This is a genomic window from Halomonas denitrificans (assembly GCA_019800895.1).
Classification (GTDB): domain Bacteria; phylum Pseudomonadota; class Gammaproteobacteria; order Xanthomonadales; family Wenzhouxiangellaceae.
Genome location: JAHVKF010000003.1, coordinates 571,201 through 626,987, shown reverse-complemented (window position 1 = coordinate 626,987; position 55,787 = coordinate 571,201). Strand labels below are relative to the sequence as shown.

Sequence of the window (55,787 nt, the reverse complement as noted above, 5' to 3'; positions counted from 1 at the left end):
CAGTGGTTGTCGGAGTAAGGCAGCAGGGCCAGGTAGCGCGCGCGCTTGACCGCGGTCGAGAGCTGGCGCTGGTAGCGGGCCTTGGTGCCGGTGATGCGGCTCGGGATGATCTTGCCGGTTTCACCCACGAAGTCCTTCAGCAGATCGACGTCCTTGTAGTCGACCTCGGTGATGCCTTCGGCGGTGAAACGGCAGTACTTGCGGCGGCGGAAGAATTTGGCCATGGATCAAGCCTCCTCGGATTCGCTGGCGGACGCCTTCTTCGTGTCGTCCGAATCGTTGTCGTTCGAGTCGTCGTCATCGTCGCTGCTGTCGCTGCGATCGTTGTCGTCGTTGTCGCTGCGGCGGCCGCCGCGGCGCGACTCGCGCTCGTCCTTCTCTTCCTTGCGCTTCATCATGATCGACGGCTCGCTGACCGCCTCGGAGCGCTTGACCGTGAGGTGGCGCAGGATGGCGTCGTTGAAGCGGAAGATGCTTTCCAGCTCGTCCAGCGTCTCCTTGTCGCACTCGATGTTCAGCAGCAGGTAGTGCGCCTTGTGGAGCTTGTCGATCGTGTAGGCCAGCTGCAGACGACCCCAGTCTTCCGACCGGTGGACCTGCCCGCCCTTGGATTCGACCAGCGACCGGTAGCGTTCCAGCATGCCGGGCACCTGCTCGCTCTGGTCCGGGTGGACCAGGAAAACGATTTCATAGTGTCTCAATGAACTCTCCTTCTGGTTGAACCGTCCGGGGCAACCGCGCCGCCGGACCGGTAAAGCCCCCGGTCGGCCGTGCGACCGCCGTGGAGCAAGGTCTGCGCAGAATCGCGCAAGCCGGCAAGTATAGCAGGATCAGTGAGTTGTGGACAAGGCCGAACGCTTCACGTTGCGTCGGGCCCGGCTAGCGACCGACGCGTTCCAGGCCGACCTGGAAGTCCTCGACCGCCAGGCCCAGCGCCCGGGCGCCCGTATCCGCCCAGGCCTGGCCGATCGGCGCGCCGGTCTCGGCGTCGAAGGCGCGCAGGCGCAGCAGCACCGCACCGTCGGCGCCCGGCCAGTACGGGGCCAGCTCGACCTCCACGCCCAGCGGCATGCCGGCCGCGTCGAGCAGCGCGGCGGACCGGCCGTCGGAAGTCAGCGCGACATCCTCGGCGCGGCGCCAGGCGTCGCCGCCGTCGTCCCGGCGCCCGGCCCATCCCCGGTAGCGATGCACCGGCAGGAACTCGATCACCCGGTCGTCGCCGCGCGAGGCGCCATCGGCCGCCACCACGCGGTCCGCGATCAGCAATCGCTCGCCGTCGAAGGCGATTTCCTTGACCAGCCCGACGTCCGCGTCGCCGCTCCCGAAGCGACAGGTCGTCGCGTCCGTGGTCAGGACCACGCCGTCGTCGCGGATCGTCCCGGTCAGCGGACAGTCGCCGACCGCTGCGTCGTCGGCACCGAGCGGCGCGAACACGCCCTCGACCCGGAACGGTACGGCCGTCGGCGCGATCGAGACCGCGAAGCGGCGTGCAGCCTCCCCGGCGGCCTGCTGGGCCAGCTCGATGATCACGGGAACGACGCCGGGCACGCTCTGGCGCCGGATCGTCAAGGCCACGGGCAGTGCCTCGCGGCCCGGCGACTGGCCGACGTAGCGCCCGATCAGGCGCTCGGCGACGATGTCCGGCCCCGGCTGCGACGGGTCGGTGGCCCGTTGCGGCGTGCCGGCGCATCCGACAAGCGCCGCCAGCGCGACGGCGGGCAGCAACCTCACGCGCGGCTGCCGCTCAGTCGCCACCGGCATCCGCCGTCGACGCGTCGGGCGGATTCGGGAATCCCGGCAACAGCAGGCCGGGATCGACGCGGGTCGATCCGAGGTTCATGCGCCAGTCCAGGTGCGGTCCGGTGACCCGGCCGGTGGCGCCGACCTCGGCGATCACGTCGCCCTGCTCCACCCGCTGGCCCTCTTCGACCAGGATGCGGTGCAGGTGCAGGAACGCCGAGCTCAGGCCCAGCCCGTGGTCGATCAGCAGCGTGCCGCCGGAGAAGTACATGTCGTCGTGGGCCAGGGTGACGATGCCGCCCGCCGGTGCGCGCACCGGGGTACCGGTCGGCGCCGCGATGTCGATCCCCCAGTGGGGGCTGCGCGGTTCGCCGTTGAGGATGCGCTGGGAGCCGTAGACGCCGGTGATCGGCCCCGTCAGCGGCCAGACGAAGCCGTGGGCGAAGTCGGTCCGGTCATCGACCCGCTCGCGCGCGGCCCGCGTCATGGCGGCTTCGGCGCGAATCCGCTCCAGCGACTCGGGGTCCGGCGTGACCTTCGACGGCGGCAGGCCGTCGATCCGCTGGATTTCGAACTCGCGTTCGGCGGGGACCAGGTCGCGCTCGTAGCGCTCGCCGTCCGGTGCAATCACGGTCAGGGTCTTCGCGGCCGCTTCGTCGCGCGCGAAACCGATCAGGAACCGGCCGTCGGCGCTGCGAGCCAGCGGCTCGCCGTCGAGCAGAACGCGATGGTCGGCCGGTGCCTCGCCGAACAGCAGCCCGCCCTGGACGAGTTCGCCGGTCAGGGTCGGGACCTGCCCCGCGGCCGGCCCCACGCAGGCCAGGAACGCGATGCAGATCAGCAGCCTACGCATCGCTGCTCGACCGAAGGATGAGCTCCTGGCCGGGGCGCAGCACGCTGTCGTCGTCGAGATCGTTCAAACGCATCAACTGCTGCAGCCCGACCTGGTGACGGCGCGAGATGTTCCACAGGGAATCGCCGCGGCGAACCACGTAGCGGGTCGGCTGCGCGGCCGGCGGCGGCTGGCGTCCGGTCTCGATGACCAGGCGCTGGCCGGGCCGGATCAGGTCGTTCGATCCCAGGCCGTTCATGCGCTGCAGCTCGCGCACGCCGAGCCCGTAGCGCCGCGCGATGACCCAGAGGCTCTCGCCCGAGCGCACGCGGTGGATGAAGCGGTCGGTCGGCAGCAGCTGCTGCTGCAGGGCGACCAGCTGGCGATAGCCCTCGGCGTAGGCGGGCTCGGTCGAGGGGCTGTCGACGTCGATCGCCCCCGGCAGGCGGAGCGTCTGACCGGCCACCAGGCGGTCGCTGGTCAGGCCGTTGGCCCGCTTCAGGTCCGCCACGGTGGTGCCGTGGCGTCGCGCCAGCACCGAGAGCGAATCGCCCCGCCGGACGCGCACCTGCTGCCAGTCGACGGGCGCCTCGGCCGGCAGGTCCGACAGCGCGGCCTGCGCCCGGTCGAGATCGTCGATCGGCACGACCAGGTAGTGCGGCCCCGACGGCGGCGTTCGATGCTTGTTCAGCCCCGCGTTGAGGCTCACCAGCTCGGCCAGGTCGAGTTCGGCACGGAGCGCGAGCGCGACCACGTCGACCGGCCCGTCCAGGTCCAGCCGTGCCACGCGCGGCTCGTCGAGCAGCTCGGGCAGCTCGAAGCCGTAGCGCTCCGGCGCCTGGACCAGGCAGCCCAGGCCCTTGAGCTTGGGCACGTAGCCGCGGGTCTCGCGCGGCAGCGGCAGTTCGTCCCAGGACGTCCCGCGGCCCCGGGCGGCGTTGCGGCGCATCGCCCGCATCACACGGCCCTGGCCGGCGTTGTAGGCGGCGACCGACAGCGGCCAGTCGCCGTCGAACAGGCCGTTCAGGTATTCCAGGTAGTCCAGCGCCGCGGCAGTCGATGCGACGAAGTCACGGCGACCGTCGTACCAGTCGTTGATCTCGATGCCGAAATCGCGTGCGGTCCCGCTGAGGAACTGCCACGGGCCGGCGGCGCGGCTGTGCGAATAGGCGAAGGGGTCGAAGGCACTCTCGACCACCGGTAGCAGGGCGAGCTCGCCGGGAAGGTCGCGGGCCTCGACTTCGTTGGCGATTTCGTGGATCCACGGCTGGGCGCGTACGAACACGCGTTCGAGGTAGTCGTCGTTGTCGGCGTACCAGCGAGCCCAGCGGGCGGCGCTGCTGTCGGCCGGACAGTCCGAGAGGGCGAAGCGATCGACCAGCCGCGGCCAGACCGACACGGGAACGGTGTCGCCGGGCGTGGGCACCGTGCGCTCCAGCGCCAGGCGCTCGAAGGCCTCGTCGACGGCCTGGAACGGGTCCGACGGCGACGGTTCGACTTCCGAGATCGCGGCCGGACGATCGTCGACGGGCTCGTCGCGGGTCTCGACCGCGCAACCGGCCAGGACCGCCATCGCGAGCAGGGAAATTCCGGCCCGGAACCGGCGACCGGTCCGGCGGTTTGTTAAAAATTCGTTGTGATTCACAGGCATGCGGGTTCTTCTTACCCCTTCGTCATCGTTCGACACAAAACCAGTCGAGAGTATGTCCGATCGATGGACAAGGTCAAGAGAACCCCGTCACACCCGTACAATGGCGGCAAGTCACCGACCACGGAAAACGCTTGAAGATCACTTCGGACACCTTGCTCGACATGCTCCGCGACGCGGGCCGCCCGGTCACGCGCCGCGAACTCTCCGAGAACCTCGGACTCTCCCATGAGGAATCCGACCGTCAGATCAAGCCGCTGCTGCTCGAACTGATCCGCGAGGGCCGGGTCGTCAGGAACCGGCGCGCCGCCTACGGCCTGACCGAGAACATGGACCTGATCCGCGGACGGGTCAGCGCCCACGCCGACGGCTTCGGCTTCTTCGTCGCCGACGATGCCGACGACACGGGCGGCGACGACCTGTTCCTGCCCCCGCACCAGATGAGCCTGGTGTTCGACGGCGACCGCGTGCTGGCCTCCGTGGCCAACGTCGACGCCCGCGGCCGCAAGGAGGGCCAGATCGTCGAGGTGCTCGAGCGCGCCCACCAGCAGATCGTCGGCCGCTACGTGATCGAAAGCGGCGTGGCGATGGTCGTGCCCGACGACCCGAAACTGAACCACGATGTCCTGATTCCCGAACCGTCCGCCGACGGCCTGGCGCCGGGCAAGATCGTGGTCGCCCGCATCACCCGCCCGCCGAGCTTCAAACGCAGCCCCGTCGGCGTGATCGTCAGCGTGCTGGGCGAGGCCGACGAACCGGGCATGGCCACCCAGATCGCGATCTTCAACCACCAGCTTCCCGCGGCCTTCCCCGACGAGGTGATCCGCGAGGCCGAGGCCTTCGGCGATTCGATCGACCCCGAACGGGCGAAGGGCCGGCTGGACCTGCGCGACCTGCCGCTGGTCACGATCGACGGCGCCGACGCGCGCGACTTCGACGACGCGGTCTACGCCGCGCCCCGCGGCGACGGCTGGCGGGTGATCGTCGCGATCGCCGACGTCGCCGAGTACGTGACGCCCGGATCGGCGCTCGACGACGAGGCCCAGAAGCGCGGCACGTCGACCTACTTCCCGGACCAGGTCGTGCCGATGCTGCCGGAAGCGCTGTCGAACGGCCTGTGCTCGATCAACCCGGACGTCGACCGCCTGGTGATGGTCTGCGACATGACCCTGGACGCGAAGGGCAAGGTCACGAAGAGCCGCTTTGCCGAGGGCGTGATGCGCTCCCAGGCGCGCCTGACCTACGACCAGGTCCGCCACATCGTCGAGCACGGCGACGAGGCGCTGAACGAGCGCTTCGCCCACGTTCGCGAGAATCTCGATCATCTCTACGAGGTCTACCGCCTGCTGGCGAAGAAGCGCGACCAGCGCGGCGCCATCGATTTCGACTCCAGCGAGGTCAACTTCGTGTTCGACCCCGACGGCCGGGTCGAGCAGCTGCGCCGGCGTACCCGCCACGACGCGCACAAGCTGATCGAGGAGTGCATGATCGCGGCCAACGTACAGGCCGCGAAGACCGCCGAGACGATCGAACGGCCGGTGCTCTACCGGGTCCACGACGTGCCCCCGCCGGACAAGCTCGGCGAGCTCGAAGCGTTCCTGTCGGCCCATGGCCTGACGCCGAACTGGAGCGACGAGCCGAAGCCGGCCGACCTGACCCGGATCCAGAAGAAGGCCCGCGGCTCGTCGATCGCGCCGCTGGTCGACGCCGTGCTGCTGCGCAGTCTCGCGCTGGCGGTCTACCAGCCCGAGAACAAGGGCCACTTCGGCCTGGCGCTGGACGCGTACTCGCACTTCACCTCGCCGATCCGCCGCTACCCCGACCTGCTGCTGCACCGGGCGCTGAAATCCTGGCTGCGTCGCCAGCCGAAGAAGGACTACCCCTACTCGGCCAAGAAGATGGCCGAGCTCGGCCGCGAGTGCTCGTACCTGGAGCGTCGCGCCGAGAACGCCAGCCGCGAGGTCGACGAGCGGCTGAAGTGCCAGTTCATGCAGCGCCACGTGGGCGACGAGTTCGACGGCGTGATCACCGGCGTGACCGGCTTCGGCGTGTTCGTCGAACTGCCGGAGATGGGCGTCAGCGGACTCGTGCACATCACTTCCCTGCCGAACGACTACTACCACTTCGACCCGACCGGCCGGGTGCTGACCGGCGAACGCCGCGGCCTGCGCTTCCGCCTGGCCGACCCGGTCCGCATCGAGGTGCTGTCGGTCAGCGTCGACGAGCGCAAGATCGACTTCCGGATCGCCGGCGAAGGCGACGCGGAGGATGCGAACAAGCGCGCCGGCGGACGCAAGCCCGCGAAGAAGAAGGCTCGGCGCAGCGGCAAAGGCAAGGGCAAGGGCAGCGGCAAGCGCGGAGGCCGGAAGCAATGAGACGCGAGCAGACCGGCGGCATCAATGCCGTCGAGGCCCTGATCGAGCGCAGCCCCGAGCGCGTGCTCCAGCTCTGGGTGGCCGGCGACAACCCGCGGGTGAAAGCGCTGGTGGGCCGCGCGAAGGCCGCCGGCATCCCGGTCCAGGCCGCGAAGGCCGGCACGCTGGACAAGCAGACCGGGGGGGAGACCCACCAGGGCGTGGTCGCCGAGTTCCGGCCGGTCGAGCCGATGAGCGAAGCCGAACTCGACGCGCTGGTCGAGGCACGGGGCGGCGACCTTCTGCTGCTCGCCCTCGACCAGGTGCAGGACCCGCACAACCTCGGCGCCTGCCTGCGCTCGGCGGCCGCTGCCGGCGTCGATGCGGTGCTGGTGCCGCGCGATCGTTCCGCGCCGCTGAGTCCCGCGGCCCGCCGCGCCGCCGCCGGTGCGGCCGAGGTCGTGCCGCTGGTCGAGGTCGCCAACCTGGCCCGCGCCCTCGAGCACCTCAAGCAGGCCGGCGTCTGGGCGGTCGGCCTGGCCGGCGAGGCCGGGACATCGATCCACGACATCGACCTCAGGGGCCCGCGCATCGTGGTCATGGGCAGCGAGGAAAAGGGCCTGCGCCGCCTGACCGCCGAGCGCTGCGACGAACTGGCGAAGATCCCGATGCCTGGCTCCATGGAAAGCCTGAACGTCTCCGTCGCGACGGGCATCGCGCTGTTCGAGGCCGTGCGCCAGCGGGGCGCGAAATGATCGACCGGCCCCACCCGTCCGCCTTCCGGATCGAGCTGCCCGACTGGTTCGACGACTGGCTGGCCGCCCAGCCCGAGCGCTACGCCGACGACGAAGCGCGCATGGCGGCGGCCGTCGAGCTTTCCCGGCAAAACGTCGAGCGCGGCACCGGCGGACCCTTCGGATCGCTGGTCACGTCCGCCGACGGCCGCCTCGTCGCCGCCGGCGTCAACCGGGTCGAGCCCGACGCCTGCAGCAGCGCGCACGGCGAGATCGTTGCGCTCAGTCTCGCCCAGGCGCGCCTTCGCGACTGGAACCTGGCCGAGCACGGCGAACTGGAGCTGGTCACGTCCTGCGAGCCTTGCGCGATGTGCCTTGGCGCGATCCCCTGGTCCGGCGTGAAGCGCGTGCTGTGCGGCGCGACCAAGAACGACGCCGAGGTCACGGGCTTCGACGAGGGCGAGCGGATGGACGACTGGATCGGCATGCTGCAGCGCCGCGGCATCGAGGTCGTGACCGGCCTGATGCAGCCCGAGGCCGCCGCCGTTCTCCACGACTATGCCGCCCGCGGCAGCCGTATCTACAACCCCGGCTGAGCGGCCGGGCACGCGGGTTCAGCCCGCGTTCACCACCGACCGCGCAAGCTGTATCGATGAAGCGTGCGATAGAACGTACGAAGCAGCCTGTCTTCGCGTCCGTCCTGCTCGCGGCGCTGCTGGCGAGTCCCTGCGCCGTCCTCGCGGCGACGCCGCCCATCCACCTGGTGCTCGAACCGCCGCGCGAGGCCTCCGGTCCCGAGCCGTGGACCGAGTGGATGCAGACGGCGCTGGGCGCGGTCCTGACGGTCAGCCCCGACTACCCCGTCCAGCGCTTGAGCGTGCGCCTGCAGGCCGTGGACACGGGCGGCGATGCGGTGGTGTTCGGGCGGGTCCGGCGCGGCACGACGCCCGGTCTGGAGTTCTACGTCGACCCGCACGCCGACCTGGACGCGCTGAACGCCGACTGGCGAGGCTTCCACGAAGCCGCCCACCTGCTGATCCCGTTCCCCGGCAATCGCGACATCTGGTTCACCGAGGGCCTGGCCTCGTACTACCAGTACCTGCTGCAGGCGCGCGCGGGGGTGATCTCGGAACAGGAGGCCTGGACGGAACTGGCTCGCGGCTTCCAGCGCGGCTTCAACGACCCCCAGGGCGCGGACCGGAACCTGCGCAGTCTCAGTCCCCGCATGCGCCAGCTGCGCGCCTACCGCCGGGTCTACTGGACCGGGGCCTCGTTCTTCCTCAACGTCGACGTGCGCCTGCGCACCGAGACCGGCGGGCGCCACTCGCTGGATTCGGCGCTGGCTGAATTCCACCGCTGCTGCATGCACCGGCGTTCGCGCTGGACCGCGCGCAGCCTGATCGATCAGCTGGGCTCGCTGACCGCGCCGTCGATCTGGCGACAGGAATACCAGCGCCTGATGGACGGCATCGCCCGACCGGACATCGATCGCGCCTTCGGCCGGCTCGGCCTGGCCTTCGACGGTTCGGCGCTGGACTTCGATCCGGATCCGCGGGCGGCCGCCCTTCGGCGGGCGATTTCCGCGCCCGGCTCAGCGGCCTCCGCCCCCCTCGTATTCGATCTCGACGATCACCAGTGACCGCATCCCGCCCGGCGTTTCGACACTGACCTCGTCGTCCAGACGCTTGCCGAGCAGTCCCCGGGCCAGCGGGGAGTCGATCGAGATCCAGTTCCTGGAAGCGTCGATCTCGTCGGGCCCCACGATCCGGTAGGTGATCTCCTCACCGTCGGCATCCTCGACAGTGATCGTGGCACCGAAGAACACCTTTTCGGGGTCCGAAGGCGTGCCCTCGATCGGTTTCAGCACGTCGATCCGCTTGCTGAGATAGCGGATCCGTCGGTCGATGCCGCCGAGCTGTTTCTTGCGGTAGGTGTACTCGGCGTTCTCCGAGCGGTCGCCCTCGGCCGCGGCCGCGGCGAGCGCCTTGACCACTTCGGGCCGCTGGACCCGCCACAGGTCCTTCAGCTCGGCCTTCAGCTTCGTCAGCCCGTCGGCTGTGACGTAGGGGCTGGATTTGTCGGGGGGTGGACGCCAGCGGCCCATGGTTTCGATCTGCTTCTGCGTTCGGATACGGGGCCATCACTGTGCCACGGACGCCGTCGTCGTGCCCGTCCCCGGTGGCGCCGTCGAAAAATTTCTGCGACCTTTCTCGCATGGCCCGCGTCAAAGGTACCGAAATGGACTTCTCGACGCCTCTCGACGACATCTCGCTGGCCGCGCTGAAGCGCGACTGCCGGCGCACCCAGGAGCAGGTCTACCGCGACTATTCGCGGCCGGCCTGGACGCTGGCGGTGCGCCTGTCCGGCAGCGAGGCCACCGCCTGGGACGCCGTGCAGAACGGCTTCGTCAAGGCCTTCGAGAAGATCGCCCAGCTCGAACGCGCCGACCGCTTCGGCGCCTGGCTGCGGCGGATCGTCGTCAACCAGGTGATGGATGCCGGTCGGCGCTCGATGGACCCGCTGCCCGAGCACCACGAGCCGGCCGAGGCGGCCCCGGACCACGATGGCGCGCTGGACCTGCTGCGCGCCCTGGGCCGGCTGGATGCCCTCGACCGCGCCGTGCTCTGGCTCCACGACGTGGAGGGCCTGACCCATGGCGAGATCGCCGAAACGCTGGACCAGAGCATTCCCTGGTCGAAGACCCGGCTCAGCCGGGCGCGTTCGAAGGCGCGCCAATGGCTGCAAGCCCCGCTGCAACCACCGGCCGGTCCCGGGACCGATCCCGAACCGGCGAACACCACCGCGAGGTCGATGCCCCATGGCCGATGACCACACCACGATGACCCGAAACAGGGATCCGCTGAACCTGAAGTCGCTGCCACCGCTCGAGGCGCCGGACGGCCTCTGGTCCGACATCGAGAGCGCACTGGATGCCCGATCCGGTAGCGGAAGTGCACCGCGACGCGGCTGGGTGCCCCTGGCCATGGCCGCCACCGTGGCCGCGCTGGCCCTGAGCATCGCCCTGCTGCGCGGAACCTACGGCCCGGTACCGGCGTCCCCGGACGACGGCATCGACCCGCTGATCCGGCTGCAGGCCGTGTCGTCCGCCCTCGAGTCGCAGCTCGAGGACTACCGCTACGGCGCGGTCAGCGCATCGACCGCCGACTCGGTCGCGCGGCTGGAGCAGGAGCTGGCCTGGCTGGACGTGCAGATCGAACAATCGCCCTACGACCCGGTGCTCTGGGCCGAGCGCGTGGCGCTGCTCGGCGAGATCAACCAGCGCTACATCCGTTCCGACTGGCGCAGCGAGATGATGCTGGCCAGCTACTGACACCGAAGAACGAATCAGAACCCCAACCGGGCCTTGCCCGATCCGAAACCGGAGGAATGTCATGAAACGACCGATGATCAAGCCCCTGCTGTTGTCCGGCGCGCTGCTGCTGTCGCCGCTGGCGCTCGCCCAGAGCGAGGGCGCCACCAGCGCAGAGCAGCAGGCGCAGCGCGACGCACTCCGTGCCGAGCTCGACGCCGCCCGCGCCGAACTGGCCGAGGCCGCCCGCCGGATGGCCCGGCTCCAGCGCCAGCTGGTCGAGGAGGGCGGCCACCGGGGCCGCTGGCAGATGAAGATGGGCGAAGGCGACGAGAACATCGAGATCATCGTCGATTCGGCCATTGCCCACGCGTTCGGCGGCACCACGCCGAAGCTCGGCATCCTGGTCGGCGGCGAAGGCGGCGATTTCGAGGTGCTCGGCCTGACGCCCGGCGGCGGCGCCGAAGCCGCCGGCCTGCAGAGCGGCGACAAGGTCGTCGAGGTCAACGGCATGGCGGTCGGTGCGAACGCGACCATCGGCGATGCCCTCGCCGATCTCGAGGCCGGTACCGTGGTGCCGGTGGTCGTCGAGCGGGACGGCCAGCGCATGAGCTTCGACGTCGAGACCTCGGCGCCGGAACACGGCCTGCATGCCTTCGCTCACCGCTTCGCCCCGGAGATCGATCTCGACGTCGACGCGATCCGCGAGGGCCTGGAAGGCATGGAGCGGGAAATCATCCGCATGCACGAGGGCGACTTCCCGATGCCGCCGGACGCACCGCATGCGCCGCGCCTGCCCGGCCTGTTCGTGCTCGGCGGCGACTCCGACCTGGTCAGCAACCACGACGGCCTGGCGTCCTACTTCGGCACCGGTGACGGCGTGGTCGTGCTGCGAATCGGCGACGACAATCCGCTGCAGCTCGCCGACGGCGACGTGATCCTGTCGATCGACGGCGAGAGCATCAGCCGCCCGGCCGACCTGGGCCGCGCGATGCTCGACCGCGAAGCCGGCGATACGGTGGTGCTCGAGATCATGCGTGACGGCACGCTGCAGCAGGTCGAAGGCACCGTGCCCGAAAGCCGCTTCCCACGTCTGCATCGCAAGCGCGAAGTCGGTATGGGCGCCCCGCGGCCGCCACGACCGGCACGGCCCGCGGCTCCGGTCCCGACCGGCACCTACTGACCCGGCCGCCCCGCCGGACGCTGTACCACGACGCCGGGCCCCGCCCGGCGTTTTTCTCGATCGGCCGAGCCGGATGAACACGTATCGGCAATGGACAATCGGTCGTTCCGAAGCCGCCGGTCGAAACGTCCTCGCGTGAGGTGCGGGGCATAGGCCTGGCCCGTGAATCACCATGCACCTGGTCGCCCCTGCGGTCGCGTTCCACTGCAATTCGACCATCAGCCGGTGTCCGTTCTTTCGATTCCTGCGGATCAAAGTTCATATTTTTCAGCGATATAAACCTCCTTTTCTCCACGGTTCGCGCTTGATCGAACCGAGTTGGAATGCGACACTCGTCCGGTCATCGGCCGGATCGCGGCGCACTCCTCCATGGGGCGCCGCCCGGTCGCCGGAATGGGGAATCACCAGGTGCGGAACATCGAAATCCGGGGTCGGGCGATCGATCTCGAAGGGGGCCGAATCGTCCAGGACGGCCAGGAGCGCTTTCTGGCGCCCCGGCTGCTCGCGTTACTGGCCTACTTCGTCGAGCACGCAGGCGACGTCCTGAGCCGCGACGACATCATCGAGAACGTGTGGGGACACCTCGAGGCGGCCAGCGACGATTCGGTCAACGTTGCGGTGTCCTCGCTGCGCCGCGAACTGGGCGATACGCGGCGGCCGCACGGCGTGATCGTGGCGGTTCCACGGCGCGGCTACCGGCTGGTGCCGGAGGCCGTGAGCGATCTCGCAGGGCGACCGATGCCCGTCGCGGACCACGCCGACTCACCGGCCGAGGGCGGAACGATCCCGCCGCCGCACCCGCAGCGAGCGCGCGGTCCGCGCGCCGGGGTCGCCCTGGCACTGGCGGCCGCCCTTGCGCTCGCGGTGGCGGCGCCGTTCCTGTTCGATCGGGCGGACGACGTGCCCTCCGGCGAAGAGATCGCGGTGGACGCCCGGCCTGCAGAGCCCGGTGGTCCGGTGGCCGGTGACCCGGCGCCAGCGTCCAAGCCTGCGGGACAGACTCGGCCATCGGTGGTCGTCCTGCCCTTCCTCGACATGAGCGCCGGCAGCGATCACCGGTTCTTCGCCGACGGCCTTGTCGACCGGATCACCCACATGCTGGCCCAGTCGCCGGAGCTCGAAGTCGTGGCCCGCACCTCGGCCTTCGCGTTCCAGGGTCGCGACGTGAGCATCCGCGAGGTCGCCGACCGGCTCGGCGTGGACGCCGTGCTCGAAGGCAGCGTACAGCGCGACGGCGACACGGTCCGTGTGCTGGCCCAGCTCATCGAGACCGGGAACGAGCGCCACCTGTGGTCGCGTACCTACGATCGACCGCTCGACGACCTGTTCGACGTCCAGGACGAGATCGCCAATCTCGTCAGCGACACGCTCACCGACACGCTGCTCGCCGACACCGTGACCGCCCATCCGGAGAACCAGCAGGTCCACGACCTGATCACCCGGGGTCGTTTCGCGGCGGACAATTTCACGCTCGCCTCGGCGACCGAGGCGCGCGCGCTGTTCGAGCGTGCACTGGAACTCGACCCCGACAACGTGGAGGCCCTGGTCCGCCTGGTCGATGCCATCGGCATGCAGCGCAGCCAGGGACCGATGCGAACGCGCGAGGACGTCCACGATTTCACCGAGGAGTACATCGACCGCGCCCGGCGCATCGATCCGGATCATCCGCTGGTGATCCGGGCCACCGGCGACTGGCATTTCCGCAGCGGCCGGATCGACGAGGCGATCGCCAGCTACCGTCGCGCGGTCGAGCTGAACCCGAACGACCCCATCGCGCAGCGCGGACTGGGACGGATCCTGTTCCGCGACGGCCGCTACGAGGACGCGATCGAGCCGCTCCGGACCGCAGTGCGGCTGGATCCATTCGCCGGCATCGGGGTGGTCTGGCTGGCCGACGCCTACTGGGCCCAGGGACGGGCCGAGGAAGCCCTGTTCCGGCTGCGGCGGATCATCCGCGACCGCCCGGATTTCCCGTTGGCCTACGACCGGCTGGCGACCTACCTGGCCCAGACCGGCGAAACCGGCGAGGCGATGCGCTACATCCTGCGCCAGCGCGAACTCGACCCCGATTCCGGCGCACGCTGGTTCCGCGTGTGCGAGTTCCACCTGCAGCTCGGCGACTCGGACTCGGCCCGCCGATGCACCGATGCGCTGGCGGCCGAGCACGACCTGCCGCTGCGCATCCCCTATCTTCGACAGGCCATCGCGGCCTTCGAGGGCGATTGGGACGAGCACGTCGAGCAACTCGAGACGATCTACGCGCTGGGCAACCGCGAACCGATGTCCAAGGCGCTGCTGGCCCAGGCCTACTCGATGACCGATTGCAACGCCGCTCTCGAGGTTCTCCGCGAGTCCTTCCCGGAACTGTTCGAGGCGGCCCCGCAGGTCGACCCGACGCGGTTGATCGCCGCCAAGACCGCGGTGCTCTGCCTGCGCCGCCAAGGCACGTCGGTCCAGGACGGCCCGCTGCTGGAGGCGCTCGCCGACACCATCGAGCGAACCCGGGTCGAGAAGGGCCCGTGGATGGTGGCCGGCTACGAGCGCGTCTGGCTGCTCACCCTGCAGGGCCGCGACGAGGACGCGCTGGACGAGTTCGAGACGTTGGTCCGCAGCGGCTGGCGCTACTACTGGTGGGGGTTGGAGAGCCTGCCGGTATTCGATCGCTTGCGCGACCACCCCCGCTTCCGGGCGGCGCTGGAGGCGCTCGGCGACGGTGTGGCCGCGCAGCGCGCGTACTTCGAGCAACGACGGGACGAACCGCTGGATTGACGTTCCCGGCCGAAGTCGACGGTCGGGCGCGCGGGCCGGCACACTACACTGGCACCATGCGCATCGTCGCCCACACCTGCTCCAACACCGAGATCGTCTGCGCGCTGGGCCGGGCCGACTGGCTGGTCGGGGTCGACGACCACTCGGATCATCCGCCCGACGTCGTCGATGCCCTGCCCCGCATCGGGCCGGACCTGGATATCGATGTCGACCGCGTCGCGGCGCTTCAGCCGGACCTGGTGGTCACGTCGCTGACCGTCCCGGGCCACGAGCGCTGTCTGGCGAAGCTCGAGGCCGCCGGCCTGCCCTGCCTGGTCACGCGGCCCCACTCGCTGGCCGATGTCGCCGCCGACATCCGCCGGATCGCCGAGGCACTGGACGCGACAGACGCCGCGAAGCCGATCCTCGAGCGGTTCGAGGCGCTGCACGACCGCCCCGCCCCGGCCGATCCGGTGCCGATCCTGGTCGAATGGTGGCCGAAGCCGGTCATCGTTCCCGGCAGGAAGAGCTGGGTCAACGAGATGCTCGAACTGGCCGGCGGTGTCAACCCGTTCGCGGACCGCGACGCCGAGAGCCTGGAGATCACCCCCGAGGACGCCCGTCGCGCCGCGCCGGAAGCCGTGGTCATGAGCTGGTGCGGGGTCGAGGAGGCCAAGTACCGGCCCCACGTCGTCGCGCGGCGCGACGGCTGGCAGGACATCCCGGCGGTTCGCAGGCAGCGCATCGTACCGGTCAGCGAGGCCTGGCTGGGCCGGCCGGGCCCGCGCCTGCTCGACGGCATCGATCGGCTGCGCCACGTGGTCGAGGCCTGCCGGCGGGCCGACTGACGCGGATCGCCGGCGGTCACGGCGCGTACAATACGCGCCCATGAGTACCGCTCCCACCCCATCCGAAGAATCCGGCGCGCCCGCGGTCGGCCTGGTCAGCCTGGGCTGCCCGAAGGCACTGGTCGATTCCGAGCAGATCGTCACGGGCCTGCGCCAGCAGGGCTATCGGTTGGTCGGCGATCACGCCGACGCCGACCTGGTGATCGTCAACACCTGCGGGTTCATCGATGCGGCCAAGGCCGAATCGCTGGAAGCCATCGGCGACGCCCTCGACGCCAACGGCAAGGTCCTGGTGACCGGCTGCATGGGCGCCAAGCCCGAAGACATCACGTCGATCCACCCCAAGGTCCTCGGCGTGACCGGCCCGCACCAGGCCGAGGCGGTGCTCGGCGCGGTGAACCGCAGCCTGCCCCGCCCGCACGACCCGTTCACCGACCTGGTTCCACCGGCGGGGCTGAAGCTGACGCCGGGCCACTACGCCTACCTGAAGATCTCCGAGGGCTGCAACCACCGCTGCCGCTTCTGCATCATCCCGGCGATGCGCGGCGACCTGGTCAGCCGTCCGATCGGCATGGTCCTGCGCGAGGCCGAGCAGCTGGTCGAGCGCGGGGTGCGCGAACTGCTGGTCATCAGCCAGGACACGAGTGCCTACGGCGTCGACACGCGCTACCGGAAGGACTACTGGAAGGACCGCGAGGTCGAGACGCGCCTGTACGACCTGGCCCGGGAGCTCGGCGACATGGAGGCCTGGGTGCGGTTGCACTACGTCTACCCCTACCCGCACGTCGACCGGATCATTCCGCTGATGGCCGAGGGCGCGATCCTGCCCTACCTCGACATTCCGTTCCAGCACGCCTCGACGCGGGTGCTGAAGGCCATGAAGCGACCGGCCGCGGCCGAGAACACGCTGGAACGCATCCGGGCCTGGCGCCAGACCTGCCCGCACCTGGTCATCCGCTCGACCTTCATCGTCGGCTTTCCCGGCGAGACCGAGGAGGATTTCCAGGAGCTGCTGGACTGGCTGGACGAGGCCGACCTCGACCGGGTCGGCTGCTTCAAGTACTCGCCGGTCGAGGGGGCCGCGGCCAACGCGCTGCCGAACCCGGTGCCGGAGGAGGTCAAGGAAGAGCGCTGGCACCGCTTCATGGAGCACCAGCAGGTGATCAGCGAGCGGCGCCTGGCCCGCCGGGTCGGCCAGGTCGAGCCGGTGATCGTCGACGGCGTGGAGGGCGACGCGGCGATCGCGCGCAGCTACGGCGACGCGCCGGAGATCGACGGCAACGTCATCGTCTCCGGCGCCGGCCACCTGGCGCCGGGCGACTTCGTCGACGTCGCGATCGAGGGACACGACGCGTACGACCTGTTCGCCCGCCTGGCCGACTGACCCCGCCGACGACCTGCACCCGGTCGGCGACGGCGTCGATCCGCGGGCTTCTTCGTACCAGCGGCAGACGATCATTGCAGGAACTATTGGGCGGCGAACCGATCACAGTCACCGTTCCCGCCCGGCGCGGCGCGCCTGCGCCGCCCGAGCCGTTGAAATCGCGCCCGTTCGGGCGCACTCACCCAGAACGAACCACCCACAGGATTCTTTCATGAACAAGCCGCTCAACCGATTCCGCCTGTCCCCGACCGCCGCGATGGTGATCGCCCTGTCCGCCGCCTCCTTCGGCCTGGCCGGCTGCGGCAGCGAACCGGACAACGAGCCGGTCGCCGAGTCCGAACCGCAGGTCGAGGCCGCGCCGCGGCCGCTGCCCAGCGCCGACCGACGTTCGGACCGCAGCAGCGGCCCGCCCGTGCGCATGGCCACCGGCCCGGAGCGTCAGTCGCTGCCGAACGCCGCCGACGCGCGCTACCAGGTCGTGCCGAAGGTCGAAGGCCAGCTCGACTCGGAGGGCGAGGGCCTGGAGACCATTCTTGACGCGACCTCCGACGCCGCGTTCCGGCAGAGCCTGAACGACGTCGCCGCCAGCACGTCGGCCGAGCAGTACGGCGAACTCGAGCAGGCCATCCGCTTCCTGCTCGCCTACGATCCGGCCGTGCTCGGCAGCTCCGAGCAGCTGCGCGACCTGGTCGACGGCATGACCGGCGCCGAAGTCATCGCGCGCGCCAAGGGCCTCGCCGAGACCCGCTACGGCAATTCGCCGAACCGCAACCCGAACGGCGGCTGACCCGCCCGGCGGGCCGGCACGCCGGTCCCTGCAAGCGCTTCGATCACGGCCGGGTCCTGCCCGGCCGTTTTCGTGTCTGCACCGGCCGGCGCTTCCCGCACCGGCCGCTCCGTGACGGGAGCGCACCGAAATCGTCCCGCCCCCCGAACGCGTCCACGGACAAAAAAAACGCCCGGGCGCGAACCCGGGCGTTTTCGTCATCCTTGCGGCCGCGCGGCGTGGCGCGACCGCGGCAGGACCGATTGCTTGTACCGATCACATGGGACCGGTGGTCTCGCCGGTGCCTTCGGTGACCGCCAGTCCGCGGCGCTCGAGCAGCGGCTGGATGTCCGGCGTGCGGCCGGCGAAGTCCTCGAACAGCTGCATGGCGTCCTTGCTGCCGCCCTGCGACAGCAGGGTCGCGCGGAAGTGGTCGCCGTTCTCGCGCGTCAGGCCGCCGTTCTCCTTGAACCACTTGACCGAATCGGCGTCCAGCACCTCGCTCCAGATGTAGGAGTAGTAGCCGGCCGAATAGCCGCCCATGATGTGCGAGAAGTAGGTCGTGCGATAGCGCGACGGCACCGGGTCGTAGGCGATGCCCGCGGCTTCCAGGCACTCGGCCTCGGTCTCGAGGATTTCGTCGGCGGACGGGATCTCGTCGGCCGGCTTGGTGTGGTAGCACATGTCCAGGATCGACGCCGCGAGGTACTCGGTGGTCCGGTAGCCTTCGTTGAACTTCTCGGCCTCGATCACCCGGTCGAGCAGTTCCTGCGGGATGCGTTCGCCGGTCTCGTAGTGCCGCGCGTAGTTCTCGAGGATGCTCGGCCAGGTGGCCCACATCTCGTTGACCTGCGACGGATACTCCACGAAGTCACGCGGCACGGAGGTGCCGGCCTGGCTCGGGTAGCGCACGTCGGAGAACAGGCCGTGCAGTGCGTGGCCGAACTCGTGGAACATCGTGGTGACCTCGTCCAGGGTCATCAGCGTCGGCTCGCCTTCCGGCGGCTTCGGAATGTTCTGGTGGTTGGCCACCACCGGCTTCGTGCCGAGCAGGCCCGACTGGCCGACGTAGGCATTCATCCACGCCCCGCCGCGCTTCGACGGGCGCGCATAGAAGTCGCCGTAGAACATGCCCAGCAGCTCGCCGTCGGCCTCACGCACTTCCCAGACGCGGACGTCGGGGTGGTAGACCGGCAGGTCCGGACGCTCGACGAAGTCCAGGCCGTAGACCTGGTGGGCGGCCCAGAACACGCCGTTGACCAGCACGCTTTCGAGCTCGAAATAGGGCTTGATCTGGCTCTCGTCGAAATCGTAGCGCTCCTGGCGGACCTTCTCGGCGTAGAACGGCCAGTCCCAGGACGCGAGCTCGAAGGGCTCGGCCTCGCTCTCGTCGATCATGGCCTGCAGATCGGCGGCTTCCTTGCGTGCGTTTTCCACCGACACCGGCGCCAGCTGGCCGAGCAGCTCGTCGACGGCGGCGACGGTCTTCGCCGTGCGCTCTTCCAGCACGAAATCGGCGTGCGTGTCGTAGCCCAGCATGTTGGCGCGCTCGGCACGCAGCGTGAGCACGCGCGACACGATCTCGCGGTTGTCGAATTCGTTGCCGCGGGCACCTCGCTGCAGCGACGCTTCCATCAGGCGCTGGCGTACGTCGCGATTGGTCAGCGAGGCCAGCTGGGGCTGGCTGGAGTAGTTCATCAGGGTCAGCACGTACTTGCCGTCCAGGCCCCGGTCGGCCGCTTCGGCCGCCGCGCCCTGAATCTGCGCCTCGGTCAGGCCGTCGAGTTCTTCGGCGGTGTCGACGACGACGGCGGATGCATTGACTTCCTTGAGCACGTTCTGGGAGAACTCGGTCCCCAGGCGGGACAGCTCGGCGTTGATCTCGCGCAGGCGTGCCTTCTGGTCCTCGTCGAGCAGCGCGCCGGAGCGGACGAAGCCGCGGTGCGTGTCTTCCAACAGCTTCATCGAAGCCGCGTCCAGCTCCAGGGACTCCCGTTGCTGGTACAGCGCGTCGACCCGGGCGAACAACTCCGGGTTGAGCTGGATGGCGTCCGAGTGGGCGGTCAGGCGCGGCGACATCTCGCGCTGGATGGCCTGCCGCTCGTCGTTGGTATCGGCGCTGACCAGGTTGAAGAACACGCGGGTGACCTTGCCGAGAAGCGCGCCGCTGCGCTCCATGGCCACGATCGTGTTCTCGAAGGTCGGCTCCTCCTCGCTGGTCGCGATCGCCTCGATCTCGGCCAGGTGCTCTTCCATGCCCCGCTCCATGGCCGGGACGAAATGGTCGTCTTCGATCCGGTCGAAGGGCGGCATGCCCAGCGGCAGGGTCCAGTCCTCGAAGAACGGGTTCTCGACACCGGCGGTGGACTCCTCCGCGGTCGTGTCGGACGTGGCTTCGGCCGGAACCGATGCTTCGGGCGTGGTGCTGTCGGTCGTCTCGACCGGCGCCTGTTCGGCGTCGCCGCAGGCAGCCAGGGCCGCCGCCATGGCGACGATCAGAATTCGGTTGGGAACGTTCACGTGGGGACTCTCCGTTGGTGAATCGTGAGTGGATCGTGTGAGTGGACCGCGGGTGAATCGTGGGTCGGTCGGACCAACCCAGCGGTCAGCCGAAAAGCATAGCATCCCGGCCGTCAGCGGCACCCCTGACCAAAGTCATGCAGGGGCCGCGCCGGTTCGGGGTCGATCAGCGCGACATGCGCTCGGCCTGCTCGGCCGAATAGCGGAACGCGATGGTCCGGTCACAGTCGAGGACCGAGGGGTCCTTGTCGAGGTAGTGCAGACGATCTAGGAGGTCCTGGATCAGGGCGATGCGACCCGGCTTCTTGGCATCGTTGCGAACGATGGTCCACGGCGCGATCGGTGCGTGGGTGCGATCGAGCATCACGTCGCGGTAGCGGGTGTACTCGTCCCACTTCTCCAGCGCGGCCTCGTCCACGGCGCTGATCTTCCACTGCTTCAGCGGATCGCGCCGGCGGGCTGCGAGGCGCTCGGCCTGCTCTTCGCGCCCGATGTCCAGGTAGTACTTGATCAGCTTGATGCCCGACTGGAGCAGCATCGCCTCGAAGTCCGGTGCGGTGGACAGGAAGCGCCGGTATTCCGCGTCGGAACAGAACCCCATCACCGGCTCGACGCCGGCCCGGTTGTACCAGCTGCGATCGAACAGGACCATCTCGCCGGCCGCCGGAAGGTGCGCGACGTAGCGCTGGAAGTACCACAGGCTGCGTTCGCGGTCGGACGGCTTGGGCAGCGCGACCACGCGCAGGTCGCGGGCGCTGAGGTGTTCGACGATGCGCTTGATCGCCCCGCCCTTGCCGGCCGCGTCGCGGCCCTCGAACACCACGACGATGCGTTCGCCGGAGGCAATGACGTGGCGCTGGAGCTTGACCAGCTCGATCTGCAGCGCGTGGAGCCTGGCCTTGTAGTCGAGGCCCTCGGCGCTGCCCTGCGGGCGTCCGTTCACCAGGTCACGTCGTCGGGCACCGGCGGATAGTCATCGTCCTCGGGCGCGTCCGGCTCCTTGCCAGCGAGATCGGGCACCAGGTCGGGCGCGATCGCCTTGTAGGCCTCGAGAACCTCGGGTTCGACGATCAGGTAACCGCCGCGCAGGCTCACCACGCCCAGCTCGCCGGCGTTGATCTTCTCGCGCTGCTCCGGCGTGCACAGCACGCGCCGGATGCGCCCGATGTGCTCGAAATAGCGCGGCAGTTCCGCCTCGGGGACGTTCAGGGCCTTGCCTTCGACCAGCTTGTCGAGTTCGAGGTTGCGCTTCCGGCGGGCTTCCTGGTCGGCCACGCGCGCCTGCTTCTCGCGCTCCTTCTCGGCCTTCTCGGCCCGCATCCGGGCGGCGTAGGCCCGCTCGAGATCGCTCTGCGGCTTTCGCTCCTTGAGCGGACCGCCCGGCTTCCGCGACGTGCGCGGACCGGGAGCGCCCTTTCCGCCCCGGGCCTTCTTCGGCCCCTTGTTGCCGCCGGGCTTGCCGCCCTTGGCCTGGGGTTTGCGGGGTTTCTTGCGTGCCTGCTCCTCGCTGGCCAGGCCCGTGTTCAACAATGCGTCCTGAAGGGAACCCAAGGTCGAAGTCTCCGTTGGAAGGGATCGCGGCCGGCCGGGCCGGCCGCGAAGGGGTCGAGCCCGAAGGCTTATTCCTGGCCGGCCGCGTCGGCGATCTCGAGCAGCTCGACTTCGAAGATCAGCGTCGAGTTCGGCCCGATCGGACCCGGGCGACCCTGTTCGCCGTAGGCGAGGTCGGACGGGATGACCAGTTCGTACTTGGCGCCTTCGCGCATCAGCTGGAGCCCTTCGGTCCAGCCCGGGATGACCTGGTTCAGGCCGAAGGTGGCGGGCTCGCCGCGCGCATAGGAACTGTCGAACTCGACGCCGTTGATCAGCGTGCCCTTGTAGTGCACGGTGACGCGGTCGGTGGCCGACGGACGCTCGCCGTCGCCTTCCTCGATGACGCGGTACTGGAGGCCCGACTCGGTGGTCATCACGCCGTCCTTCTCGGCGTTCTGTTCCATGAAGGCCTGGCCTTCCTCGAGGTTGACCCGGGCTTCCTGGGTGCGCTCCTGCTCGAGCTGCTGCTGGCGCCGCTCGATGAACTGCTGGCGCTCGGCCAGGGCCTCTTCCTGCGTCAGCAGGGTTTCTTCACCCGTGTAGACGGCGCGCAGGCCCTCGATCAGGATGTCGATGTCGAGCTCCATGTCCTGGCCGGTCAGCGACTGACCGATGTCCATGCCGATGGTGTAGCTGAGGCGCTCTTCCGGGGTTTCCAGCTCGGTGGTCTGGGCGTGGGCGGTGCCGAGTGCGAACAGGGCGACGCCGGCCAGTGCAACGGGCTTGCGAATCATAGATTGGTACTCCGAAACGTTGAATTGGATTCGTGCAGATGTGGCGATCATTCCACCGGCCACCGGGCACCGCAAGCATCGCGATGGAACCGTTGTCGTCACCCGGGTGGCGCGAAACGGGCGAATGATACCAAAGCGACCGGCGCGCTTCGCGCCGGCCGCCGACTGACTGTGACCACACCCGATCCGATTCGATCCATCGAATTCGCTTGACAGCGTCTTGGTGTACTAGTAGAGTAGAACACCAACACATGCAACGCGCGGCCCACTGCCGCCAGGAGCCTGACCATGTTGCCGATCACGAACCACCGGGTGCTGCACGTTCCGCACAGCCTGGCCGTGGGAGCCGCCATCGTCGGCCTGATCGTGGCGCTGAGCTGGGATCGGCCCCAGGCGATCGACGGCGCGGCGACCGCTTCGCCGCCGCCGATGGTCACGATCGAGGACGATCGCGACGACGCGGCCGACAAGCACGTGCCCGGGCCGGGTCGCGAGGATCCGCGCGGCCGCGAAATGCTCCCGGGCTTCGGCCCGCTGGTCCTGCCCTTCTCGCCGGGGCGCCGATGAGCGATCGCTGGGACGACAACCAGCCGATCTACTGGCAGTTGCGCGAGCGCACCGTCGCGGCCATTCTCGACGGCACGCTCGCCGAGGGTGAACCCCTGCCCTCGGTGCGCCAGGTCGCGGTGGATTTCCATATCAACCCGCTGACCGTCTCCAAGGCGTACCAGTCGCTGGTCGACGATGCACTGGTCGAGAAGCGCCGGGGGGTCGGCATGTTCGTGGTCGAGGGCGCGCGCGAGCGCCTGCTGGCTTCCGAGCGCGCCCGGTTCCTCAAGGAAGACTGGCCGCGGATCGCCGAGCGCATCCAGCAGCTGGGGCTGGACATCGACGAACTGCCCGGATTGAATTCAACGAAACCGACGGAGCACTGATGAACGCGACCATCCACGCCCGAAACCTCAGCCGGCGATACGGATCGACCGTGGCCCTGGACCACGTCGATCTCGATGTGCCGTCCGGCCGCATCGTGGGCCTGATCGGCCCGAACGGCGCCGGCAAGACCACCGCGCTGAAGGCGATTCTCGGCCTGACCCGCTTCGACGGCACGCTGGAAGTGCTCGGACTCGACCCTTCCAAGGACCGGGACGACCTGATGCAGGACGTCTGCTTCATCGCCGACGTCGCGGTGCTGCCCCGCTGGGCGCGGGTCTGGCAGATCATCGACCTGACCGAGAAGCTGCACCCCAAGTTCTCGCGCGAGATCTGCATGAAGTACCTGGCGAAGACGAAGATCAAGCACAAGTCCAAGATCCGGTCGCTGTCCAAGGGCATGATCGTCCAGCTGCACCTGGCCCTGGTCATGGCCATCGACGCCAAGCTCCTGGTGCTCGACGAACCCACGCTGGGCCTCGACATTCTGTTCCGCAAGCAGTTCTATTCGAACCTGCTCAACGAGTACTTCGACGAGCAGCGCACGATCCTGATCACGACCCACCAGGTCGAGGAAGTCGAGCACATCCTCACCGACCTGATCTTCATCAAGGACGGCAAGCTGGTGCTCAACGACACCATGGACGACATCTACGAACGCTACACGGAGGTCATGGTCAAGCCCGGCGACGTCGACGAAGCGCGCTCGATGAAGCCTCTCCACGAGCGCGTGCTGTTCGGCCGCCACATCTTCCTGTTCGACCGCGCCGACGCCGAGCGCCTCGAGACCCTCGGCGAGATCCACAAGCCCAGCGTGTCCGACCTGTTCGTGGCCCTGATGGGCGACAAGGAAGCCGATGCGGAAGCGCACGCGGACATCGTGGAGGGCGCGGCATGAAGGCTTCGATCAACCGCATGTTCATCCTGGTCCGGCGCGAGATGTGGGAAAGCCCGGTGGCCTTCAAGTGGACGCCGGTCATCATCTTCGGCTTCATCCTGCTGATCACCCTGCTGACGCTGATCATCGGCATCCGGGTCGATGACCAGATGGTGTTCACCAAGGACGGCATCCGCATGTTCGCCGAGCTGGACGATGCGCAGCAGCGACTGTTCACGTCCGGCGCGCTGTTCTCGATCTCCGCGCTGTTCCACCAGGTGATGTACCTGGTACTGATCTTCTACCTGGCCGGAAGCCTGTACGACGATCGACGCGACCGCTCGATCCTGTTCTGGAAGTCGCTGCCGGTCTCCGACCTGATGACCGTGGCCTCGAAGGTGCTCGCCGCGTGCCTGCTGGCGCCGCTGCTCTACCTTGCCGGCATCGTGCTGACCCAGGTCACGCTGCTGCTGATCGGCTCCGTGCTGGGGCTGATGGCCGACATCAACGTGTTCGCCGAGCTCTGGATGCCGGCCAACCTGCCGAAACAGTGGACGCTGATGCTCTACGGCAGCCTGGTCCAGGCGCTGTGGCTGCTGCCGATCTACGCGTGGCTGATCTTCTGTTCGTCGTGGGCGCCGCGCCTGCCGATCCTGATCGCCGTTCTCGTACCGCTGCTGATCGGGATGCTTCAGCACTTCTGGAGCTTCTTCTCGAACTTCAAGCTGCCGGACGTCAACCTGCTGCTGATCATGCTCGACCGAATCGGCAAGGGCGTGACGCCGGCCAGCATCGAGTGGGAGCAGATCGCGACCTCCGGCGGCTCGACGATCCGGCCGTCCGAAGACCTGTTCATGAACTTCGGCTCCGTGACCCGCCACCTGTTCAGCCTGGAGATGTGGGTCGGCGTGGCGATCGGCCTCGTGTTGCTGGCCGGGGCCGTGTGGTTCCGGCGGCGCGCGACCGACAACTGACCACTGCAGGCTCGCCGGCGCCCCGCGCCGGAGCGCACAGCGCCCGCCGGGTTCCGGCGGGCGTTTTTCGTGGCGCTTTCGATGGTCCGGCAATTCCCGAACCGAGTGGCTCGACGAACGCCCGGCCATCAGCCGGAGAACGCGTACAGAACAAACCGTATCGCGGCCCCGCCGGTTCAGTCCCGGTCGACGTCCGACGCGAAGCGAGCCGCGTTCTCACGACCGAAGTCGCCGGCATCGGCGTCGGGATCCCAGAACTGGGGTTGCGCTTGCGGCACTCTCAGAGCGCGCTGCACGGCGGGCCGGGCGTCGACCCGCTCGAACCAGGCCTTCAGGGCATCCAGCCCCTCGACGTCGACCCTTGCCCAGGGCCAGGCCCGCGCCCAGGGATACACGGCCATGTCCGCGATCGAGTAGTCCCCGACCAGGAAGTCCCTGTCCTCCAGTCGCGTGTCCAGCACCTCGAGAATCCGGCGGCTCTCGTCGACATAGCGCTTGATGCTGAACGGCTCTACGCGGCCGTTGGGCGCTGCAATGCGCTGAAAGTACATCGCCTGCCCCATCATCGGCCCGACGTGCCCGACCTGGAAAAACAGCCACTGCATCGTTTCCGATCGCTCGATCGGATCGTCGGAAAGGAACCGACCGTAGCGCTCCGCGAGATGCCACAGGATTGCCCCGGATTCGAAGATCGGGCGTCCTTCCGAGCGGTCGAAGATCGTCGGTATCTTGCCGTTCGGATTCAACTTCAGGTACTCGGGGTCCTTCTGTTCCTGCTTCGAGAAATCGACGAGGGTCAGGTCGTAGGGCACGCCCGCCTCTTCGAGAAAGATCACCGGCTTGTAACCGTTCATCGTGGCGGCGGTGTAGAGATGGATGTCGGGCTGGCTCATCGTCAGAGATCTCCGAACGTGTTCTGCAGATGGTGATCGAAGCGCTTGAAATCGTTCTCGATGGCCGGGTTCTTCATTACATCGTGCGCGGAGAAGGTGGGCAACGGCTTCATACCGAAGAACTTCGCGTTCAAGTGCATCGGCCGAAGGAGATCGTCGACCGACATGCCTTCGAAGAACGGCTCGGCCGGATCGTCGAACGCCTGCGAAGGCGCATTGAACGTGACCGACAGCATGTAGCGCGTATCACCCTGCGTTCCGCCCATGCCGTAGTTCTCGGTCGGCGCGGCGGCCGATCGACCGTCACCATTGCACAATCGGCCGTCCATCCCGGCCGAATAGACCGAATCCATGTAGCGCTTGAACGACCACGGCACGCCCATCCAGTTGATCGGGAACTGCATCACGATGATCTCGGCCCACTGGTGATGATCGATTTCTTCGTCCGTATCGAAGCTGTTCGCGGTCGTCGTACGCCGGACTTCATCACCGCGTGCCTCGAAAAAGGCGGCGGCCCGATCAGCCAGGGCTGCATTCAATTCTCCTTTGGCAAATGGATAGGGCTGTGCACCGTTCAGAACCAGGACCTTGCTCATGAGCTCTCCTCGAATTCGGATGGGCCGGATGGATCGAAGCGGGAGCATGCCGATTGCAGTTTCTTTTTTCAACCAGTATACTTTTAGTAACCTGCAGTGCAGTTGAACCACCCGCACCCCGGAGCCCGGCATGGACGCACGAATCCAACACGATGAAAACGGACGACGCACCGCTGAAAACCCGTGCCTGCAACCTTGTGCGATCGAACGCGGCATGCGGATCATCGGAGGAAAGTGGACCGGCTCGATCCTCTGGCACCTGAAGGACGGCCCGGTGCGTTTCAACGACCTCGCACGCATGGTCGGCGGGGCGAGCAAGAAGATGATCAGTACGCGACTCAAGGAACTGGAAGGAAACGGCTTGATCCAGCGTTCGGTCGTCGACACGAAGCCGGTCACCGTGGAGTATTCGATCACGGCGTTTGGCGAAACGGCACTCAAGACCCTCGACGAGCTACGAATCTGGAGCGAGGGAATCCAGGATCGGAACCTTCCAGCCGAATGAGAGCGGCTCGTTCGGCGCTCGGCTCGAACCCCCTGGGTGCCGTGTAGCTGACGATATCGGGAGATTCAGCGAGAGACCCTCAACTTCGAAAGACCGCCCTGCCCCGACCCGGCGTCCCTTGGGGGATGACTGCGCTGCCTGCGGCAGCTTGTCCTTCGGGCTCGCAAGCCTGCCGCTTGTCTCGTGAGCTCGCGGCTTCGCCGCTCGGTTCGAACCCTGAAAGTTACAGCGTCTCGAAGAGGTTCGGTGGGATCGGCAAGAGAAGCCTTAGCCTCGATCGACCATCGAGCCCCGACCGGCGTCCCCTAGGGGATGGCTTTCGCTTCGCTCAAGCGAGCTCGGGGCTGCGCCGCTCGGTTCGAACCCTTGGGTGCCGGATCACGGTATCCGCCCTGGATCGGAGGCTGGAGATTCGTGAATATTGGGGCGTTGATTGGGCGTGGGTTCAAAGCCGCCAGAGGCGGCCCCAATAAAGAAAAAGCCCGGCGCAAGGCCGGGCATTTTCTTTATTGGCGTCCCCTAGGGGATTCGAACCCCTGTCGCCGCCGTGAAAGGGCGGTGTCCTAGGCCTCTAGACGAAGGGGACGTTGTAACCTTCAAAGCAGAGCCTGCAAGAACTGCACTGCTGAAACGCCTAGGATTCTTTCGATTCTGGTGGAGCCAGGCGGGATCGAACCGCCGACCTCTACAATGCCATTGTAGCGCTCTCCCAGCTGAGCTATGGCCCCAGAGATCAAGCGCGGCATATTAGCCGGGAAGCGTGAGTTTGTCAATTACAATGGCGAAAAATTTCCTGTCTCGACGCCCCTCCCGATGCCCGACCCGAAACCTTCGACATCGCGCCCGATCTGGGTGCTGGCCGCACCCGGGGCCGGGGACCAGCGCCAGCTGCTGACGCTCGCCGACGCGCTACACGGCGAGGTGCGCGTGTTCGACGAGATCGATCCGGTCGGCACGGTGCTCGTCGACCGGGTTTCGGGGGCCGCGAGGCGGACGTTTTCGGGCGCGAAGGCCGTGCGCTACGTCCCGCCCTGGCCCGACCTCGTACTGATCGCCGGCGGCCGGAGCGTGGTCGATGCGCAGCGGATTCGCGAAGCGTCCGGCGGGCGGGCAAGGACCATCGCCGTCGGCCGGCCCTGGTCCTCCTACGCACCCGTGGACGTGCTCGTGACCACGCCGCAGTACCGGCTTCCGCCGGCCGGGAACGTGGTCGAGATCCCGCTGCCGCTGAACGCGCCGCCGGCGGTGGCGGCCGACGCCCGGAAGCGGGTCCGGGAGGCGCTGGACCGGGTCGATGCACCGACCGTCGGCGTGCTGCTCGGCGGCGACTCCGGGTCCTTCAGGTTCGGGCCTCGGGCGATCGAGCGGATTTCCGGCCAGCTGAGCGACTTCGTCGACGCCTCGGGTGCGCACCTGGTCGCCTGCGGCAGTCCACGCACGCCGGCCGGCGCCCTGGACGCGTTGCGCGAACGCCTGGGTGACCGGGTCACCCTGTTTCCCTGGGCGCCCAGCGCGGTCAACCCCTACCCGGCCGTGCTCGCGGACTGCGATGCGCTGGCGGTGACCGGCGACAGCGCGTCGATGCTGGCCGAAGCGTGTCTTTCGGGCAAGCCCGTGGCCGTGCTGCCGCTGCACCCGCGCCGGAGAAGCCGCATCGCGCGCGCCCTGGGCCGGCTGGTGCCGGAAACCACCCGCAACGCCCTGACCCGCCGCGGCCTCTGGCTCCCGGCCCGCGACCTGCCCCGCCTCCACGCCGTCGCCGCCACCCACGGCTGGGTCCGCCCCCTGTACCGCCTCCTCGACGGCCCGGTCGACAACCCGCCGACGCTTGAGTCCCTGCTCGAACCCGTCCTGGCTCGCATCGAGTCGCTCGTCGAGGATTGAGACTTCGTGCGAGTCGGGAGGCAATGTTCTTTAGAGGATGGACGCAAAGGCACGAAGGGGCGAAGAGCGCAAAGCAAAGAACTCGGCAATGACAAAAATCGGTCATCCCGAGCAAAGTCGCTCAGAAAACAATCTAGATGGGCGCCTGCCGACGTTCTTGCTTTGAACGAAGAGCCACACCCTGGTCAAAGAAAAGAGTTTTTCCTTGGCGCTCTTCGCTCCTTCGCGCCTTTGCGTCCTTCATCTAGAAGCCGAAGCTGCGACGCCGGTATAGGCACGGCCCGGTCGAGGCCGAAACCGTCGAAGGAGGCGCCGATCAGAGCAAGGCGTCGAAGTGGGCGCTGCGAATGAAGTTGGTCTTGCCCTGAAGGAACTTGCGCTTGGTCCAGGCGACGGTAGTGATCAGGCGGACGTAATCGAGCTGGGCGTCGATGTCGGGGCCGCCGGATTCGGTCACCTGGGAGGCCATGACCGCGACGTCGCCGGGCGCCAGCCAGCGCAGCGAGGCCTGGGCCAGGCCGGCGCCCAGCGGCTGGTCGGCGCGCAGGCTCTCGACGTCGATCGCGACCAGGCGGGCCCCGTCGGTTCCGCTGGGCGCGCTGCCGGCGATGACGAAGTTCTTGGCCACGGGATCGACGTAGTCGTAGCCCAGCAGCAGCGTGTCGGGCGCGACCGCCTCGGCGCGCGCGGCCAGCGCCCGGGCCCGCTCGGCGGCCAGCACGCCGGCCGTGACCAGGAAGTCCAGGTCGACCCGCAGTCGGGCATCGAAGGGCCGATCGCTCCGCGCGATTTCCTCGGGCGCCCGTCGCCACAGCTCAGCCAGGAAGCGCGCCAGCCGGGCGCGGTCCGCCGAGTCGTCGGGGTCGAACGCCCTGCCCTCGACGAAGCCGAGCAGCAGCTCGTTCTCGTGGCGATGGACCAGGGGCGGAAAGCGGCCGCTGCCGGCAAAGTCGTCCAGCGCCGCCTGCACTTCCGCGGCCTGCGCGCTGTCACCGAAGACCACGCGCTTGAACCGCGTCCTGCCGACCCGGACGAAGAACACCTGCTGGCGCTTGGCGAACACGCCGCGCCAGCGCTGCAGCCACCAGAAGTAGAGCCGGCGCGCGAACGAGTGGGCATTGGTCTGGAACAGCGAACCGAGTCGGGCCTTCATCGTCGTCGTGGGTCGTCGTCTTGGGTTGTCGGCGTAGTCGCTGAAAAACCGCTGAAAGGCGGGCCCTGCGGCGCGTCGCGGCTGCCGGGATGGTAGCATGCGCGTCCCCTTGCACCCCCCGGTTCCACGCATGCCCGGACCCGCAGAAACGAATCCGAAGGTGACCGTGTTCATCCCGGTCCACAACCGGGCGAACTACGTCTGCGTGGCGGTCAACAGCATCCTCGCGCAGGACTTCGAGGACTTCGAGCTCCTGGTCGTCGACGACGGCTCGACGGACAACACGTTCGAGACGCTGGAACGCTTCGACGATCCGCGCCTGCGTATCGAGAAGAACGAGGGCAACCGCGGCATCCCCTACACGCGCAACCGCGGCCTGGAGCTCGCGCGCGGCGAGTACATCGCCCTGCTCGACAGCGACGACCACGCCTATCCGAAGCGGCTCGGCCGGCAGGTCGAGTTCCTGGACCGCAACCCGGACATCGTGCAGGTCGGCAGCTGGTGCAGCTTCATGGACGCCGACGGCAAGATGCTGAACAAGGTCCGGCGCCAACCGATCGACCCCGACGACATCCACGCCCACCTGTTGTTCCACTGCCCGCTGGTCAACCGGACCATCATGGCGCGGACCGCGGTCTATCGGGACTACGGCTACGACCTGGACTTCCCCCGCTGCCAGGACTTCGACCTGCACGCGCGGCTGTCGGCGAAGCACCGGATGGCCAACCTGCCGGAAATCCTGGTCTGCGGACGCGAGCACCCCGGCCGCTGGACCGGCAAGAGCGCAGGCCTCGGCCGCGAGCGCAAGATGGCCGTTGCGCGCCGTCTCCTCGAGCGGATCGGCATCGAGGCCGACGAGGGAGAGCTGCGCCGGCACTACGCCCTGACGCGACGGGACGAGAAACGCGACGACCCGCTGGGCCACCTGGACTGGACCGAGTCGTGGCTGTGGCGGATCAAGCAGGCCAATCGCTCGAGCCCGCACTACCCGGAGCCGGCCCTCGGCCGATCCCTGGGCGCGATCTGGGCGCTGAACTGCTGGCACGCGCGGCGGGAACTCGGGCGCCGCAAGGCGATGGCGCGGATGCTCGGGTCCGGCCTGGCGAGGGGCCTGCCGGGAAATCTCAGTGCGAAGTTCCTGTGGGCCGCCCGACGGGGTGCGGCGAAGGCCAGGGTGGACGATCGACCGCCGGGTCAGCCCTGAGAGGATTCTTCGGGGCTGGCGCCTCTCGAACCATTCGCTCGCAAGTTCACCCCCACAGCTTGTCCCCCAGCCTTCGCTCGCAAGCTCACTCCTGAAGCTCGGGTTTCTGCGAACCCGGTCGGTGCGCCTAGATCTTGAGCTTGCTGCGCAGGCGGTACCAGGGGGTATCGCGGTTGATGACCACGATGAATACCTTGCGCAGCGCCCCCTCGGGCGCCCGGATCGGCTTGACGCCGTGCCAGGAATTGCCCTGGCGGATGAACAGCAGGCTGCGGTTTCCGGTCGACTCCGAGCCCATGGCTGCGTCGAAGTCCTCGAAGGCAGGCGCCGAGCTGGCCGAGAAGCGCCCATTGTCGTCGAGCACCTGAGTCTCGCCGCCCCACTCCGGGTTCCAGTCCTCGTCCGTGTTCAGGTAGAAGATGTGCGAGCCCAGCTTCCAGACCGCGTCGCAGTGCGGTGAGACCGAGCAGCCGTTCGGCGTGTAGTGGAAGTGGAACCGCAGACTGAACCGGTCGTGGCCAATCATCCTGGCCAGGAACTCCTGGTAGACCGGCCCGCGCAGTTCGTCGACGAAGGCCTTCCATGCGTCGGAAACGGGCAGCGTGTCGTTCCATTCCAGGGCGTAGCGGTCGTGGCTCTGCTGGCCGTGCTTACGGCTCTTGCCGAAGACCGGGTCGAACAGCTCGACCTCGGGCAGGTGGTCGATCAGCGCCCTGTAGCCCTCGTCGGTCAGCAGTCCGGCCGGGTTGGCCCAGGGATAGGGGTGGGTGGCGCGGAAGGCTTCGCCGTCCATCGCGGCCAGTTTTTCGGTGTCCAGGAACATGGGCGTCAAGGGGCTCGGGGTCAGGGGCGAGGGACTGGTGGTCAGGGAATCCGGGGTCAGGGAAATAGGGGGGACAGGAAATTAGGGGTCAGGGACTCGTTGTCATCGATCCGGGCTGGTGGTGGGCATTCGCCCTCCGACTTTCGCAAAACGCAAGCATCGACGGGCGCCGGCCCAGCCGGAAACCCGCAAAACGCAAGCATCGACGGGCGTCGGCCCTGCCGGAAACCCGAAAAATGCAAGCATTGACGGGCGTCGGCCCTGCCGGAAACCCGAAAAATGCAAGCATTGACGGGCGACGGCCCTGCCGGCGTCCCGTCGAATGCGGAACAAAAACTCCAAGACCAATTATGGCATTCGAGGGGGCGGTTGCGGTGAGCGCCGATGCACGGCGCGGGTACACTGCACGCTGCCTGTCCGACCTCGTTCCGGATCCCTGACCCGCTCGATGCGCTTCGTTCACCTCACCGACCCGCACCTGACGCCGCTGACGGGGCGCTGGCCCCCCGGCTGGCCGTCCAAGCGCTGGCTGAGCTGGTTGAGCTGGCAGCGCCGGCGCCGCCACCTGCACGTCCGCGAGCGCCTGGACGCGCTGATCGAGGCCGCCCGTGAGCACGCCCCGGACGCCTGGGCCCTGACCGGCGACCTGTGCCAGACCGGCACCGCCGAGGAAATCGAGGTCGCGACCCGCTGGCTGGAGCAACTTGCGCCGGCCGAGCGGATTCTCCTCACGCCCGGCAATCACGACGTGTTCGGCGCCGACTCGCGGCGACGGGTCGATCTACGATGGGCCCGCTGGCTGCACGGTCCGATCGACCGCGTCGCCGTCCGCCGCTTCGGGCCGGCCACGCTGATCGCCGTGGATTCCGCGGTGGTGACTCGCGTCGGTTCCGCAGCCGGCCGGATCGGCGCGCGCGCCCGTGATCGGCTCGGTGCCGCGCTGCGCGACGCCCGCGGCACGTTCCGGGTGGTCCTGATCCACCATCCGCCGGCCCCGGGGCTGTGCAAGCGGCGCAAGGCCCTGGCCGACGACGCCGAACTGGCCGATCTCCTCGCAAGGGAGGGCGCAGGACTGGTCCTTCACGGCCACCTGCATCACGATCGGCGGCACGATCTGACAGCGGTCGACGGATCGACGATCCCCCTGCTCTGCACCGCCTCGGCGTCGGCGCCGGACGCGTCGGCGCGCTTGATCGACGTCGACGCCGACCAGACCGGCTTCCGGGTCCGCATGCGGAGCCTGCGCCACGACGCGATGTCGGGCGAGGAGACCTGGTTGAGCGCGGGCTGAGATCGAGCGTCCGTGCGAGGGTCGTATCGTACGGCCTGCCGGGTGCCGCGGGAACGGCTCGAGAAGCGCTGGCCAAGCGATTGAAATAACGGGATTTATCAACGCCGCATGTACGGCGCCACGTCGTGCCGGGTGCGGAAGCACCACCGAACCGGACGATGAATCCGTCAACGAAAAACGGCCGGGGGCGACCCGGCCGTTTCGGCAATTCGATGGACGATGCGCTTCGAACGTCCTGCGTTATTCGACGCGGAGCGTTTCCTTGGCCATCTCGGCCGGGACCGGCTCGGGATCGGGCAGGTCGGGTACGTCTTCGGTGGCGGTCATGGTCTCGGCGCTGTGGCCCTCCGAGAGCAGGTATTCCAGCCACTTCAGCAGGGCACGATTCATCCGCCAGCTGCGCTCGACCAGGCCCCGGACCGGCAGGTCCGGGCCGGCCAGCCGCTCGATGCCCTGCTCGGGCGAGAACGAGGTGGCCTCGGCCATCCGGGCGTCGTGGTAGACGCGGATGTGCGCGTTCGGGTGCTGCTCGCGCTCGGGCCCGAGCACGTAGGTCAGCTGCAGGAACGTGGTGTAGTTGTGCCGTTCCAGGACCCGCAGATACAGGTCCGGGGCGCCCTTGACGCGGGAGACCAGCAGGTCGCTGCGGCCCAGGTCGTTCGGCATCAGCACGTTCAGGGCATGGAAAACGCCCGAGTGCAGCGACGGCAGGCGTCGGGCGATGACCCGGGAAAGCGTGTTCGGATTGCGCAGTAGAGTCGACATTTTCGGCAGGTTACCACAGCGATTCGCGATTTCCGATTCTTGACAAATCGGCTCGAAAGTGGTTCAGAAAAGTTCGCGCTGGAGGCCGAGTTCGAGCAGGATCCGGCTGCCGAGTTCCTCGACCGAGGCGCTGGTCGAGCTCAGCATCGGAACCCCCTCGGACCGGAGCAGCGCCTCGGCCGCGTCGACCTCGTAGCGGCACTGCTTGACCGACGCATAGCGGCTGTCCGGCCGCCGCACCTGGCGGATTTCGGCCAGTCGCTCCGCGTCGATCGTCAGGCCGAACAGCTTGCGCCGATGCTGGCGCAAGAAGTCCGGCAGTCGCGGTTTTTCCAAGTCTTCTTCCGTCAGGGGGTAATTTGCGGCCTTTATCCCGAAATGCAAGGCCATGTAGAGGCAGGTCGGCGTCTTGCCCGACCGCGAGACCCCGACCAGCACCACGTCGGCCTCGTCGAGGCGCTTGGAAATGCCGTCGTCGTGGGTCAGGGCGTAGTTCGTCGCCTCCATCCGGTCCTCGTACTGGTGGCTGTCGCGAATGCCGTGCGCCTGGCCGACCGAGTCCGACCGGCTCTGGCCGAGAATGTCCTCCAGCGGCGGCAGGAAGGTGCCGAACAGGTCGAACACATGCCCCTTGGAATGCCCCAGCAGCTCGCCGACCTCCGTGTTGACGATGGTATTGAAGACCAGCGGCGGCACGCCGTCGGCCTCCGCGGCGCGGTCGATGAGCTGGACCGCGTCCTCGGCCTTCTCGCGGGTGTCGACGAAGGGCAAACGGATCTGGCGGAATTCGCAGCCCTTGAACTGGGTCAGGAGGCTGTGTCCGAAGGTTTCGGCGGTGATCGCGGTGCCGTCGGAAATGAACAGAACGGTTCGGCGCATGCAGGTGACCTGGTCGGAACGGACGATTGGGGGGACGGTACAATGCCGGGCTTCAGAACTCACCCACCCGGGACGCAACGCACGTGAACGAGTATATCCGCTGGCTCGACCAGCTCGGCATGGACGACCTGGACCAGGTCGGCGGCAAGAACGCCTCGCTGGGCGAAATGATCTCCAACCTGGCCGCCTCCGGGGTGAACGTGCCGGGCGGCTTCGCCACGACCGCCGATGCGTTTCGCGAGTTCCTCGCCGAGACCGGCCTGGACGCAAAGATCGCCGAGCGCCTCGAGGGCCTGGAGACCGACGACGTCAAGGCGCTGGCCGCCGCGGGGTCGGACATCCGCCGGTGGATCGTCGAGACCCCCCTGCCCGATGCGCTGAACGCCGCGATCACGGACGCGTGGGCGGAAATGCAGAAGCGCTTCGGCGACGACCTGGCGGTCGCGGTGCGGTCGTCGGCCACCGCGGAGGACCTGCCCGACGCCTCCTTCGCCGGCCAGCAGGAGACCTTCCTCAACGTGCGCGGCCTCGACGCGGTGCTGAAGAAGATCCACGAGGTCTTCGCCAGCCTGTACAACGACCGCGCGATCGCCTATCGCGTCCACCACGGCTTCGAGCACGCGGACGTCGCCCTGTCGGCCGGCATCCAGCTGATGGTCCGGTCGGACACCGGCGCGGCCGGCGTGCTGTTCACGCTCGATACGGAGTCCGGCTACCGCGGCGTGGTCTTCGTCACCTCCAGCTATGGCCTCGGCGAGAGCGTGGTCCAGGGCGCGGTCAATCCCGACGAGTTCTACCTGTTCAAGGCCAACCTCGAGGACGGTCGCCCGGCCGTGCTGCGGCGGTCGATCGGCACCAAGGCCAGCCGGATGGTCTACGCCGACGGCGGCGGCGTCACCACCGAGGACACGCCGGAAGCCGACCGGAACCGCTTCTCGATCACCGACGCCGACGCCGAGGCCCTGGGCCGGATGGCGCTGGCCATCGAGGCGCACTACGGCCGGCCGATGGACATCGAGTGGGGCAAGGACGGCCAGACCGGCGAACTCTACATCCTCCAGGCGCGCCCGGAGACCGTGAAGAGCCGCGGCGGCCAGGTCATGGAGCGCTTCAAGCTCGAAGAATCGGGCGAGGTCCTGACCGAGGGCCGCGCGATCGGCCAGCGGATCGGCAAGGGCAAGGCCCGGGTCATCGACGACATCTCGGCGATGCACGAAGTCGAGGCCGGCGACGTGCTGGTCACCGACATGACCGACCCGGACTGGGAGCCGGTGATGAAGAAGGCCTCGGCGATCGTGACCAATCGCGGCGGCCGGACCTGCCACGCGGCGATCATCGCGCGCGAACTGGGAATTCCCGCCGTCGTCGGCTGCGGCGACGCCACCGAGCGCGTGCGCCACGGCGATGAGGTCACGGTCAGCTGCGCCGAGGGCGACACGGGCCGCGTGTTCGCCGGCCTGCTGGAGTTCAGCGTCTCCGAGGACAAGCTCGACGAGATGCCGGAAGCGCCGATCAAGATCATGATGAACGTTGCCAATCCGGATCGCGCGTTCGACTTCGCCCAGATTCCGCACCACGGCATCGGCCTGGCCCGGCTCGAGTTCATCATCAACCGGATGATCGGCATCCATCCGCGCGCGCTGCTCGAGTACGACCGGCAGAGCCCGGAACTGAAGGCCGAGATCGACCGGCGGATCGCCGGCTACGACTCGCCCGAACGGTTCTACGTCGACCGCCTGGTCGAGGGCATCGCAACCATCGCAGCCCCCTTCGGACCGCATCCGGTGATCGTCCGGCTGTCGGACTTCAAGTCCAACGAGTACGCCAACCTGATCGGCGGCGAAGCCTACGAGCCCGACGAAGAGAACCCGATGATCGGCTGGCGCGGTGCCTCGCGCTACGTCACCGAGAGCTTCCAGCCGGCGTTCGAACTGGAATGCCGGGCGATGCGCCGGATCCGCGACGAGCTCGGCCTGCACCACGTCTGGGCCATGGTGCCCTTCGTGCGCACCGTCGACGAAGCCCGGGAAGTGGTCGAGGTCATGGAGCGCTTCGGCCTGAAGCGCGGCGAGAACGGCCTGAAGATCATCATGATGTGCGAGCTGCCGTCCAACGCGCTGCTCGCCGACGCCTTCCTCGAGCATTTCGACGGCTTCTCGATCGGCTCGAACGACATGACCCAGCTCACGCTGGGCCTGGACCGGGACTCGGGACTGGTCGCGCACCGCTTCGACGAACGCGACGGTGCGGTCAAGGCGCTGCTGGAGATGGCCATCAAGGCCTGCCGCGCGCAGGGCAAGTACATCGGCATCTGCGGCCAGGGACCGTCCGACCACCCGGACCTGGCCGAGTGGCTGATGGAAAAAGGCATCGAAAGCGTATCGCTGAACCCGGATACGGTCGTCGACACCTGGCGCCGGCTCGCGGCGATCCGGAACGGCGCGTAGGGGCAAAGCCGCTTGCCGTCAGCTTCCGCCCAGCGGTCCCATGTACTGGCGGTAGTAGCGCAGCTCGCGGATCGAGTCGCGGATGTCCTCCAGCGCCTGGTGGCCCGTGTCCTTGACCAGCCCGTCGGCGATCTCCGGCGCCCAGCGCCGGGCCAGTTCCTTCAGGGTACTGACGTCGAGGTTCCGGTAGTGGAAATAGGCCTCCAGGTCGGGCATCTGGCGGGCCAGGAAGCGCCGGTCCTGGCAGATCGAGTTGCCGCACATCGGCGACGTGCCGGCCGGCACGTGCTCCTCGAGGAACTCGATCGTTCGCCGCTCGGCGGCGCGCATGTCGATATGGCTTTCGAGGCAGCGCTGGACCAGGCCCGAGGCCGTGTGGGTGCGCGTGTTCCACTCGTCCATCGTCGACAGCTCGTCGTCGGTGGCGTGGATGGCCAGGTTGGGCCCGGTCGCGATTTCCTCGAGCTGGGCATCGGTGACGATGGTGGCGATCTCGATGATGCGATCACGGCGCACGTCCAGGCCGGTCATTTCGAGATCGATCCAGATCAGGCGGGTAGCTTCCATGCGACGTGATCCTCGACGAGATCCAGAATTCGAGCGGGGACTATACCAGCGGCTCGTCCGCACCTCGGGGTGGCCGGCATGAGACCGCCGATGCGGATCGTCACCGCGCTCGGCAACCACGGTCTCGGCGTACCGGACGAGGACCCGACGGCGACGCCGACGGAGCTGCACTTCCGCCGCCGCGCCGGTCGTCCGCTGGCCGGCGACCGGGTCGAAGTCGATGGCGACGGCGCGGTCTCGGCCATCCTTCCGCGCAGCAGCGTGTTCGGTCGCGGCACGGCGCGCGGGGCGTTCCAGCCCATCGCCGCCAACCTCGATACGCTGCTGGTCGTGATCGCGCCGGAGCCGGCGCCCAGCGAAGACCTGCTGCACCGCTACCTCGCTGCTGCATGGATGCAGCGCATCGACCCGGTCGTGGTGATCAACAAGTGCGACCTGCCGGTTCCCGGGGCGCCGCCGTTCACCGACCTGGCGGACCTCGACGTCGAGGTCCATCGTACGCGCGCCGAGCCGCCGGCCGATCTCGACGGCCTCCGCGCGCGGCTCAGCGAAGGAATCCACCTTCTCGCCGGCCAGTCCGGCGTCGGCAAGTCGTCGCTGGCCAATGCGCTGCTGCCCGATCTGGGGCTGCAGACCGGGGGGCTTTCGCACAGTACCGGAAAGGGACGCCACACCACCACGGCCGCTCGCCTGCACCCGCTCCCCGGCGGCGGCTGGCTGGTCGACACGCCCGGGGTCTGGGAGTACGGCCTATGGAAAATGCCGGTCGACGAACTGGAGCGCGGATTCCCCGAATTCGCCGACGCGCCGGACTGTCGGTTCAGGAACTGCACGCACGACCATGAGCCCGGGTGCGGGGTGCGCAGCGCGGCCGACGACGGGGTCGTCCCGCCGTGCCGCTACCGGGCCTGGCTTCGCCTGCTCGACGAGCAGCGGCGGCTCGCCGCCGACGGCTGAACCGACGTCCGTCCGGCGCCTACCAGTCGAGCGCCTCCCCGTTGGCATGGCGGAAACTGCCGGTGGACTCGAGGGACAATTCGTCGAAGCGCTGGATGAGGCCCGCGGCCGCCTCGGCGGGGCCGACGTGGCCGGTGTGTCCGGTCATGTCCGTCTGGACGTAGCCCGGGTGAAGAAGCCCGACGGCGATGCCGCGCGGCTTCAGTTCGTGGGCCAGCGACACGCCGCCCATGTTGACCGCGGCCTTGGACATCCGGTAGCCGTAATGGCCGCCCGACGTGTTGTCGGCGATCGAACCCATCCGGCTGGTGATGATCGCGACCTTCGAACCTTCGACCAGGCGATCGACCAGCGCACGGGTCACCCGCAGCGGCCCCAGCGCATTGACTTCGAACTGCAGGCGGTAGTCGTCGAGCTGGTCCTCGAGTGCGTCGAAGTCGCTGGACCGCAGCACGCCGGCGTTGTTGAACAGACCGTGAAGCTCGACCCCGTCGAGTCGGCCGGCCAGGTCGGCCAGCGAGTCGCGGTCGGTCACGTCGATGCCCGACTCGATCCGGGCATCGAGCGCGGAGAGCTCGTCGGAGCGCTCGCGGCACACGGCGATGACGCGATCCCCGCGCTCGGCGAGCTGTCGTGCCAGTTCCAGTCCGATGCCGCGATTCGCGCCGGTAACGAGTACGTTGGCCATGGAGATCTCCTTCGTGTCGAGGGACGTACGCAGCCCGGGGGACGCCCGCGCTGCGCGATGAATTCTCGAAAATCGAAGCGCTATGCTACGATTTCGACGCCACGAGAATGTCGCCGCAAGGGTTGGATTCCGACGAATCGCGTCGGCGGCGGCCTGGACCACCGGGGGCCATGGAGAGCACCATGAGCAAGAGGAGATTCGCGATGCGCAAGGCACTGAACGGGCTGGCCTTCGGCCTGCTGTTGACGGCATCGACGGCGCCCGCCGTCGCCGACGTGCTGCTGATCGAGGAAGTCCGCGAGCGGATGCGCCGCGACCTGCCCGAGAACGGAATGACGACCGAGGTCGTCGAGCAACGCTACGGCGCGCCGGTCAACCGCAGCGGCCCGGTCGGCGATCCGCCGATCACCCGCTGGGTCTACGACGACTACAGCGTGTACTTCGAATACGACCTGGTCATCGACAGCGTGCTGCATCGGGGCGCGGTGATCCGCGCCGCCTCCGGCGACCAGGCCGGCAACAACGGCTGACCGCCTTGTCCCGGGTCGAAGATCGTTCGCACTATCGTCTGCCGGCCGAATGGGAGCGGCAGTCCGCGCTGCTCCTGACCTGGCCGAACCCGGACGGTGCCTGGTCCGCGAACCTCGACGCGATCGAGTCCGATTACGTCGCCCTGGTCGAAGCGGCCCTGCGTCACCAGCGGGTCGTCCTGCTGGTGCCGAAGGGCAGCCGGCGAGACCGGGATCGACTGGGCGAGGATCGGCCAGGACTGCACCGCATCGAAGCGCGGTACAACGACACCTGGATCCGTGACTACGGGCCGATCACGCTGTGCCGGGTCGGGCAGCGGCTGGCGCTTGATTTCCACTTCGGCGGCTGGGGCGGAAAGCACGAGTCCGGGCTCGACAACCTGGTCAACACCCACCTCGCGCGGCATCCGCTGTTCGACGACATCGAATTCCGGCAGTGTCATCTCGAGATCGAGGGCGGCGCGATCGAGTGCAACGGCGACGGCCTGCTGCTGGTCAACCGCCACTGCATGCGAACGCGCATGCCGTTCCTCGACGACGCCGAGCTCGATCACGAACTTTCTCGCTGGCTGAACCTGAAACGGGTGCTGGGTATCGACGTCGAGCCGCTGCCCGGCGACGATACGGACGGCCACATCGACACCCTGGCCCGCTTCGTCCGTCGCGACGCGATCGCGTTCCAGTCCCTGGCCGACGATGCCGCGACCCGTGACCTCAACGGACAGCTCGAGGCGCTGCGCGACGCCGACGGCCGGCCCTTCGAACTGTTCTCGCTTCCGCACCCGGACGACACCGACCCGCAGCTTCCGGCCAGCTACGCGAACTTCATCCTGATCAACGGCGCGGTGCTGGTGCCGCAGTACAACAGCCGCTTCGACGCCGATGCACGCGACCGGCTGGCGCAACTCTTTCCCGACCGAACGGTCGAAGGGGTACCGGGCGCCACCCTGACCACGCAGGGCGGCGGCCCGCACTGCGCCAGCATGCAGATTCCGACCGCGCTGAACTGATCCCGACCCGGACTCCCCCTGATGACCGAATCCACGCTGACCCTGGGCCTGGTCCAACACGCCATGGGCGAGGACCTCGACGCCAATCGCGCCGCGAGCCTCGACGGCATCGCCGCGGCCGCGGCGAAGGGTGCGCAGATCGTGCTGTTGCCCGAACTGCACGCCAGCGAATACTTCTGCAAGGTGCAGGACCCGGACCTGTTCGACCTCGCCGAACCGATCGACGGGCCGACCAGGAAACTGCTGGCCGAGGCGGCAGCCGACTACGGCCTTGTCGTCGTCGGCGGCATCTTCGAAGCGCGCGCGCCCGGCCTGGCCCACAACACCGCGCTGGTGCTCGACACGGACGGCACGCTCGCCGGCATCTACCGGAAGATGCATATCCCGGACGACCCGGGCTACAACGAGAAGTTCTACTTCACGCCCGGCGACCTGGGCTTCGAGCCGATCGAGACTTCGCTGGGAAAGCTCGGCGTGCTCGTGTGCTGGGACCAGTGGTATCCGGAGGCCGCCCGCCTGATGGCGCTCGCCGGCGCCGAGGTCCTGCTCTACCCGACCGCGATCGGCTACGACCCCAACGCCGACGAGGCCGAATCGAAGCGCCAGCTCGACGCCTGGAAGATCATCCAGCGCGCCCACGGCGTGGCCAACGGCATCCCGGTCATGGCCTGCAACCGCGTGGGCTTCGAGCCCGACCGCACCGGCAACGGCCACGACGCCGAGTTCTGGGGCAACAGCTTCATCTGCGGCCCGCAGGGGGAACTGCTGGCCGAGGCCGGCGCCGAGCCGGAGGTCCTCGTCGCCACCGTCGACCGCACCCGCACCGCCCGCGTCCGCCGCATGTGGCCCTACCTCCGCGACCGCCGCATCGACGCCTACGGGGACCTGACCAAGCGCTTCCGCCGCTAGCGCCCTTCGCGTTCTTTGCGGCTTGTCTGGCTGGTCGACTTCGTTGTTTTAGAGGATGAGCGCAAAGGCACGAAAGGAACTGCAAGGGCGCGAAGAGAAGCGTTTTTATTTGAAAGACAAAGACAGAGGCGAAAAGCGAAAGGCGAAAAGCGAAAAGCGTTTTCTCGCAAAGACGCAAAGACGCAGAGGAAAGGCGTGAAAGGGAAATGCTGAAAAGAGAAAGGCCCCGGGTGCGCTGTGCTTACCCGGGCTACGAGGTACGCTGGCTCTGCCTCCTCCCGTACGAATTCCCGATCCTGTAGCCCGGGTAAGCGCAGCGCACCCGGGTTCTTGAAACTGGTTCTGCTTTCCTCTGCGTCTCCGCGTCTCTGCGAGAAAACGCCTTTCGCTTTTGACTTTCATCAAAGAGGAGCTTCTCTTCGCGCCCTTGCAGTTCCTTTCGCGCCTTTGCGCCCATCCTCTAAAGATCACAGCCCCCAAAACCCAACGAAGCCTCAATCCATCGAGTACCCGTACTCGTCGAGAAACGGCTGCAGTCGGTCCTTGAACGGCATCAACGCATCGCGGTAGTTCCGCCAGCGGCCCGCCGAGCGGCGGTAGATCTTCTCGGCGACCTGTTCGTAGCTGTTGGTGCGGACACGTTCGCGGCCTTCGAGGCGGCGGGCGGGGTCGAGCATGGCGGGATCGTAGGCGATACCGAGAAAGCGGCAGGCCGCTTCGACTTCGTTTTCCGGATTCTCGACCAGGCCCTCGTAGCGCACGACGTGGGTGCGGTCTTCGATCAATGGCCGGACGGCGCGCCAGAGCTCCATGACCTGCACGTAGGTCGCAACGGAATCCTCCAACGTGTCGAAGTGGACGTAGGCCTCGTTCGGCACGTAGTGCTGCATGAAGTTGCTCAGCACGACGTCGGCCGGGTGGCGCAGGGAGAAGACGAAGCGCGCCGCGGGGAAGGCCTGCGCCAGCAGCGGGGCATGGAGGACCCTCAGGGGCAGCTTGTCGACGATCAACCCGGCCGAGCGCCCGTCCAGCGCCCGGTCCACGGCCTGGCGGTAGGCGGTGCGGAACGCATCGGCCCGCGTGGAACCGATCGGCTCGGTCCGCGACCAATACGCGCCCTCGGCCTCGAGAACCGCCCTCGCCCGCTCGAAGGTCGGCTGTTCGTCCAGCGTCGCCGTGTTCTCGGCGACATTCAGGATGGTGTCGAGCAACGTGGTGCCGCAGCGCGGGAAGCCGATCATGAAGCACAGGTCGGCACCGCCCCCTTCGCCCTGTCCATCGCTCCGGATGCCCGGCGCCCCTCGCGCCAGCCAGTCGCGGATGCCTTCGATCTCGCGCGGGAAGGCCGCGCGGTCGATCCGGGCGCGGCGAGAGCCACGGCCGGCCAGCTCGTTGGCGGCCGAGTACGCGCGCAGCGCCTCGTCATGGCGCCCGGCCCGGTCGAGCGCGCCGGCCCGTTCGAAAAAGTACTCCAGCGCCAGGCGCTCGGGCAGGCCGCCGGCATCGATCCGGCCGAGCATCGCCAGGGCAGCCTCGGCGTCGCCGCGCCGCCGCTTCAGGCGCGCGGCGTCGATCGCGACACCCGGATGGTCGGCGGCGTGCGGCAAGGCCGGTGCCAGCGCGGACTCGGCCTGGTCCAGGCGGTTGGCCTTCTCGTACACGTTGGCCAGCTCGCGGCGGGCGTCGATCTCCTGCGGGTCCAGCTGAAGGGCATGCTCCAGCGCCGACACGGCTTCGGCGGTCTGCAGTCGTTCGTTGAGCAGGATGCCGAGATAGGTCCACGCCAGCGGATGATCGGGGGCTTGCTCGATCACGGCGCGGTAGTCCGCTTCCGCTGCATCGAGTTCGCCGAGCGTCTGTCGGGCCAGGCCCGCGTTCAGGCGCGCGTCGACGTCGCCGGCATCGCGCTGCAGCAGCGCTTCGAAATCCGCCAGCGCCTCGGCAGGCCGCTCCAGCAGCGCATACGTGATGCCGCGATTGAATCGAGCCGCGCGCAGGCCGGGCGCGAGTTCGAGGGCCCGGGCGTAGGCCTCGACGGCGCTGTCCATCCGCCCCGACGCTCGGCGCAGGTGGCCGAGGTTGTAGGCCGCGACGGCCGACTCCGGATCGCGACGCACGGCCTCTTCGAAACAGCGCCCGGCGTCGGTCAGCCGGCCGGCATTGAACAGCGCGCGGCCGAGGTGGCCGTAGGCAGCGACGCAGTCCGGGTCCAGCTGCCGGGCGGCCTGGGCCGCATCGACGGCCCGCGCGAGGTCGCCCCGCAGCAGGGCGAGCGCCGAGCGGCTGACCCGCCCCTCGGCGGAATCGCGCGCGGCAAGGCGCTGGAGTACGGGCTCGGCTCGGTCGGGCCGGCCCTCGGCCAGCCACCAGTCGCGCAGCTCGGCGGCGGTCGCTTCCGACGCCGCGCTCGCAAGCGTCGAAAGTGCCTCCTCGGTCCGGCCGCGGGCAAGCAGTTGCCGGGTCTGGGTCAGGTCGACGGAGCCGTTCATCGGGGGTCTCGCAGGAAGAAGTCGGGCGGGTGCATCGGTGGCCAAGGATACAGCGACCGGACCGTCGGAGCCCGGCCGCAGGGTCACGTGCCCGGACCGCACTCCATGCACTCGTCGTCGGGCGCGCCGGTCTGCTTCAGCGAGGCGTTCAGGTCGCGCAGTGCGGTGCGCAGTCCCTCTTCGAGCACGGGATGATAGAACGGCATGTCGAGCATGTCCGGGACGGTCATCCGCTGCTGGGCCGCCCAGGCCAGCAGGTGGGCGATGTGCTCCATGCCCGGCCCGAACAGTTCCGCGCCGAGGAAACGGCGATTGCCGTGCTGGCCGAACAGGCGGATCTCGCCGCAGTCCACGCCCATCGTGCGCGCACGGCCCTGGTTGCGCATCGACGCGCCGCCGACCGCCAGCTGATCGCCGCAGCGCGCCTCGGCCTCGTCCCGGCCGAGGCCCACCCGGGCGATCTGCGGCTCGGTGAACACGATCGACAGGGGGCAGCGCCGGAGACCGGCCCGCACGTCGGGCCAGCGGCCGGCGTTGGCGCCGGCGATCCGCCCTTCGTCGGCGGCCTCGTGCAGCAGGGGAACGTCGCTGTTCACATCGCCGGCGATGAACACGTGCGACTCACCGCACTGCATCGTGTAGCGGTCGAACACGGGCACGCCGCGGTCGTCGAGGGCCAGTCCGGAGTGCTCCAGGCCGAGGTCCTCGACGTTGGGCCGCCGGCCGGTCGCCGCCAGCAGGCGCTCGAAGGTCTCTTCCTCGATGCCTCCGCCATCGCGCCAGCGAACGCGCACGCCGTCCGTACCCGCTTCGATCGATCGCACATCGGCATCGGGGTGCAGCGGGAACTCCTCGCGAAAGCGCTCCAGCGCCAGCGCCCGGATCGCCGGGTCGCGGATCGATCCGATCGAACCGCCGACGCCGAAGATCCGGACCCGGACCCCGAGGCGCGCGAACGCCTGGCCGAGCTCCAGCCCGATCACGCCGGGCCCGAACAGCGCCACCGAGGCGGGCAGGTCCGTCCAGTCGAACACCTCGTCGCTGGTCGCCAGTCGATCGCCCGCCGCTTCGAGCGCGGGAACGACGTGGCTGCGCGAGCCCGTGGCGATGACGATGCGCGCCGCGTGGATCCGGGACCCGTCTTCGAGTTCGAGCACGTGGGGGTCGGTGAATCTTGCCCGGCCTCGAACCAGCATCTCATCATCGATGCGCCGGTGCATCGACTGCACCGCCAGCCGGACGAAGCGATCACGCTCGCGGCGGACGCGCTCCATCACGGCGGTGCCATCGATCTCGATGGAGCCGGCTCGAACGCCGAAACGGTCGGCCTCGCGCGCACCGTACGCCGCGTTGGCCGCGGCGATCAGGAGCTTGCTGGGCATGCAGCCCACGCGGGCGCAGGTCGTCCCGTACTCACGGCCTTCGATCAACACGGCCCGGTCGGTGTGATCGCGTACCTGGCCGAAGGCGACCAGCCCGGCGCTGCCGGCACCGATCACTGCGACATCCACCTCCCGCGTTCCGCTCATGCTGCGTCTCCCGCCCCGGTCGTCCCGATCGTCGGTACCTCGAGTCCAGGTCGTCAGGGTACCGGAACATCGGCCTGTGGCACACTCGCCACCGATGGCCGATACCCGACTTCTTCGCGACTACCCGGCACTGACCCGGCACCGCGCCGAGCAGAGCGCGGCGCGACGCCAGCGCCGGATCCGGCTGGCCGTGCTCCTTCCGCTGGCGGCGCTTCTGGTCACGTCGCTGTACGCCTGGAGCCCGCCGGCGGCGCTGATGGTCGCGGCGATCGCGTCCATGCTGCTGTTCTTCGCCTTCCTGCCCGGGTCGACCTCTGTCGATCCCGGTGCGTTGGCCGGTATCGAGGGCGAGGTCGCGACGCTGAAGCAGCTCCTGCGCCTGCCGGACGCCTACCGCATCGTGAACCGGGTCCGCCTGCCCGACCCGCGCCTGCCGAACGGCGAACGCGAACTGGACTTCGTGATTTCCGGCCCGTCCGGCCTCTGGGTCGTCGAGGTCAAGAACACGCCGGGGCTGGTCCAGGTCGTCGGCGGCGCCCGCCACTGGCCCCTGTCGAAACGCTCGGGCTGCTCGAGCTGCCCGAGCTGGAACGCCATGGACAATCCCGAGCCGCAGGTCCGCGACCAGATCGACGCGCTGAAGCGCTGGCTGCTGATGAACGGCGTTGCAGCCGAACCGAAGGGCGTGATCTGCCTCGCCCACCCGGACGTCGCGATCCGCGACCCCGATCGCGCGGCCTACCCGGTGCGGGTGCCCGGGCAGCTCGTCCAGACGATTTCAGGAACGAGAGCAGGGACGAGTGGCGCGCCGGACCTGTCGGCCGCCGGCTCCACGCCCTGGGTGCCCCTGCTCGAGCCACTTCGGGAAGGGCGCCTGGACGCAGCGGCCCAGGCGGCTGCATCCGTGGCTCGGACCGGAGGCCGAAGCGGACCCCGGCCGGGGCGAATCAGAACTGCCAGCGCAGCCCGCCGGTGATGAAGTTCGACCCGCCGTCGACGTCCTTGAAGATGCCCTTGCCGCCTGACCGATGGTGCAGGCGGACGAAGGCGGAGATCGGCGCATCGTTGGGCGGCGCGAACTCGAATTCCAGCATCAGGTAACCGAGCAGCTTGGCGCTGTCCTCGGTGGTGGGGCGCGTCGCGCGCGGTTCGATCGGCGGCACTTCGGTCGCATAGGAGAATCCGGCACCGACCGCCACGCTCGTATCGACGTAGGCATCCCACCAGAAGGGCTTCCAGCGAGCGATGTAGGCGCTGTTGAACTCCCAGTGATCCTGAAAATCGCCCCAGTGCCTGACCGCCTGACCTTCGACCTCGAAACGCCAGCGCCGGGTCTCACGGTGCGTCCAGGCCGGCGCGACGCTGACCATGTACGAGTCGATGAAGGGGGTGTCGAACTTCGTGATGATGTCCAGCAGCCGGTCGGTCGCGGCCTTGCCGGAGTAGACCGACAGGTGCCACCGGCCGCTACGGTCCTCGTGGTCATCGTGGTCCCGGGCGAGCGCAGGCGCAGACAGAGCCAGGCAGGCGAGCATCGCGGCGACGCGGATCATCGGGAATGGGAGGAGGTTCATCGGCAGGGTCGGCGTGAGTCGATCAGCGCGTATCCTACCCCGAGTTCCGCTCGCTCAGCGACCCTTCGACCGCCCGCGACGCCGTCCGATCCAGCGCGGAACCCGCTGGCAGTACGCAACGAAGTCGTCACCGAACCGTTCTCGCAGCAGCCGCTCTTCGGGCCGGATCTGGAAGCGGTCGAGCCAGAGCGCGAGCATCACCGGCCCGTGCACCGCGGTCCAGCCATTGACCAGGAACGCGACGCCCAGCAGCAGGACGACGAACCCGAGATACATCGGGTTTCGCGTGAACCGGTAGATGCCCGATTCGACCAGCGCGCCGGCGCGCTCCGGGTGCATCGGATCGACGGTGGTGTCGTGGCGCGAGAAACTCGCCACGCCGGCGATGGCCAGGCCCAGCCCCAGCAGCATCAGCCCCCAGCCGACCGCATCGGCGCGACCGGCATCCGGCAGCAGCGGCGGACCATAACCGGCGACCAGCTTCATCGACGCCATCAACGCCAGCGCGACCGCGACCGGCGGCACCTTCAGTTCCAACCGCGCGAGGAGCCGGCTCACTCTTCGCCTTCGATCCGCGCCCGCCAGCCGGCCTCGCCGATCCTGCGCAGCGTCTCGATGTTGCGTTCGTAGATTGCATCGGTGTCGCCGTAGGCATTGACGGCACGCTCGATGCTCGATTCGCGAAGCAGGTGCAGGGTCGGATAGGGGGATCGATTGGTGCAATTGGCCGGATCGTCCGCGGCGACATCGGCAAAGCGATAGTACGGGTGGAAGCTGGCGACCTGGAGCGTTCCGGCCAGGTCCAGCGCGTCGAGCAGCGCGTCGGCGACGTCGAGGAAATCGTTGTACTCGAGGAAATCGACCAGCGCCCCGGGGTGAACCAGCAGCGTGGTCTCCAGGCGACTCGAATCCGTATCGGCCAGTCTCTTCATTTCCTGCTCGAGATCGCCGGCCAGCTCGTTCGCGTCCTTCGCGGCGCTGACGACGATCCGGACCCGGCCGTCCTCGTACGGGCCGCGCGCGAACGGACACAGGTCGAGACCGAGCACGGCGCGCTCGAGCCAGCGACGCGTCGCACGTTCGACGTCGCCATCGGCAGGTCCTGGCTGGAAGGATGCGGGCATGGGGTGCGACACGGTAGAAGCAGCCTGGCAGTCTACGCCGCCGATGGGAGTGTCGCCAGCCGGACTCGGCAACCCCGAATCCGACTGCGCCGGGGCTGCTACACTTCGGCGCCCATCCTGCGCCCATCGTCCTCCGCCAGCTGCCCGAGGCCTCGATCCGACATGCCACAACGCGACACGCCCGACGAACCACGAGCCGACCGGAGCGGAGAGCGGCCGGACTTCGCCGACGAACCGGTCCGCGAGGTCGAACGGGGCGGCGTCCGGTACACGCTGCTCGGGACCGCGCACGTTTCGCCGGCCTCGGTCGCCGCCGTGCGCCATCACATCGAGTCGGGCCGCTTCGACGCGGTGGCGATCGAATTGTGTTCTTCCCGCCACCGGGCGCTGACCGATCGTGACGCGTGGCGCAACATGAACCTGTTCCAGATCATCCGCGACCGCAAGGCGGGGATGATGATGGCGAGCCTCGCGCTGGCCGCCTACCAGCGGCGGATCGCCGAACAGTTCGGGATCGAACCGGGGGCGGAGATGAAGGCCGCGATCGACGCGGCCGAAGCGGCCGACCGGCCCCTCCAGCTGATCGACCGCGAAATCGGCGTGACCCTGAAGCGCACCAGCCGCCGCCTGTCGTGGTGGAAGCGCTGGGTGCTGACCAACGGCATGGTCCTGAGCCTGTTCTCGCGCGAGGAAATCGCCGAAGAGGATATCGAGCGCCTGAAACAGGGCGACATCCTGACCGAAACCTTCAGCGAATTCGCCGACCAGTCGCCCGAACTGTACGAAAGCCTGATCGCCGAGCGCGACCGCTACATGGCCGCCCGGCTGCGTGCGGAGAACGAGGGGCGCGGCGAGCGACGGGTCCTCGCCGTGCTCGGCGCCGGCCACCTTGCAGGCACCGTCGAGGCGCTTCGGGCCGACGCGGACCCGGTCGAAGAGGTCCGCGAACTCGATGCGGTGCCCCCGGCCTCGAGAATCTGGAAATTCATCCCCTGGCTGATCCTGGCCGCGGTGCTCACGGGCTTCGGCATCGGGTTCTCCCGCAGCCCGGAGCTCGGCTGGTCCCTGGTGGCGACCTGGGTCGTCATCAACGGCGGGCTCTCGGCCCTCGGGGCAGCGGTGGCCCGGGCCCACCCGGTGACCGTGCTCGCCGCCCTGTGCGCCGCCCCGCTCACGTCCCTGAACCCGACGGTCGGAGCCGGAATGGTCACCGGCGCGGTCGAGGCCTGGCTGCGCAAGCCACGGATGGGCGACTTCGAGTCGCTGCGCGACGATGTCATCCACCTGTCCGGCTGGTGGAAGAATCGGGTCGCCCGCGTGTTCCTGGTGTTCTTCCTGTCCAATCTCGGCTCGGCCATCGGGACCTGGGTGGCCGGGGCCAGCATGATCAAGCAACTGGCCTGAGCGCCGACGCCGGACCGCCGCGCGGTGGCGACGGTCAACGAATTCAAGCACAATCGGAGGTCGGGGGAGCCGCGTCGGATGCGCGACGCCCCTCGCGCCAAGCCATTGTTCGAGACCTGCGAGACCACCCGATGAGTCTGAAAGAGCGCCTGTTCGGGCTGCCCTGGGAACACAAGGACACCGCAACCCGCACCCGCGCCGTGGCCGAGGGCGCCGATCCGCGACTGCGCGATGCCCTCCCCCGACTGGCCTCCGACGATCCGGAGGCCGCGGTCCGCCTGGCCGCGCTCAAGCGCATGGACGACGAATCGCACTGGCTGGCCGCTCGCGCGGACGACGGCGACGCCGGAGTGCGCGACGCGGCCGATCGAGCGCTGGTCCGGCTGGTCGCGGAGCCCGGCGGCGATCTCGAGGCCAGGCGCGGCTGGCTGAAGGCGGTGGAGGACGGCAACCGGCTTCGCCAGGTGGCCGAGCGCGCGGCCGACGAGGCGCTGCGGCGCGATGCGCTGGCGCGGATCCAGGCCCAGGGGTTCCTCGGCGATCGCTACTGCGATGAACCGTCGGACGCGCTGGCCGCCGAGATCCTCGCGCGTCTCGACCAGGTCTCGACCCTGAAGCGGATCGCCGACCGGCTGCGAACGCGCCACAAGCAGCGACATCACGCCGCGCTCGAGCGCCTGGCCTCGCTCGAAGGCGACGACCGGCACGAAACCCGCGATGCGCTCGCGCTGGAGCTGATCGAACGGATCGAGCAGTTGGCCCGCGGCCAGTTCACGGGCGACCGTGCCCAGCGCGCCGATGCGCTGCAGCGCGACTGGGAGCAGCTCGCCGACCCCGATCCGGCACACGCGCGCCGCTTCGACGGCGCGATGCGGATCGTCCGGCGTGCGCTCGAGCCGCGCCCGGAACCGGCCACGAACACCCCGGAGCCGTCCGACGCGGCGGACGACGACGTTCTGCACTCCCTGGTCGATCGGGTCCAGGCGCTGGCGAGCCGTCCGCTCGGCGACGACAGCGAGGCGCGGCTGAAACAACTGGTTACCGAATTCGAACAGGCGTGGAAATCCCTCGAGGCACCCGACGACGATGCCCGGGCGAAGATGAAGCATTTCCACGCGCTGGCCGATGAACTGCGTGCCCGCTTGAAACCGGCGGCGCCGGCCCGACCCGCCCGCGAGCCGACGCCGGCGCCGGCGGGGCCCGACCCCGAGTCCCTCGAGGCCCTCGACCGCGCCCTCGAAGCTGCCGACGCGGCGATCGAGCACGGCGAGATTCCGCCAGCCTCAGAGGCGATTTCCCGCGCGCGCAGCGCCCACGATCGCATTCCGAAGAAGCATCGACCGCGCGACGTCGAGGGCCGCCTCAATCGAATGGCGCGCCGATTGAAGGAGATGCGCGATTGGCAGCACTGGTCGAACAACAAGCTGCGCGAGCGGCTGATCCAGCGCGCAGAGGACCTCGATGCTGCCGAACTGCATCCGGACGCGATCACGGAGCGGCTCAAGGAATTGCGCGAGCGCTGGCGCGATCTCGACCGTCAGGAGATCCTGCCGGGCGAGAAGCGGAAGTTCGCCGCACCGCACGCGCAGTGGCGCCGCTTCCAGGCCGCCTGCAAGGAGGCGTTCGAGGGCGCCAAGCCCTACCTCGAGAAGCGGACCGAAGCGCGCGAGGCCTCGCTGGACGAGGTCAACGAGTTCCTGGCCGCGGCCGACCAGCTGGTCCGGGATCCCGAGGCGGACCGGGATGCGCTGGTGCGTCATCAGCGCGCTGCGCGGCAGGTGATCCGGAACCTCGAGCAGGTCCCGCCGAAGGCCCGCGGCAAGGTCGCCAAGCGCCTGCGTGCGCTGATGGACCGAATTTCCGCCCGCCTCGACGAGGCCTCCGAAGCGATCGAACAGGAAAAGCGGCGCCTGGTCGCCGAGGCGCGCAAGCTGGCGCACGAAAAGGACCGCGCGGTCGCCATCGACCGGGCCAAGGCGCTGCAGGCCGAATGGAAGAAGGCCGGGCGCGGGCGCAGGAAGGTCGAAGACGCGCTGTGGAAGGAATTCCGCGAACCGATCGACCCCTTGTTCGAGGGGCTGAAACAGGAGCGGGACGAACGACGCCAGGCGGAGAAGGCAGCGGTCGACGCATTGAAGAGCCTGTGCGAGAAGGCCGAGGTGCTGGCCGAAGCCGACGACGCGGAGCTCGACGACGCCGCCGGACCGCTGGCCGGTCTCGAGGCCGAGTTCAATCAGCACGGACGCGTGCCGCCCGCGCTGCGCAAGCGCATGGAGGCCGCGATCGAGCGTCATCGCCAGCGCATCCGCGAACGGGACGAGGCGCGGGAGCGCGCCGCGCAGGCCCACCTCGAGGCGCTGACCGATGCGCTTCAGTCGGCCTGGGGCGCGCGCGCCGAGGGCAAGGCGGCGCAGATCGACCGCCCCGATGTACCGGAAGACGATGAGCTGGCTCGGAAGCTGGATGCGCGCCTCGATGCCTTCCTGGCCGACGACGCGACGCCCGACGTCCTCGCCGAGCAGGTCCAGCGATTCACCGACCAGGCCCGCCAGGTCTGCGTGGAGATGGAGTGCCTGTCCGGCCTGGACACCCCCGCGGCGGACAAGCAACTGCGCATGGACTACCAACTCGGCCGGCTGGCCGGACGTCTCGGCGAAGGTGCCGAGCGACCGGACCTGGACACCGAGCGCAGCGACCTTCGCGAACGCTGGCTGAACTCGTTTCCGCACGACCCCGAGGCGCACGGCGAACTGGAGAAACGCTTCGCCGCGGCCGACCGGATTCTCAAGCAGATGGGCGCTTCATGACGCATGGTGTTCGGGTGGCGACCTCACCGCCGTTCTCGCTTCCGGCCGGTGTGCCGGCCGGGCTGTCGATCGTCGCAGCGACGATCCTGTTGCCCGGCGTGGCCTTCGCGCAGGACGGCGGTACGGTGTCCAACGCCGGATGGGTTTCCCTCCTGCCGCCGGTGCTGGCGATCGGTCTGGCCCTGGTCATGCGACAGGTCATCCCTGCCCTGTTCGCCGGCGTCTGGGTCGGTGCCTGGGCAGCAACGGGGTTCTCGCCGATGGGGCTGCTGACCTCCTTGATGGCCACTGCCGATACCTACATCGCCGAAGCACTGGCCGACCCGGACCACGTGTCGGTGATCCTGTTCACGGTGCTGGTCGGCGGCATGGTCGGCGTGATCTCCCGCAACGGCGGCATGCTCGGCATCGTCGAGCGCATCGTGGTCTACGCCGACACGGCCCGTCGGGCCACCATGGCCACGGTCGGCATGGGCCTTGCGATCTTCTTCGACGATTACGCCAACACGCTGGTGGTCGGCAATACGATGCGACCGATCACCGATCGGCTCAAGGTATCGCGCGAAAAGCTCGCCTACCTCGTCGACTCGACCGCGGCCCCGATCGCCTGCATCGCGCTGGTCACGACCTGGGTCGGCTACGAGGTCGGCCTGATCCGGGATGCGATGGCCTCGATCCCGGGCCTGGAACTGAACGCCTACATGGTGTTCCTGAATTCGATCGCCTACAGCTTCTATCCGCTGCTCGCGCTGGTCCTCGTGTTCAGCGTGGTCGGCTTCGGGCGCGACCTGGGGCCCATGCTGGCGGCCGAGCGGCGTGCCCGGCACGAGGGCCAGGTGGCACCGCCGAGCGGCGCCGCCCGGGCCAGCGGCAACGATCTCGACGACGTGCAGCCCGAGGACGGCATCCCGCTTCGCGCGATCAACGCGGTCCTGCCCATCCTGACCATGATCTTCGGCGTGGTCGCCGGCATGTTCATCACCGGCGAGGGCGAATCGGTCCGGGACATCATCGGCTCCGCCGACCCGTACCGATCGCTGATCTGGGGTTCGCTGGCCGGATCGCTGGTCGCGATCGCGCTGTCGGTGGTCCAGCGCGTGCTTTCGATCGAAGAGGCCTTCGGTGCGTGGTTCTCGGGCTGCCGATCGATGCTCTTCGCGATCGTCATCCTGGTCCTGGCCTGGTCGCTGTCGTCGGTGACCGACGTCCTCGGCACCGCCGACTACCTGGTCTCGCTCATCGGCGATTCGCTGCATCCGGGTCTGCTGCCGGCGCTGGTCTTCGTGATCGCGGCGGTGACCGCGTTCTCGACCGGGTCGAGCTGGGGAACGATGGGCATCCTGCTGCCGCTCATGGTTCCGCTGAGCTGGGCCCTGATGGCCGCCCAGGGCATGGCGGGCGCCGAGCACCTGCCGATTCTCTACGCGACGGTCGCCGCGGTGATGGGGGGCGCCGTTTGGGGCGATCACTGCTCACCGATTTCCGACACCACGATCCTGTCGTCCATGGCCAGCCAGTGCGACCACATCGAACACGTCCGCACGCAGTTGCCCTACGCGATGCTGGCCGGCGGCGCTGCGCTGCTGTTCGGCGCGCTTCCGGCCGGGTTCGGAGTGCCCTGGTGGATCTGCCTGCCGGTGGGCGCGGCGGTCGTGATCGCGGCAATCCGCTGGCGCGGTCAGCTGCCGTAACGGGCGCGCAGAATGCGCACCCGGCGCAGGTACTCGCGGGTCTCGTCGAAGGGCGGAACCCCGCCGTAGCGGTCGACCGCGTTCTCACCGGCGTTGTACGCGGCCACCGCGAGCTCCCAGTCCTGCTCGAAGCGCTCGAGCAGCTCGGCCAGGTAAGCCACCCCGCCGGAGATGTTCTCGACCGGGTCGAAGGGGTCGGCGACGCCGAAGCGGGCCTGGGTGGCGGGCATCAGTTGCATCAGGCCCTGGGCGCCGGCGTGCGACTGAGCCTTGGGGTTGAACCACGATTCCGCATGCATGATCGCCCGGACCAGTGCCTCGTCGACGTCGAACATGTCGGCCGCGATCCTGACTTCGTCACGGAACGGTTCGCGCTTCAGCGGCGTGGCGTGCCAGTCGACGCCCTTGATACAGGTGCCGTAGCAACCGATGTTCTCGAGATCGGCATAGCGCCCGCGCTCGGGCGGAATGTTGGTCAGCACGGTGATGCCGTTCTCGTCCGTATAGCGATAGACCTGCGCGGCCGCAGGCGCTGCGAGCACCGTGACCAGCACCAGCGTCGCGGCCCGCCGCACGATCAGAACCCGCCGGTCACCGTGATCCCGCCGTCGGCGGTGATCACCTGGCCCGACAACCAGGCCGAGTCCGGCCCGACCAGGAACGCGATGATCCGGGCGATGTCGTCGGGCTCTCCGATGCGGCCCAGCGGTGTGGTCTGCTCGAAGTGCTTGACCGCCCGCTCGTCGGCGAGCAACGCCTTGGAAAAGTCCGTTCGGATCAGGCCGGGCGCCACGCCGTTGACGCGGATGCCGTCGCCGCCGAACTCGAGCGCGAGGTTGCGCACCAGCTGGTTCTCGGCGGCCTTGGACATGCCGTAGGCGCCGATCACG

At 68.6% G+C, this 55,787-nt stretch carries 53 protein-coding genes and 2 tRNA genes (2 of these 55 only partly in view); 28 read left to right on the top strand and 27 right to left on the bottom strand.

All coding sequences use genetic code 11. The features are described 5' to 3' along the window. The 5 genes from rpsR to KUV67_11410 form a co-directional block, all read right to left on the bottom strand. Nucleotides 1-224, bottom strand: the 5' portion of a protein-coding gene (gene rpsR / locus KUV67_11430) for a 30S ribosomal protein S18 (protein ID MBY6205493.1). The gene continues 1 nt to the left of window position 1, outside the view; 224 of the gene's 225 nt are visible here — the first part of the coding sequence; the start codon lies at nucleotides 222-224; only part of the stop codon is in view: it crosses the left edge, with 2 bases visible at nucleotides 1-2. A gap of 3 nt (nucleotides 225-227) precedes the next feature. Next, the gene (gene rpsF, locus KUV67_11425) at nucleotides 228-701 is read right to left on the bottom strand and encodes a 30S ribosomal protein S6 (GenBank protein MBY6205492.1); all 474 of its coding nucleotides are present in this window, start codon (nucleotides 699-701) and stop codon (nucleotides 228-230) included. Between the two features lie 178 nt (nucleotides 702-879). After that, nucleotides 880-1,731 carry a hypothetical protein gene (locus tag KUV67_11420; protein MBY6205491.1) on the bottom strand — a complete coding sequence of 284 codons (852 nt, stop codon included), beginning with the start codon at nucleotides 1,729-1,731 and terminating at the stop codon, nucleotides 880-882. 13 nt (nucleotides 1,732-1,744) lie between these two features. Further along, nucleotides 1,745-2,593, bottom strand: a complete 849-nt coding sequence (locus KUV67_11415) for a M23 family metallopeptidase (protein ID MBY6205490.1) — start codon at nucleotides 2,591-2,593, stop codon at nucleotides 1,745-1,747. Then, nucleotides 2,586-4,223 carry a LysM peptidoglycan-binding domain-containing protein gene (locus KUV67_11410; protein ID MBY6205489.1) on the bottom strand — a complete coding sequence of 546 codons (1,638 nt, stop codon included), beginning with the start codon at nucleotides 4,221-4,223 and terminating at the stop codon, nucleotides 2,586-2,588. The genes KUV67_11415 and KUV67_11410 overlap by 8 nt, the downstream gene beginning before the upstream one ends. Nucleotides 4,224-4,354: 131 nt before the next feature. Between KUV67_11410 and rnr the strand changes: the two genes are divergently transcribed. From rnr to KUV67_11390, 4 genes are read left to right on the top strand one after another with little or no spacing between them, the layout of a single operon-like run. Then, a complete protein-coding gene (rnr, locus tag KUV67_11405) occupies nucleotides 4,355-6,595 on the top strand; it encodes a ribonuclease R (protein MBY6205488.1) in 2,241 nt (746 codons plus the stop codon). Then, nucleotides 6,592-7,329 carry a 23S rRNA (guanosine(2251)-2'-O)-methyltransferase RlmB gene (gene rlmB / locus KUV67_11400; GenBank protein ID MBY6205487.1) on the top strand — a complete coding sequence of 246 codons (738 nt, stop codon included), beginning with the start codon at nucleotides 6,592-6,594 and terminating at the stop codon, nucleotides 7,327-7,329. Before rnr ends, rlmB begins: the two co-directional genes overlap by 4 nt. After that, entirely contained in the window at nucleotides 7,326-7,904 is a 579-nt protein-coding gene (locus tag KUV67_11395; protein MBY6205486.1) for a nucleoside deaminase, read from the top strand. Before rlmB ends, KUV67_11395 begins: the two co-directional genes overlap by 4 nt. A gap of 56 nt (nucleotides 7,905-7,960) precedes the next feature. Then, a complete protein-coding gene (locus KUV67_11390) occupies nucleotides 7,961-8,947 on the top strand; it encodes a hypothetical protein (protein MBY6205485.1) in 987 nt (328 codons plus the stop codon). On the opposite strand, the gene greB is transcribed toward KUV67_11390, so the two are convergent. Then, entirely contained in the window at nucleotides 8,900-9,412 is a 513-nt protein-coding gene (gene greB, locus KUV67_11385) for a transcription elongation factor GreB (GenBank protein MBY6205484.1), read from the bottom strand. The genes KUV67_11390 and greB overlap by 48 nt on opposite strands. Before the next feature lie 110 nt (nucleotides 9,413-9,522). Between greB and KUV67_11380 the strand changes: the two genes are divergently transcribed. The 7 genes from KUV67_11380 to KUV67_11350 all read left to right on the top strand — a co-directional run bounded on the left by KUV67_11380 (nucleotide 9,523) and on the right by KUV67_11350 (nucleotide 17,568). Continuing rightward, a complete protein-coding gene (locus KUV67_11380) occupies nucleotides 9,523-10,137 on the top strand; it encodes a sigma-70 family RNA polymerase sigma factor (protein MBY6205483.1) in 615 nt (204 codons plus the stop codon). Between the two features lie 10 nt (nucleotides 10,138-10,147). After that, nucleotides 10,148-10,639: a hypothetical protein gene (locus tag KUV67_11375; protein ID MBY6205482.1), complete on the top strand. Its 492-nt coding sequence runs from the start codon at nucleotides 10,148-10,150 to the stop codon at nucleotides 10,637-10,639. Nucleotides 10,640-10,700: 61 nt separating this feature from the next. After that, complete coding sequence (locus KUV67_11370) at nucleotides 10,701-11,801, top strand: PDZ domain-containing protein (GenBank protein ID MBY6205481.1); 1,101 nt, start codon at nucleotides 10,701-10,703, stop codon at nucleotides 11,799-11,801. Between the two features lie 408 nt (nucleotides 11,802-12,209). Continuing rightward, the gene (locus KUV67_11365; protein MBY6205480.1) at nucleotides 12,210-14,570 is read left to right on the top strand and encodes a tetratricopeptide repeat protein; all 2,361 of its coding nucleotides are present in this window, start codon (nucleotides 12,210-12,212) and stop codon (nucleotides 14,568-14,570) included. Continuing rightward, nucleotides 14,567-15,397: a cobalamin-binding protein gene (locus tag KUV67_11360; protein MBY6205479.1), complete on the top strand. Its 831-nt coding sequence runs from the start codon at nucleotides 14,567-14,569 to the stop codon at nucleotides 15,395-15,397. The genes KUV67_11365 and KUV67_11360 overlap by 4 nt, the downstream gene beginning before the upstream one ends. 40 nt (nucleotides 15,398-15,437) lie before the next feature. Further along, a complete protein-coding gene (gene rimO, locus KUV67_11355; protein ID MBY6205478.1) occupies nucleotides 15,438-16,781 on the top strand; it encodes a 30S ribosomal protein S12 methylthiotransferase RimO in 1,344 nt (447 codons plus the stop codon). Between the two features lie 211 nt (nucleotides 16,782-16,992). After that, nucleotides 16,993-17,568, top strand: coding sequence for a hypothetical protein (locus KUV67_11350; GenBank protein MBY6205477.1), 576 nt, complete (start codon nucleotides 16,993-16,995; stop codon nucleotides 17,566-17,568). A gap of 255 nt (nucleotides 17,569-17,823) precedes the next feature. Here KUV67_11350 and KUV67_11345 read toward each other — a convergent pair whose 3' ends face one another. From KUV67_11345 to KUV67_11330, 4 genes are all read right to left on the bottom strand, one after another. Continuing rightward, entirely contained in the window at nucleotides 17,824-20,067 is a 2,244-nt protein-coding gene (locus KUV67_11345; protein ID MBY6205476.1) for a M3 family metallopeptidase, read from the bottom strand. Nucleotides 20,068-20,233: 166 nt separating this feature from the next. Next, nucleotides 20,234-21,010, bottom strand: coding sequence for a polyphosphate kinase 2 (ppk2, locus tag KUV67_11340; GenBank protein ID MBY6205475.1), 777 nt, complete (start codon nucleotides 21,008-21,010; stop codon nucleotides 20,234-20,236). Next, complete coding sequence (locus KUV67_11335; GenBank protein ID MBY6205474.1) at nucleotides 21,007-21,618, bottom strand: DUF2058 family protein; 612 nt, start codon at nucleotides 21,616-21,618, stop codon at nucleotides 21,007-21,009. Before KUV67_11335 ends, ppk2 begins: the two co-directional genes overlap by 4 nt. 68 nt (nucleotides 21,619-21,686) lie before the next feature. Then, on the bottom strand, nucleotides 21,687-22,394 hold the full coding sequence (locus tag KUV67_11330) for an FKBP-type peptidyl-prolyl cis-trans isomerase (GenBank protein MBY6205473.1): 708 nt from the start codon (nucleotides 22,392-22,394) through the stop codon (nucleotides 21,687-21,689). Between the two features lie 288 nt (nucleotides 22,395-22,682). Here KUV67_11330 and KUV67_11325 point away from each other — a divergent pair, with 288 nt between their 5' ends. Genes KUV67_11325 through KUV67_11310 form a run of 4 tightly spaced genes read left to right on the top strand, consistent with a single transcriptional unit; the run spans nucleotide 22,683 to nucleotide 25,178 of the window. Continuing rightward, the gene (locus KUV67_11325; protein ID MBY6205472.1) at nucleotides 22,683-22,961 is read left to right on the top strand and encodes a hypothetical protein; all 279 of its coding nucleotides are present in this window, start codon (nucleotides 22,683-22,685) and stop codon (nucleotides 22,959-22,961) included. Then, the gene (locus KUV67_11320) at nucleotides 22,958-23,329 is read left to right on the top strand and encodes a GntR family transcriptional regulator (GenBank protein ID MBY6205471.1); all 372 of its coding nucleotides are present in this window, start codon (nucleotides 22,958-22,960) and stop codon (nucleotides 23,327-23,329) included. The genes KUV67_11325 and KUV67_11320 overlap by 4 nt, the downstream gene beginning before the upstream one ends. Further along, nucleotides 23,329-24,225 (top strand): ABC transporter ATP-binding protein, encoded by an 897-nt coding sequence (locus tag KUV67_11315; GenBank protein MBY6205470.1) that lies wholly within the window; start codon nucleotides 23,329-23,331, stop codon nucleotides 24,223-24,225. The genes KUV67_11320 and KUV67_11315 overlap by 1 nt, the downstream gene beginning before the upstream one ends. Next, nucleotides 24,222-25,178: a hypothetical protein gene (locus KUV67_11310; protein ID MBY6205469.1), complete on the top strand. Its 957-nt coding sequence runs from the start codon at nucleotides 24,222-24,224 to the stop codon at nucleotides 25,176-25,178. The genes KUV67_11315 and KUV67_11310 overlap by 4 nt, the downstream gene beginning before the upstream one ends. Before the next feature lie 176 nt (nucleotides 25,179-25,354). Here the strand turns inward: KUV67_11310 and KUV67_11305 are convergent, their stop codons facing one another. Next, nucleotides 25,355-26,071: a glutathione S-transferase N-terminal domain-containing protein gene (locus KUV67_11305; GenBank protein ID MBY6205468.1), complete on the bottom strand. Its 717-nt coding sequence runs from the start codon at nucleotides 26,069-26,071 to the stop codon at nucleotides 25,355-25,357. A gap of 2 nt (nucleotides 26,072-26,073) precedes the next feature. After that, nucleotides 26,074-26,667, bottom strand: a complete 594-nt coding sequence (locus KUV67_11300) for an NAD(P)H-dependent oxidoreductase (protein MBY6205467.1) — start codon at nucleotides 26,665-26,667, stop codon at nucleotides 26,074-26,076. A 130-nt stretch (nucleotides 26,668-26,797) separates the two neighbouring features. Here KUV67_11300 and KUV67_11295 point away from each other — a divergent pair, with 130 nt between their 5' ends. Beyond that, complete coding sequence (locus KUV67_11295; GenBank protein MBY6205466.1) at nucleotides 26,798-27,172, top strand: helix-turn-helix transcriptional regulator; 375 nt, start codon at nucleotides 26,798-26,800, stop codon at nucleotides 27,170-27,172. A gap of 510 nt (nucleotides 27,173-27,682) precedes the next feature. On the opposite strand, the gene KUV67_11290 is transcribed toward KUV67_11295, so the two are convergent. Then, nucleotides 27,683-27,758: transfer RNA gene (locus KUV67_11290), tRNA-Glu, on the bottom strand. 66 nt (nucleotides 27,759-27,824) lie between these two features. Beyond that, a tRNA-Ala gene (locus tag KUV67_11285) sits at nucleotides 27,825-27,900 on the bottom strand. An 85-nt stretch (nucleotides 27,901-27,985) separates the two neighbouring features. On the opposite strand from KUV67_11285, the gene KUV67_11280 reads away from it, so the two are divergent. Continuing rightward, nucleotides 27,986-29,056 carry a mitochondrial fission ELM1 family protein gene (locus KUV67_11280; GenBank protein ID MBY6205465.1) on the top strand — a complete coding sequence of 357 codons (1,071 nt, stop codon included), beginning with the start codon at nucleotides 27,986-27,988 and terminating at the stop codon, nucleotides 29,054-29,056. A gap of 316 nt (nucleotides 29,057-29,372) precedes the next feature. Here the strand turns inward: KUV67_11280 and KUV67_11275 are convergent, their stop codons facing one another. After that, nucleotides 29,373-30,209 carry a hypothetical protein gene (locus KUV67_11275; GenBank protein ID MBY6205464.1) on the bottom strand — a complete coding sequence of 279 codons (837 nt, stop codon included), beginning with the start codon at nucleotides 30,207-30,209 and terminating at the stop codon, nucleotides 29,373-29,375. 130 nt (nucleotides 30,210-30,339) lie between these two features. Between KUV67_11275 and KUV67_11270 the strand changes: the two genes are divergently transcribed. Beyond that, a complete protein-coding gene (locus KUV67_11270; protein ID MBY6205463.1) occupies nucleotides 30,340-31,413 on the top strand; it encodes a glycosyltransferase family 2 protein in 1,074 nt (357 codons plus the stop codon). A gap of 127 nt (nucleotides 31,414-31,540) precedes the next feature. On the opposite strand, the gene KUV67_11265 is transcribed toward KUV67_11270, so the two are convergent. Beyond that, on the bottom strand, nucleotides 31,541-32,236 hold the full coding sequence (locus KUV67_11265) for a 2OG-Fe(II) oxygenase (protein ID MBY6205462.1): 696 nt from the start codon (nucleotides 32,234-32,236) through the stop codon (nucleotides 31,541-31,543). Between the two features lie 448 nt (nucleotides 32,237-32,684). Here KUV67_11265 and KUV67_11260 point away from each other — a divergent pair, with 448 nt between their 5' ends. Beyond that, nucleotides 32,685-33,527 carry a metallophosphoesterase gene (locus KUV67_11260; protein ID MBY6205461.1) on the top strand — a complete coding sequence of 281 codons (843 nt, stop codon included), beginning with the start codon at nucleotides 32,685-32,687 and terminating at the stop codon, nucleotides 33,525-33,527. A gap of 240 nt (nucleotides 33,528-33,767) precedes the next feature. On the opposite strand, the gene KUV67_11255 is transcribed toward KUV67_11260, so the two are convergent. Both KUV67_11255 and KUV67_11250 read right to left on the bottom strand, forming a co-directional pair. Then, complete coding sequence (locus tag KUV67_11255; protein MBY6205460.1) at nucleotides 33,768-34,292, bottom strand: DUF1249 domain-containing protein; 525 nt, start codon at nucleotides 34,290-34,292, stop codon at nucleotides 33,768-33,770. Between the two features lie 63 nt (nucleotides 34,293-34,355). Continuing rightward, nucleotides 34,356-35,171 (bottom strand): kinase/pyrophosphorylase, encoded by an 816-nt coding sequence (locus KUV67_11250; protein MBY6205459.1) that lies wholly within the window; start codon nucleotides 35,169-35,171, stop codon nucleotides 34,356-34,358. Between the two features lie 83 nt (nucleotides 35,172-35,254). Here KUV67_11250 and ppsA point away from each other — a divergent pair, with 83 nt between their 5' ends. Then, on the top strand, nucleotides 35,255-37,618 hold the full coding sequence (gene ppsA / locus KUV67_11245) for a phosphoenolpyruvate synthase (GenBank protein MBY6205458.1): 2,364 nt from the start codon (nucleotides 35,255-35,257) through the stop codon (nucleotides 37,616-37,618). Nucleotides 37,619-37,636: 18 nt separating this feature from the next. Here the strand turns inward: ppsA and orn are convergent, their stop codons facing one another. Then, entirely contained in the window at nucleotides 37,637-38,185 is a 549-nt protein-coding gene (gene orn, locus KUV67_11240; GenBank protein ID MBY6205457.1) for an oligoribonuclease, read from the bottom strand. Nucleotides 38,186-38,275: 90 nt separating this feature from the next. Here orn and rsgA point away from each other — a divergent pair, with 90 nt between their 5' ends. Further along, a complete protein-coding gene (gene rsgA, locus KUV67_11235) occupies nucleotides 38,276-39,142 on the top strand; it encodes a ribosome small subunit-dependent GTPase A (GenBank protein MBY6205456.1) in 867 nt (288 codons plus the stop codon). A 19-nt stretch (nucleotides 39,143-39,161) separates the two neighbouring features. Here the strand turns inward: rsgA and KUV67_11230 are convergent, their stop codons facing one another. Beyond that, nucleotides 39,162-39,830 (bottom strand): SDR family oxidoreductase, encoded by a 669-nt coding sequence (locus tag KUV67_11230; protein MBY6205455.1) that lies wholly within the window; start codon nucleotides 39,828-39,830, stop codon nucleotides 39,162-39,164. 182 nt (nucleotides 39,831-40,012) lie between these two features. On the opposite strand from KUV67_11230, the gene KUV67_11225 reads away from it, so the two are divergent. Genes KUV67_11225 through KUV67_11215 form a run of 3 tightly spaced genes read left to right on the top strand, consistent with a single transcriptional unit; the run spans nucleotide 40,013 to nucleotide 42,279 of the window. After that, complete coding sequence (locus KUV67_11225) at nucleotides 40,013-40,360, top strand: hypothetical protein (GenBank protein ID MBY6205454.1); 348 nt, start codon at nucleotides 40,013-40,015, stop codon at nucleotides 40,358-40,360. Nucleotides 40,361-40,365: 5 nt separating this feature from the next. Further along, the gene (locus KUV67_11220) at nucleotides 40,366-41,370 is read left to right on the top strand and encodes an agmatine deiminase family protein (protein MBY6205453.1); all 1,005 of its coding nucleotides are present in this window, start codon (nucleotides 40,366-40,368) and stop codon (nucleotides 41,368-41,370) included. A 21-nt stretch (nucleotides 41,371-41,391) separates the two neighbouring features. Further along, nucleotides 41,392-42,279: a carbon-nitrogen hydrolase gene (locus tag KUV67_11215; protein ID MBY6205452.1), complete on the top strand. Its 888-nt coding sequence runs from the start codon at nucleotides 41,392-41,394 to the stop codon at nucleotides 42,277-42,279. Between the two features lie 494 nt (nucleotides 42,280-42,773). Here KUV67_11215 and KUV67_11210 read toward each other — a convergent pair whose 3' ends face one another. Next, complete coding sequence (locus KUV67_11210) at nucleotides 42,774-44,768, bottom strand: sulfotransferase (protein MBY6205451.1); 1,995 nt, start codon at nucleotides 44,766-44,768, stop codon at nucleotides 42,774-42,776. 83 nt (nucleotides 44,769-44,851) lie between these two features. Next, complete coding sequence (locus tag KUV67_11205) at nucleotides 44,852-46,297, bottom strand: dihydrolipoyl dehydrogenase (GenBank protein MBY6205450.1); 1,446 nt, start codon at nucleotides 46,295-46,297, stop codon at nucleotides 44,852-44,854. 94 nt (nucleotides 46,298-46,391) lie between these two features. Between KUV67_11205 and KUV67_11200 the strand changes: the two genes are divergently transcribed. Further along, a complete protein-coding gene (locus tag KUV67_11200; protein ID MBY6205449.1) occupies nucleotides 46,392-47,273 on the top strand; it encodes an NERD domain-containing protein in 882 nt (293 codons plus the stop codon). Here the strand turns inward: KUV67_11200 and KUV67_11195 are convergent. The 3 genes from KUV67_11195 to KUV67_11185 are packed head-to-tail and all read right to left on the bottom strand — an operon-like array spanning nucleotide 47,245 to nucleotide 48,995. Beyond that, the gene (locus KUV67_11195; GenBank protein ID MBY6205448.1) at nucleotides 47,245-47,871 is read right to left on the bottom strand and encodes a hypothetical protein; all 627 of its coding nucleotides are present in this window, start codon (nucleotides 47,869-47,871) and stop codon (nucleotides 47,245-47,247) included. The genes KUV67_11200 and KUV67_11195 overlap by 29 nt on opposite strands. 54 nt (nucleotides 47,872-47,925) lie before the next feature. Further along, nucleotides 47,926-48,429, bottom strand: coding sequence for an isoprenylcysteine carboxylmethyltransferase family protein (locus KUV67_11190; protein ID MBY6205447.1), 504 nt, complete (start codon nucleotides 48,427-48,429; stop codon nucleotides 47,926-47,928). Beyond that, complete coding sequence (locus tag KUV67_11185) at nucleotides 48,426-48,995, bottom strand: DUF1415 domain-containing protein (GenBank protein ID MBY6205446.1); 570 nt, start codon at nucleotides 48,993-48,995, stop codon at nucleotides 48,426-48,428. The genes KUV67_11190 and KUV67_11185 overlap by 4 nt, the downstream gene beginning before the upstream one ends. Before the next feature lie 162 nt (nucleotides 48,996-49,157). On the opposite strand from KUV67_11185, the gene KUV67_11180 reads away from it, so the two are divergent. The 3 genes from KUV67_11180 (at nucleotide 49,158) to KUV67_11170 (ending at nucleotide 54,897) form a co-directional block, all read left to right on the top strand. Next, on the top strand, nucleotides 49,158-50,399 hold the full coding sequence (locus KUV67_11180; protein MBY6205445.1) for a TraB/GumN family protein: 1,242 nt from the start codon (nucleotides 49,158-49,160) through the stop codon (nucleotides 50,397-50,399). Nucleotides 50,400-50,530: 131 nt separating this feature from the next. Next, nucleotides 50,531-53,206: a DUF349 domain-containing protein gene (locus KUV67_11175; GenBank protein ID MBY6205444.1), complete on the top strand. Its 2,676-nt coding sequence runs from the start codon at nucleotides 50,531-50,533 to the stop codon at nucleotides 53,204-53,206. Then, entirely contained in the window at nucleotides 53,203-54,897 is a 1,695-nt protein-coding gene (locus KUV67_11170; protein MBY6205443.1) for a Na+/H+ antiporter NhaC family protein, read from the top strand. The genes KUV67_11175 and KUV67_11170 overlap by 4 nt, the downstream gene beginning before the upstream one ends. On the opposite strand, the gene KUV67_11165 is transcribed toward KUV67_11170, so the two are convergent. Next, complete coding sequence (locus tag KUV67_11165) at nucleotides 54,885-55,472, bottom strand: lytic transglycosylase domain-containing protein (GenBank protein ID MBY6205442.1); 588 nt, start codon at nucleotides 55,470-55,472, stop codon at nucleotides 54,885-54,887. The two genes, KUV67_11170 and KUV67_11165, sit on opposite strands and share 13 nt — an antisense overlap. 2 nt (nucleotides 55,473-55,474) lie before the next feature. Next, on the bottom strand, nucleotides 55,475-55,787 hold the end of the coding sequence (locus KUV67_11160) for an SDR family oxidoreductase (GenBank protein ID MBY6205441.1). 446 nt of this gene lie beyond the right edge of the window; 313 of the gene's 759 nt are visible here — the last part of the coding sequence; the start codon falls outside the window, past its right edge; it ends in the stop codon at nucleotides 55,475-55,477.

What these genes read in the sequence shown, in the direction of transcription:
- KUV67_11205 (MBY6205450.1), bottom strand. Translation starts at nt 46,297, where the DNA reads ATGAGCGGAACGCGGGAGGTGGATGTCGCAGTGATCGGTGCCGGCAGC.
- KUV67_11210 (MBY6205451.1), bottom strand. Translation starts at nt 44,768, where the DNA reads ATGAACGGCTCCGTCGACCTGACCCAGACCCGGCAACTGCTTGCCCGC.
- rimO (MBY6205478.1), top strand. Translation starts at nt 15,438, where the DNA reads ATGAGTACCGCTCCCACCCCATCCGAAGAATCCGGCGCGCCCGCGGTC.
- KUV67_11310 (MBY6205469.1), top strand. Translation starts at nt 24,222, where the DNA reads ATGAAGGCTTCGATCAACCGCATGTTCATCCTGGTCCGGCGCGAGATG.
- KUV67_11350 (MBY6205477.1), top strand. Translation starts at nt 16,993, where the DNA reads ATGAACAAGCCGCTCAACCGATTCCGCCTGTCCCCGACCGCCGCGATG.
- KUV67_11375 (MBY6205482.1), top strand. Translation starts at nt 10,148, where the DNA reads ATGACCCGAAACAGGGATCCGCTGAACCTGAAGTCGCTGCCACCGCTC.
- rsgA (MBY6205456.1), top strand. Translation starts at nt 38,276, where the DNA reads ATGCGGATCGTCACCGCGCTCGGCAACCACGGTCTCGGCGTACCGGAC.
- KUV67_11280 (MBY6205465.1), top strand. Translation starts at nt 27,986, where the DNA reads ATGCCCGACCCGAAACCTTCGACATCGCGCCCGATCTGGGTGCTGGCC.
- KUV67_11320 (MBY6205471.1), top strand. Translation starts at nt 22,958, where the DNA reads ATGAGCGATCGCTGGGACGACAACCAGCCGATCTACTGGCAGTTGCGC.
- KUV67_11185 (MBY6205446.1), bottom strand. Translation starts at nt 48,995, where the DNA reads ATGCCCGCATCCTTCCAGCCAGGACCTGCCGATGGCGACGTCGAACGT.
- orn (MBY6205457.1), bottom strand. Translation starts at nt 38,185, where the DNA reads ATGGAAGCTACCCGCCTGATCTGGATCGATCTCGAAATGACCGGCCTG.
- KUV67_11305 (MBY6205468.1), bottom strand. Translation starts at nt 26,071, where the DNA reads ATGAGCCAGCCCGACATCCATCTCTACACCGCCGCCACGATGAACGGT.
- rlmB (MBY6205487.1), top strand. Translation starts at nt 6,592, where the DNA reads ATGAGACGCGAGCAGACCGGCGGCATCAATGCCGTCGAGGCCCTGATC.
- KUV67_11330 (MBY6205473.1), bottom strand. Translation starts at nt 22,394, where the DNA reads ATGATTCGCAAGCCCGTTGCACTGGCCGGCGTCGCCCTGTTCGCACTC.
- KUV67_11370 (MBY6205481.1), top strand. Translation starts at nt 10,701, where the DNA reads ATGAAACGACCGATGATCAAGCCCCTGCTGTTGTCCGGCGCGCTGCTG.
- KUV67_11255 (MBY6205460.1), bottom strand. Translation starts at nt 34,292, where the DNA reads ATGTCGACTCTACTGCGCAATCCGAACACGCTTTCCCGGGTCATCGCC.
- KUV67_11250 (MBY6205459.1), bottom strand. Translation starts at nt 35,171, where the DNA reads ATGCGCCGAACCGTTCTGTTCATTTCCGACGGCACCGCGATCACCGCC.
- KUV67_11325 (MBY6205472.1), top strand. Translation starts at nt 22,683, where the DNA reads ATGTTGCCGATCACGAACCACCGGGTGCTGCACGTTCCGCACAGCCTG.
- KUV67_11275 (MBY6205464.1), bottom strand. Translation starts at nt 30,209, where the DNA reads ATGAAGGCCCGACTCGGTTCGCTGTTCCAGACCAATGCCCACTCGTTC.
- KUV67_11270 (MBY6205463.1), top strand. Translation starts at nt 30,340, where the DNA reads ATGCCCGGACCCGCAGAAACGAATCCGAAGGTGACCGTGTTCATCCCG.
- KUV67_11265 (MBY6205462.1), bottom strand. Translation starts at nt 32,236, where the DNA reads ATGTTCCTGGACACCGAAAAACTGGCCGCGATGGACGGCGAAGCCTTC.
- KUV67_11200 (MBY6205449.1), top strand. Translation starts at nt 46,392, where the DNA reads ATGGCCGATACCCGACTTCTTCGCGACTACCCGGCACTGACCCGGCAC.
- KUV67_11230 (MBY6205455.1), bottom strand. Translation starts at nt 39,830, where the DNA reads ATGGCCAACGTACTCGTTACCGGCGCGAATCGCGGCATCGGACTGGAA.
- KUV67_11180 (MBY6205445.1), top strand. Translation starts at nt 49,158, where the DNA reads ATGCCACAACGCGACACGCCCGACGAACCACGAGCCGACCGGAGCGGA.
- KUV67_11315 (MBY6205470.1), top strand. Translation starts at nt 23,329, where the DNA reads ATGAACGCGACCATCCACGCCCGAAACCTCAGCCGGCGATACGGATCG.
- greB (MBY6205484.1), bottom strand. Translation starts at nt 9,412, where the DNA reads ATGGGCCGCTGGCGTCCACCCCCCGACAAATCCAGCCCCTACGTCACA.
- KUV67_11195 (MBY6205448.1), bottom strand. Translation starts at nt 47,871, where the DNA reads ATGAACCTCCTCCCATTCCCGATGATCCGCGTCGCCGCGATGCTCGCC.
- KUV67_11395 (MBY6205486.1), top strand. Translation starts at nt 7,326, where the DNA reads ATGATCGACCGGCCCCACCCGTCCGCCTTCCGGATCGAGCTGCCCGAC.
- KUV67_11380 (MBY6205483.1), top strand. Translation starts at nt 9,523, where the DNA reads ATGGCCCGCGTCAAAGGTACCGAAATGGACTTCTCGACGCCTCTCGAC.
- KUV67_11215 (MBY6205452.1), top strand. Translation starts at nt 41,392, where the DNA reads ATGACCGAATCCACGCTGACCCTGGGCCTGGTCCAACACGCCATGGGC.
- KUV67_11170 (MBY6205443.1), top strand. Translation starts at nt 53,203, where the DNA reads ATGACGCATGGTGTTCGGGTGGCGACCTCACCGCCGTTCTCGCTTCCG.
- KUV67_11300 (MBY6205467.1), bottom strand. Translation starts at nt 26,667, where the DNA reads ATGAGCAAGGTCCTGGTTCTGAACGGTGCACAGCCCTATCCATTTGCC.
- KUV67_11225 (MBY6205454.1), top strand. Translation starts at nt 40,013, where the DNA reads ATGAGCAAGAGGAGATTCGCGATGCGCAAGGCACTGAACGGGCTGGCC.
- KUV67_11175 (MBY6205444.1), top strand. Translation starts at nt 50,531, where the DNA reads ATGAGTCTGAAAGAGCGCCTGTTCGGGCTGCCCTGGGAACACAAGGAC.
- KUV67_11295 (MBY6205466.1), top strand. Translation starts at nt 26,798, where the DNA reads ATGGACGCACGAATCCAACACGATGAAAACGGACGACGCACCGCTGAA.
- KUV67_11410 (MBY6205489.1), bottom strand. Translation starts at nt 4,223, where the DNA reads ATGCCTGTGAATCACAACGAATTTTTAACAAACCGCCGGACCGGTCGC.
- KUV67_11390 (MBY6205485.1), top strand. Translation starts at nt 7,961, where the DNA reads ATGAAGCGTGCGATAGAACGTACGAAGCAGCCTGTCTTCGCGTCCGTC.
- KUV67_11260 (MBY6205461.1), top strand. Translation starts at nt 32,685, where the DNA reads ATGCGCTTCGTTCACCTCACCGACCCGCACCTGACGCCGCTGACGGGG.
- KUV67_11415 (MBY6205490.1), bottom strand. Translation starts at nt 2,593, where the DNA reads ATGCGTAGGCTGCTGATCTGCATCGCGTTCCTGGCCTGCGTGGGGCCG.